Here is a 57,252-nt window from a genome sequence, read left to right as displayed (position 1 = left end):
CGGAAACCGCGAGTCCGGCATAAATGCGTGCAAAGGTGCGCGTATCTACGCTCCGTCTGGCCGCACCGATGAACCACATGCAAAGCACCATCAGGCCATACAGCGCGGCGTTAAGCGTTTCACCGGCGAGGATGGCATTTATCGCGATGCCAGCCAGAACGGGATAAAGTAAAAACGTCACGTTTTCGGCCACCACCAGGAAAAAAGTGACAACCAGTTTTTTCCGGTGCCGTATCGCGAGTTTTTTTAGCGAGTGCATCACTCCGGCAGGTTCAGAAGAACGAAGATTATTACGGTTCATCATTATGGATAAGTTTTATCAGATTCTTAGGTGAGTTATTTTTGTGCAAAATAGCGTGAGGGAGAGTCTACCGCGCGCCTGTTTAGCGGAAATGGGCGGTTTGTGGAGGCTATGTGGAGCAACGGCTCAAATCATTCTCATAATAAGGTACAGCGGGGCTCCACCAAAAAAAATGATCAAATAACACTCGTAGTAAAAGACCAGATCCTCGATATCGGGCATCGCGTTTAACAGCACGGTGAACGTAATAATGAGATAAACAAAAATCACCAACAGCCAGAAGGCGACGACGAGTAGCTCAGTCAACGCGCCGGCTTTATTCTGGATTATCAGAGAGACAACCGACAATGCGATGCAGCCATAGATAATGGGTGAAGAGAGCAGCGTTGAGGCGACTTTTTCATCCATTTTGTGTACCAGCATCAGCCAGATATAAAGTAATCCCCAGGACAGCAGCAGGAACAGGGAATATAAGCCCAGTTTTTTAGGAGAGAAATATTTAGAAAGTTCCATGTTCATTATTTCAGCCAACTTCATAAAATCTTTAAGTAACAGGGATAATGTGCAACGCTAAATGTAAAAAGAGTTTTGTCTCAATAGCGATTTTGAACGGGCATTGTCGAGTCATTATTGACGGAATGTGTAGGCTGTATGGAGAAATAACCGGGCAGGTAAATCAGCCGGGAAATTTTCTTAGCTACGGCACTTTTTCCCGGAGGCTGTGTCTTATTGTGCTAAAGATATCTGATAGCGAGCTCAAAGGGATTTCACCCGCGGAGATAAAATGCACAAAAATACGCTGATCCTTGTTGTTGAAGATGAAGACGAAATCGCCGATATACTGATGAGCTACCTGGAGCGTTCGGGAATGAAAACGCTCCGAGCCAGGCAGGGCGAACAGGCCATAGCGCTCAATCGCCTCCATAAACCGGATCTCATATTGCTGGACATTCACCTGCCCGTATGTGACGGCTGGAGCGTACTTACCACGCTTCGTCAGGAAAGCGCTGTCCCCGTCATTATGGTTTCCGCTCTCGATCAGGATGTCGATAAGCTCATGGGGCTGAGGCTGGGCGCGGATGATTACGTGATCAAACCCTTCAACCCTTCTGAAGTTGTCGCCCGGGTTGAGGCGGTGCTGCGCAGGACAAAACCCGCGCTTCAGCAGGCGGGTTCCCAGCCGCTCAGAACGCCCTTTATTACGGTCTATCCGGATGACTTCTACGTGGAAGTCACCGTGGGCGCAGAGGTTGTCTCCCCGGTATTAACGACGACCGAATTTAAATTGCTCACATACCTGGTGAGATATCCGCGAAAGGTCTGCTCCCGCGAAGAGCTGCTCAACGCGTGTCTGCCGGAAGGGGATACGCTCGACAGAACGGTCGACAGCCATATGAGCAAGTTGCGTAAAAAACTGGAGCTTGCCGGCCTCTATGGTGTTCCCGAGAGCATCAGAGGCATGGGCTACCGGCTTGGGGAAAAGAAATGAACAAAGAGTCTGTTCTGAGCCGTCAGATCTTAACGTATATGCTGTTGCTGACGTTTACGATCATTGCCATCGCCATACTCGGCTCCTGGTTTTTTTACTCCTTTATTCTGGATCACCTCCCGGGCGGCCCTGCTGCGGGCGATGACGAGCAGATGACGATGTGGGACTGGGTATGGATTGGGACCGCGACTACGATCAGTATGATTATTGCCCTCTTTTTCACGGTCAAACTTTCATCGCGGATCCTCACCCCGCTAAACTCGGTAGCGTCCAGCCTGAAAAAGATTTCTCATGGCGATCTGGACGCCCGGGCATTCTGCGCCAGTTCCCGGCTGGGTGAGATCAATCACCTGGTGACGGATTTCAATGAAATGGCGGAAAAATTACAGACGCTGGATATTCAGAGGAAATCCTGGAATGCCGCTATCGCGCATGAGCTGAGAACCCCGGTCACGATCTTACGCGGACGGCTTCAGGGGTTGGTTGACGGCGTTTTTACCCCGGATCCGGTGCTGTTTAATAATCTTCTCAAACAGACGGAAGGGTTAACCCGCCTGATTGAAGATCTCCGGGTTATCAGTTCGGATGGCGGGGCGGGATACACGTTATGCCAGTCAAGAACGGATCTAAAAGGGACAATACAGAACGCACTCGATACGTTCATGCCCGAGTTCAGCCGTAAGGCTTTTACCGTCAATACAGACCTGAGGGAGCAGCAGTGCGTATTCGATCCATTGCGCATCAATCAGTGTTTGACCGTTTTATTTGATAATGCCTTACACTATTCAACCTCGCGCACGCTCATCGTGAAAAATGGCGTTTCTGATAAAGGCAATTTTATCCTTATTCAGGACGGGGGACCGGGCATCCCCAGAGAGTTTCATGATTTCCTGTTTCAGCCCTTTCAGCGCGATAATGGCGCCAGACATGTGAACCCGGAAGGCTGTGGTTTGGGCTTGTCGGTGGTAAAAGCCATCATGCTGGCTCATGGTGGCGATGTTACCTATACCTTATCGACGCAAAACCACTCGATATTTAAACTCACCTGGCCCGACTCGTGAGCTTCAGCGGCAGGTCAAATGTGCCTGCCGGCGATAAATGCCATATTTTTCCTAACTTAGCATCCCACTCCTGCGGGGTAATCGTCAGCTTACCGCGTCTCGGGCTTAAGGTTATTTCGCTGAAATAGATTTCATCTTTTTTTAGCATAAGGTCAACGCGGCAGTAGTCAATTCCATGCGCCAGCTCCTGGGAGGCCAACAAAGCCTGGCGGAACAAGAGCGGTTCGCCTGGTTCTGCTGAAGTATTTGGATATTCCATCCGGAAGGGTTGTAAGTTCCAGTACCTGTCATAAACGTTGATAAACCCTTTGCCGTTATCATCCGTAAAATCCGCTTCTACATAGTGGGCAACGCCGTGAAAACAATGGATCCTCAGCATTTCGGGCGTTGTGTTCCTGTCAGCGTCGTCGAAGAGATCGACAAACGGCTCGCAAAGTATACTCGGCGTAATGTTTTTGTACTGCCATTCGCGCGTGGTGTAGTAAAGATTTTTCTTTAACGCGAGGCTCAGCTTTTTACACGCTTCTTTTTCATTAAATTGCGCTTTGTTTGTACATATTATTGTGCTGCCGCTGTCATGGTTGCACTTAAGGACGAATTTGTCAGGAAGAACTGAAAAATCAATCTGCGACGGCCTGGTATAAACGCCGATTAATGGCACCGTTTTCACGCGCGTTGTTCTGGAGGAAACGTATGCCCGAACGGCGAGTTTATCGGCAAGCATCGTGTAGAAGTTATTATGGTCATAGACCAGACGATGACATATTTTTTCACTCAACGTCGTGGGCGAGTTAATGTCAGGGGTTTTCCCGGTTGTTTTCTTAAGCCTCACGGTATGAAAATGCAGGTCCGTCATTAAAAATGAGCGGCATTTTCTGATGAGATACTCTGTGTATTTTAAAACGTAAGTGGCGGTGTTCATTTCTTCTCCTCCGTAATGTCCGGATATTCTGGAGAAGAACTGTTGATTGATATTGCTTAAAATATGGAGCAGGGATGGAGACGAAAAATTAAAGGATTAAATAGCGTACTCAGACTATTTAATCCTTAATTTAATGGGGTGATTTTTGCTGAGCGTCGCGCTTAGCGGTCTTTTCTCCACGCATCGGCGGTCAATGCTTCACCAAAATGACCGGCAATCAGTCGTTTTGTCAGCTCATGAAGCGGGGAGGCCATCACATCCGCCGTGCTGCCGCGCTCGACAACTTCGCCCTGGTGCATGACCATCACCTGATCGCTGATGTGCTTCATCATTCCCAGATGCTGGGTGACGTAGATATACGAGATCCCCTGTTTTTCCTGCAATTCCAGCATCAGGTTAATCAGCTGCGAGCGCATCGACATATCCAGCGAGGCAAGCGCTTCATCCGCAATGATCACTTTTGGCCGCAAAATCAACGCACGCGCCAGGCCCAGACGCTGTTTCTGGCCGGGGGCCAGCATATGCGGGTAGTAGCTTTCGTGATCCGGCAACAGCCCAACCATGCGCAGGGTTTCAAATACGCGCTTACGGCGCGCCTCTGGCTCCAGGTCGGTGTTCAGACGCAGCGGAAAATCGAGGATCTGAGAGATGCGCTGGCGCGGGTTAAGCGAGGTCGAGGGATCCTGGAAAATCATGCGGATGCGCTGGCTGCGGAAAGAGTAATCGCCGAACGTCAGAGGATGATCGTCAATCAACACTTCGCCTGCAGTCGGTTCAACCATGCCGGCGAGCATTTTCGCCAGGGTGGATTTCCCGGAACCGTTCTCGCCGATGATCGCCAGGGTCTGTTTTTCACGCAGCGTAAAGCTCAGCGGCTTCACCGCGTCGACAGTTTGACGATGAAACAGCCCCGTGCGGTAGCGAAAGGTCTTACTCAGGTTGCGAACTTCCAGTAAGGTTTCGACCATTTCACTCTCTCTCCATGTTCAGCGGGAAATGACAGGCGTACAGATGATTCTTGGCCCCGGTCAGGCGTGGCGTCTCGATACATTTACGCTGAGCATAGGGGCACCTTGGCCCCAGACGACAGCCTATCGGCAGGGATTCCAGCAGCGGAATCGCCCCCGGCAGGGTATTCAGGCGGCTCTTATGCGGCATCGCGCTGCCAAAATCCGGAATGGCGCGGATAAGCGCCTGCGTATACGGATGATGCGGCGCGCCGATCAGATCTTCACTCGGCGCGGTTTCGACCGTTTGCCCGCAGTACATGACGTCAATTTTATCCGCCCATTTGCTGAGCATTTGCAGGTCATGGCTGATCAGCAAAATGGTGGTGTTGTTATTCTGGTTGAGACGCGACAGCAGGCGGAAAATTTGCGCCTGCGTGGTGGGTTCCATCGCGTTGGTGGGCTCATCCGCAATCAGCAAACGCGGCTGATTTGCCAGCGCGATGGCAATCATCACTTTCTGACATTCGCCGTCGGTCAGCTCATAGGGGAAGCTGCGCATCGCATCTTTGTGATCTTTAATCCCAACGCGGTGTAAAAGCTCGATGGCGCGGCGCTTGCGCCAGCCAACGCGTTGCCACCAGCGGCCTTTATAGGTCCAGCCGGGAATGTTCTGCATGAGCTGTTTACCCACGCGTTCGGACGGGTCGAGACAGGACTGCGGCTCCTGGAAAATCATCGAGACGTTATGCCCGACAAGCTTTCTCCGCTCGCGGGGGGAGAGGCGCAGCAGATCGATATCGTCAAAACGCATACGGTCTGCCGTCACGCGCCAGTTGTCTTTCGCCACGCCGCAGATAGCCTTGGCAATCAGGCTTTTTCCCGAGCCGGATTCCCCCACCAGCCCGCGTATTTCACCCTCTGCAAGGGTGATGCTGATGCGATCGACGGCTTTAACCCAGCCTTCACCGGTTTTGAATTCGATGGTGAGGTTGCGAATATCAAGAAGCGGCATTATTGCACCCCCGCGTTAATTGCACGGCGAATACCGTCGCCCAGCAGGTTGATAAGCAGCACGCTCACCATAATGGCCGCACCCGGCAGCATGACCGTCCAGGGTGCTACGTAGATCAACTCCAGCGCGTCGCCGAGCATTGCACCCCATTCGGGCGACGGCAGCTGTGCACCGAGATCGAGGAAGCCGAGCGCCGCGATGTCCAGGATCGCCATCGACAGGGCGCGGGTGATCTCTGTGACCAGCCCGGCGGCGATGTTGGGCAGCACGGCAAACCACAGAATGTTGAAGGTCGTCGCGCCGTCCAGACGCGCGGCGACGACGTACTCTTTTTCCAGCTCATCATGCACCATGCTGTAAACCGAGCGCACGATGCGGGGCAGGATAGCCAGCCAGACGGCGAACATGGCATGCGACAGATGCGGACCGGCAAAGGCAACAACAATGATTGCCAGCAGCAGGGATGGAATCGACAGCAGCGTATCCAGAATGTGGTTAAGGACCGCCGAACGCAGGCCATGGGTGGATCCCGCAAAAATACCGAGCGCCAGCCCGCAGATCGTAGCCGCGAGCGTCACCACAAATGCGCCGCCGACCGTCGGGGCTGCACCGCTCAGCAGGCGGCTCAACACGTCACGTCCGAGGTCGTCCGTTCCCAGGAAGAAAGAGACTTCGCCGTAGCGTGACCAGGACGGCGGCAGCAGCTGATAGCCAAGGAACTGCTGGTCGATGCCGTACGGCGCAAACCACGAGCCAAAGACGCAAAGCAACACCAGGCCGGCGCAGCCGTAAAGGCCGATCATTGCCGTGGTGTCACCATAGAATTTACGCCACACGGTACGCAGCACGCCGGGCGTGCGCTTTTCACTGTATACGCTATCGTAAGGCATACCATTCCTTATGCTTCAATGGGTTAGCCATGGCACCCAGAATATCGGACAACACGTTAACAATAATCACCAGCGAACCAATCACCATCACGCCCGCAGAAATAGCGGCGTAGTCCTGCTGGCGGATGGCGTTAATCAGCCATCGCCCCAGGCCCGGCCAGCTGAAGACCATCTCGGTGATCATCGCCAGCGTCAGCATGGTGGAAAACTGTAATCCCAGACGCGGAATTACCGGCGGCAGCGCGTTGTGCAGGACGTTGCGGCGCAGTATGGTCAGGCGTGACAACCCGCGCGTGGCGGCGGCTTTGACGTAGTTCTGGTCAAATACCTCAATGGTGCTCAGGCGCATCAGGCGGATCACTTCGGTGGTTGGCGCAACCGCCAGCGTCAGCACCGGCAATACCATATGGCGCACGGCGCTGACGATCATCTCATGGCGCCATACCGAATCGGACAGCCACGCGTCAATGATGGCAAAACCCGTCACCGTTTTAACCGTATAGAGCAGGTCAAAACGACCCGAAACCGGCAGCCAGCCCATCGTCAGCGAGAAGAACAGCGTCAGCAGCAGCGCCAGCCAGAATACCGGGATGGAAAAGCCGAACAGGGCGAGGGCGCTGATAAACTTATCCTGCCATTTGTTGCGATAGATCCCGGCCAGCATGCCCACGGGGATTCCGACCATCAGGGCAAAGCCGAAGGCCAGAATGCACAGCTCCATCGTGGCCGGGAAAACCTCTTTCAGCTGCTGGGAAATCAGCTGCCCGTTAATGCTGGACACGCCGAAATCCCAGTGCAGCAGCCCGTTAAACCAGAACAGCCAGGCATCCCACAGCGACGACCCCTGGAGCGGGGCGTGGGGCGTGAAATAGCTCAGGCTGAAGCCGACAAAGTTCAGGAAAAAGAGCGTCACCAGCAGCAAAAGGAGCCGACGTAAGGTAAAAATAATCATGGTTTTTTCACCTCTTGTTCTTTTTCACGCGACACGCCGGCGAACGAGGCGTTGCCGAACGGACTCAGCACCAGGCCTTTAATATCGTAACGATAGGCCTGAAGACGCAGGGAAGAGGCCAGCGGCAGCACCGGCAGCTCCTGGGCAAGGATCTTCTGCGCTTCATCATAGGCGTCGATGCGTGAGGCCAGCTGCTGGGAAGCCAGCGCTTTTTGCAGCACGGCGTCAAACTCCCGGTTACACCAGTGGGCGTAGTTGGTCTGCGAGTTTATCGCCGCACAGCTTAGCAGCGGCCGGAAGAAACTGTCCGGATCGTTACTGTCGGTCGCCCAGCCGGTCAGGGTTAAATCATGATTCATGTCCATCAGGCGCGCCTCCTGGAAACGGCCCTCAACCGGTACGATGATCACTTTGACGCCCACCTGCGCCATATCTGCCTGCAGCAGTTCGGCGGTCTTGAGCGGGCTCGGGTTCCACGCCTGGGAGCTGGTTGGCACCCAAAGCTGCAAAGTGAGGTTTTCCGCCCCCAGCGCCTTCAGCTGTTCACGCGCTTTTGCCGGATTGTATTCCGTAATTTTAGCTTCACCGTCATAGGCCCACGAGGCGCGCGGTAAAATTGAGGCGGCGGTTTCCGCCGTGCCGTAGTAGATCGACTGCATCAAACGCTGGTTGTTAATCGCCAGCGCCAGAGCGTGGCGTACGGCAGGGTTATTCAACGGCGGCTTATCCGTGTTAAAGGCCAGATAAGCGATATTCATGCCGGGGCGTAACGTCAGGCGCAGGCGCGGATCGTCACGCAAAATGGTGAGCTGGCTGGCCGCGGGCCAGGCGAGCACGTCGCACTCCCCGGTGAGCAGTTTCGACAGACGTCCCGTTCCACCTGAACCGAGATCGACCACCACCTGCGGCATCAGCGGGGTGCCGCGCCAGAAATGCTCATGACGCTGCAGACGAATATACTGCCCGGCGCGGTATTCAGCGAGCTGGAACGGACCGGTGCCGACCGGCTGACGATCGAGTAACTCCTGACGATCTTTTTTCGTCAGGTTCGCCGCGTATTCAGCAGACATGACTGACGCATAGTGGGTCGCCAGATGCCAGAGGAAGGAGGCATCCGGGCGCGTCAGCGTAAATTCAACCGTCCGATTGTCCAGCTTGCGCACGCTTTTGACGGTGTCAGCAAACTGCAGGCTGTCGAAATAGGGGAAATTATCCCCGTTAACGTTATGCCACGGATGGTTGCGGTTAAAGATACGCTGGAAGGTGAAGACCACGTCATCTGCGTTCAGCCTGCGCGTGGGGGTAAACCAAGGCGTGCGCTGAAACGCGACGTCATCGCGCAGGTGAAAACGGTAGGTTGCGCCGTTATCCAGCACTTCCCAGCTTTCCGCCAGCTCAGGCACCAGACGGTAGGTGTATGGGTCAACATCAAGCAGACGGTCGTAAAGCTGCGCGGCCAGGGTATCCACGATCAGGCCGCTGCCCGCTTTTTGCGGGTTGAAGGTATCCACCTGGCCGCTTACGCAATAGACAAAGCCGCTGTCACGAATGTCAGGCTGGGGAGTTTGCCCGGGCGCGGCAAAGGCCAGGCTGCTAAACAGACCGAGTGCTAAAAAGGACGATAAAACCAGACGCATAATTTTTAAGGTTTTTAGGTTCGATCTGCAAAGTGTATCGCACTTACGCCTGCTTCGTAAAAATGTCTGCAGGTAAGTGCTGATATTGTCAGCGCATTTGATGCTTTTTGAGCAATGCCCTTAACTGATGGTAGGTCAGACCCAGCAGTTCAGCCGCCCGTTTCTGGTTATATTTCGCCGTCTTCAGGCTTTGCTCCAGCAGCTGTTTCTCCTGATCGTTCTGGAACTGGCGTAAATCAAGGGGGAGAGTAGGGAGATCGCCTGAAGACGCTGGTGTGGGTAGCGGCGCTGCGCTGCGCTGAAAAGGATCGATAATGATATTGTCCAGCTCCGTCTCGCTGCTGCCGTGACGATAGACGGAGCGCTCCACGACGTTTTTCAGTTCACGGATATTTCCCGGCCAGTGGTAAGCCAGCAGCGTCTCTTGCGCATAATCGCTGAAGCCGGGGAACAGCGGCAGTCCGAGCTCTCGGCACATCTGAATCGCAAACTGGTCTGCCAGCAGCATGATGTCGCTTCTGCGCTCGCGCAGGGGTGGAAGCTGAACGACGTCAAAGGCCAGGCGGTCAAGCAGGTCGGCACGGAATTTCTCCTCCGCCACCATCTCCGGCAGGTTGGCGTTCGTGGCGCACACCAGGCGTACGTTAACCTGCAGCGGCTGGCTGCCGCCGACGCGCTCCAGCTCGCCGTACTCAATCACGCGCAGCAGTTTTTCCTGCACCAGCATGGGCGCGGTGGCCAGCTCATCCAGAAACAGCGTACCGCCGTCGGCGCGCTCAAAGCGTCCGGGATGGCGTTTCTGGGCGCCGGTAAACGCCCCCGCTTCATGGCCGAAGAGCTCGGTGTCGAGCAGGTTTTCATTCAGCGCCGCGCAGTTAAGGGAAATGAAGGGGCCATCCCAGCGCCCGGAGAGGTAATGCAGACGGTTGGCTATCAGCTCTTTCCCCGTTCCGCGTTCACCGACGATCAGCACCGGTTTATTGAGCGGCGCCAGGCGAGAGACCTGTTCCAGCACTTCGAGAAAGCTGTTTGCTTCGCCGAGTAAATTGTCTTTGTATCCGGGCATGATGAAATTAACCACTCCTTAGCGATATTCACCAGGGAAGAATAGTCTGTTGCTGCGCAAAAATCAATCAGACTCTGAAAAATCAATAAGATAAAAACCTGGCATGATGTTTGTATTATCCGTACAGCAGGGCATCGCCCGATAACAGAACTATGAGGATTAGATTATGGGTATTTTTTCTCGTTTTGCCGACATCGTGAACGCCAACATCAACTCACTGCTTGAGAAAGCGGAAGATCCGCAGAAGCTGGTCCGCCTGATGATTCAGGAGATGGAAGACACGCTGGTTGAAGTGCGTTCAACCTCCGCCCGCGCGCTGGCGGAGAAAAAACAGCTTACGCGTCGTATTGAACAGGCAACCGCTCAGCTGAACGAATGGCAGGAAAAAGCGGAGCTGGCGCTGCGTAAAGACAAAGAGGATCTGGCCCGTGCGGCGCTGATCGAAAAACAGAAGCTGGCTGATATGGTCGCGACGCTCGAGCATGAAGTCACGCTGGTGGATGACACGCTCACCCGTATGAAGAAAGAGATTGGTGAGCTTGAAAATAAACTTAACGAAACCCGCGCGCGTCAGCAGGCGCTGACCCTGCGTCACCAGGCGGCAAGCTCTTCCCGCGACGTGCGTCGTCAGCTGGACAGCGGTAAGCTTGATGAAGCGATGGCGCGTTTTGAATCGTTTGAACGTCGTATCGACCACATGGAAGCGGAAGCCGAAAGCCACGGCATCGGCAAGCAGAAGTCGCTGGATCAACAGTTCGCCGATCTGAAGGCTGATGATGAAATCAGCGAGCAGCTGGCGGCACTGAAAGCCAAAATGAAGCAAGACAACCAATAATAATTCCTGCGGCACCTGAGCGTGCCGCATCATAAGACAAGGAGTACACATGAGCGCGCTTTTTCTGGCCATTCCCCTGACAATTTTCGTGCTGTTCGTTTTGCCGATTTGGCTATGGCTGCACTACAGCAACCGTTCTTCTCGGGGCGAACTCTCCCAGAGTGAACAACAGCGTCTGGTACAGCTCTCCGACGAGGCGAACAAAATGCGCGAACGCATTCAGGCGCTGGAAGCCATCCTGGATGCTGAGCATCCAAACTGGAGGGACCGTTAATGTCTGGACTGAATCTGAACAAAAAGTTGTGGCGAATTCCACAGCAGGGCATGGTGCGCGGCGTTTGTGCCGGGCTGGCTCACTATCTTGATGTCCCGGTAAAACTGGTCCGCGTGGTCGCGGTGCTATCGATCTTCTTTGGCCTGGCGTTTATTACCCTGGTGGCATATATCGTCCTGTCGTTTGTTCTTGACCCGATGCCCGAAGGAGAACTGGCTGCGGAGGGAGCCCCGACCAGCAGCGATCTTCTCAATGCCGTTGATGAGCAACTCGCCGCCGGTGAGAAGCGGCTACGGGAAATGGAACGCTATGTCACGTCGGATACCTTTACGCTGAGAAGTCGCTTTCGTCAGCTTTAAGAGAGAGATGAGATGAAACAACACTGGCAACAGGCCGGTCAGAAGGTAAAACCCGGCCTGAAAATCGCAGGTAAACTGGTCCTGCTGACCGCGTTACGGTTCGGCCCGGCAGGTGTGGCGGGTTGGGCGATCAAATCCGTTGCCCGCAAACCGGTCAGAATGGTGCTGGCCGTGGCGCTCGAACCGCTGCTGCAAAAGGTGGCAAAACGGCTATCTCGCCGCTACTTATCCCAATAATTCCTGCTGGCGTTAGCCCTTTCCCTGACGGGGGAGGGACTGGCGACGGTTAACCGCATTTCCTCTTTTCCCGGTTCTTTCTTTGCGGCAGCTCACAATATTGCGCTGAGCTGCTTTGCAATCACCTTTTTCTCCTTTCTGGTCCGTTGACAGATATTTTTCATGGGAGTAGATTGCCACTTCGTGGGACCGCTACCATGGAAAATGAAATGAATACAAAAATTAAAGAACTCATTAATCTTGTTTACGGGGAAACGTTTTCTGATGCCCATCTTAATGTGCTGCTGGAAAATATTGGAAATGCCGCTTCTGTTATTACGGAAAAACGTAAAACGGGTTGGGATGAAAAAGACGTTGTCCTGATTACCTATGCCGATCAGTTTTCAGCGAAAGGGGAGAAGGCGCTACCGGTGTTTACACGTTTTTATAACAGGTGGCTTTCTCGTTCTTTTTCTCATGTTCATCTCTTGCCTTTTTATCCATGGTCTTCGGACGACGGGTTTTCGGTTATTGATTATCACGAGGTTGCACCGGAAACCGGAACGTGGCGAGACGTTGCCGAATTAAAACAGTCAGCCAGTTTAATGTTCGATTTCGTATGCAACCATATGTCAGCCAAAAGCAAATGGTTCGCTAATTACCTGAAGCAAATGCCAGGATATGAAGATTTCTTTATTTCTGTCGATCCTGAAACAGACTTATCCGCGGTGACGCGTCCGCGTGCCTTACCGCTTCTTACACCTTTCACGCTGCATGACGGCAGCGTGCGTCACCTGTGGACCACCTTCAGCGAGGACCAGGTCGATCTCAATTTCGCCTCTCCGCAGGTGCTGATCGCGATGGTCGACGTGCTGCTGCATTACCTGATTGAAGGGGCGCGATACATTCGTCTGGATGCGGTGGGATTCATGTGGAAAATACCCGGAACAAACTGCATCCACCTTGAGCAAACCCACCAGCTCATCCAGCTTTTCCGCGCGATTACCGAGGCTGTCGCCCCTGGAACGGTGATTGTTACCGAGACGAACGTTCCGCATAAAGATAACGTTGCTTACTTCGGTGACGGCGAAAATGAAGCGCAGATGGTTTATCAGTTCTCTTTGCCCCCGCTGGTGCTGCATGCGGTGCATTCTCAGGACGTCCGGACGCTGAGCCAGTGGGCAGCGTCGCTGACGTTGCCTTCCACGAAAACCACCTGGTTTAACTTCCTGGCCTCGCATGACGGGATTGGTCTGAATCCGTTACGCGGAATTTTACCCGAGTCGGAAATCCTCTCGCTTGTGGAAAAACTTCAGGCTGAAGGGGCGTTGGTTAACTGGAAAAATAACCCGGATGGTACACGCAGTCCTTATGAAATTAATGTGACCTATCTGGATGCTTTAAGTACGCGTGACGGTCTTGATAGCGATCGGATTGCCCGGTTTATTCTGGCGCATGCCGTCCTTTTAAGCTTCCCCGGCGTGCCTGCGGTTTATATCCAGAGCATTCTCGGTTCCCGTAATGATTATGCAGGTGTTGAACGCCTGGGATATAACCGTGCGATTAATCGTGAGAAATACACGGCAGGGCAAATTGATAGCCTGCTTGAAGATAAAAATAGCCTGCGTTTTCAGATCTATTGCTCGTTAAGCCAGTTAATCGCGCTGCGTCGGGCGGAGAAAGCATTCCATCCTGACAGTGAAGCTTATTTCAGTGCGTCAGGTAAACATGTTTTAAAAATCGTTCGCGTGGCGGATTGTGGTGAGAAAGTAACGGCGCTGTTTAATTTCAGTGATGGCATTCAAACGGTAGAATCCGATATTCATTCCGGAACGGAATTGATTTCCGGGAAAGATATTACAGATAAAACGCTGACCCTATATCCATGGCAGGTGTTGTGGATTAAAGAAAACTAAAAAGGACCTTAAAAATGAAAATGCCCAGAATTGTGCTGATTTCAGCACTGGTTTCGTGCGCCTTGTTATCAGGGTGCAAGGACGACAAAAAGTCTGCTGTCACCATTGAGTTTATGCACTCGTCAGTCGAGCAGGAGCGCCAGGCGGTTATCACGAAGCTTATCGAAAAGTTCGAGAAAGAGAACCCCGGCATCACGGTGAAACAGGTGCCGGTCGAAGAGGATGCCTACAACACCAAGGTTATTACGCTCGCCAGAACGGGCGCGCTGCCAGAGGTGATTGAAGTCAGCCATGACTACGCGAAAGTCATGGACAAGGAACAGCTGCTGGATCGCAAAGCTATCGGCGAAGCCATTAAAGCGGTAGGCGAGGACACCTTCTATGACGGCATCTTGCGTGTTGTTCGTACGGAAGACGGTTCTGCCTGGACGGGTGTGCCAGTTAGCGCCTGGCTATCCGGCGTCTGGTATCACAAAGATGCGCTGGCTGCGGCGGGTATCCAGGAGCCGCATAACTGGGCGCAGCTGCTGAAAGCCAGCCAGAGCCTTAACGACCCGGCCAAAAAACATTACGGCATTGCGCTGCCCACCGCGGAAAGCGTGATGACGGAGCAGGCATTCTCCCAGTTTGCGCTTTCTGGCGGCGCGAACGTTTTTGATGCCAAAGGGAACGTCAACATCGATACCCCTGAAATGGCAAAAGCCCTGGCGTTTTATAAAGATCTGGCCGCGACCACCATGCCGGGTTCAAACGACGTCATGGAGATCAAAGATGCCTTCATGAACGGTTCTGCGCCGATGGCGGTTTACTCCACCTACATCCTTCCGGCGGTATTCCAGGACGGAAACCCTGCCAACCTGGGCTTCGTCGTCCCAACAGAAACCTCTTCTGCCGTTTACGGCATGGTCACGTCGCTGACGATTACCACCGGTCAAACCGAAGATGAGACCCAGGCGGCTGAAAAGTTTGTGACCTGGATGGAGCAGGCTCAAAACGCAACCGACTGGGTCATGATGTCGCCCGGCGCGGCACTGCCGGTGAACAAGCTGGTGGTGGGCACCGATACCTGGAAAAACAACGATGTGATTAAAGCGTTTGGGCAATTGCCTTACGAACTGATTGCGCAGTTCCCGAATGTGCAGGTGTTTGGCGCCGTGGGCGACAAAAATTTCACACGCATGGGCGACGTTACCGGGTCCGGCATCATCAGTTCCATGGTGCATAACGTCACGGTGGGGAAAAAAGATCTCAGCAACACGCTTAGTAACAGCCAGAAGCGTCTGACCGATCTGATTTCACAACGATAGGAGCGCTCTGCGGAAGGAAATTATGAAGACGTTGTTTTCTGGTCGTTCAGATATGCCTTTCGCCATGCTGCTGTTGGCCCCCAGCCTGATTTTGCTGGGGGGCCTGGTGGCCTGGCCAATGATTTCCAATATTGAAATCAGTTTCTTACGTCTGCCGCTTAACCCGCGCATTAGCGCTGTGTTTGTCGGGCTGGATAATTACATTCGCATTCTCAGTGATGCAGCATTCTGGCACTCGCTGTGGATGACGTTCTGGTACACCGCACTGGTGGTGATCGGCAGCACGGGGTTGGGGCTGGCGGTGGCGATCTTCTTTAACCGTGAATTCCGTCTGCGGAAAACGGCACGTTCACTGGTGATTTTATCCTACGTCACCCCGTCCATTTCGCTGGTGTTTGCATGGAAATACATGTTCAACAACGGCTACGGCATTGTGAACTATCTGGGCGTTGACCTGCTGCATCTGTATGACCAGGCGCCGCTGTGGTTCGACAATCCTGGCAGCAGCTTTGTACTGGTGGTGCTGTTCGCCATCTGGCGCTACTTCCCGTACGCGTTCATTTCGTTCCTCGCGATTTTGCAGACCATTGATAAGTCGCTGTATGAAGCGGCGGAAATGGACGGCGCGAATGCCTGGCAGCGTTTTCGAATCGTTACGCTGCCCGCGATTATGCCGGTGCTGGCAACGGTGGTGACGCTTCGCACTATCTGGATGTTCTACATGTTTGCGGATGTCTACCTGTTGACGACCAAGGTCGATATTTTGGGCGTCTATCTCTACAAAACCGCATTCGCTTTCAACGATTTGGGTAAGGCTGCGGCGATTTCTGTCGTGCTGTTCGTGATCATCTTCGCGGTGATTCTGCTGACCAGAAAAAGGGTAAACCTCAATGGCAACAAATAAACGCGCACTGAGCCGTATTGGTTTTTATCTCGGGCTGGCGGTGTTTCTGGTCATCACGCTATTCCCGTTCTTCGTGATGCTGATGACGTCGTTTAAGAGTGCGAAAGAGGCGATATCGCTTAACCCGACCATTTTGCCGCAGGCGTGGACGCTGCAGCATTACGTCGACATCTTTAATCCGCTGATTTTCCCGTTCGTGGACTATTTCAAAAACAGCATGATGGTGTCGCTGACCTCCTCGGTGATTGCCGTATTTCTCGGCACGCTGGGGGCTTACGCCTTGTCCAAACTGCGTTTTAAGGGCCGCACGACGATCAATGCGAGTTTCTACACCGTCTACATGTTCTCCGGGATATTGCTGGTGGTGCCGCTGTTCAAAATCATCACTGCCCTTGGGATCTACGACACCGAGCTGGCGCTGATTATCACCATGGTGACCCAAACGTTACCGACAGCGGTGTTCATGCTGCGCAGCTATTTCGACACCATCCCGGACGAAATCGAAGAAGCCGCGATGATGGACGGCCTTAACCGCCTGCAAATCATCTTTCGCATCACCGTGCCGCTGGCGATTTCCGGGCTCGTGTCGGTGTTTGTCTACTGCTTCATGGTGGCGTGGAACGACTATCTGTTTGCGTCCATTTTCCTGTCCAGCGCCAGCCATTTCACCTTGCCGGTTGGGCTGAACACGCTCTTTAGCACGCCAGATTATATCTGGGGTCGCATGATGGCGGCATCGCTGGTGACGGCGCTTCCGGTTGTCATCATGTACGCCCTGTCTGAACGTTTTATTAAAAGTGGTTTGACCGCCGGTGGCGTGAAGGGCTGAGGCGGCCAATTTTAACAAGGAGTCAGTCATGAAAAAATTAGTTGCGACAGCGCCTCGTGTAGCGGCGCTGGTGGAATATGAAGATCGTCCGGTTGCCGTCCATGAAGTGAAAATTCGCGCCCGCTTTGGCGCGCCGAAACACGGTACCGAAGTGGTGGATTTCCGCGCCGCCAGTCCGTTTATTGACGAAGAGTTCAACGCGGAGTGGCAGATGTTTACCCCGCGTGAAGAGGGGGCGGCCCGCGGGATCGAATTCGGTAAGTTCCAGCTGGGCAATATGATTGTTGGCGAGATTATCGAATGCGGTGCTGACGTCACGGAATACCAGATCGGCGACAGCGTCTGCTGCTACGCACCGCTGCAGGAAACGGTGATCGTTAACGCGGTAAATAACTATAAGCTGCGCAAAATGCCGCAGGGCGCCTCCTGGAAAAACGCCGTTTGCTACGATCCGGCGCAGTTCGCCATGAGCGGCGTGCGTGATGCCAACGTCCGCGTGGGCGACTTTGTTGTCGTGGTCGGTCTGGGAGCCATTGGGCAAATTGCGATCCAGCTGGCGAAAAAAGCCGGTGCGTCAATCGTCATCGGCGTCGACCCTATCGAACACCGCTGTGAGATTGCCCGCCGTCATGGGGCAGACCACTGTCTGAACCCAATCGGCACCGATGTCGGTCTGGAAATCAAAAAGCTGACCGGGAAGCAGGGCGCGGACGCGATCATCGAAACCAGCGGCTTTGCAGATGCGCTGCAGTCCGCGCTGCGCGGGCTCGCCTATGGCGGCACTATCTCCTACGTAGCCTTCGCGAAACCGTTCGCGGAAGGCTTTAACCTCGGCCGCGAAGCGCATTTCAATAACGCGAAGATTGTCTTCTCCCGCGCCTGTAGCGAACCCAACCCGGATTACCCGCGCTGGAACCGTAAACGTATTGAAGAGACCTGCTGGGAACTGCTGATGAACGGCTATCTAAATTGTGAAGATCTCATCGACCCGGTCGTCACCTTCACCACCAGCCCGGAAAGCTACATGAAGTATGTCGATCAGCACCCGGAACTGAGCATCAAAATGGGCGTCACTTTTTAAGCTAAGGAAAGCAAAACATGAAAATCGCAACACAAAATCAGGCCTTTTTCCCGGTCAGTATCATGGAGAAATTCCAGTACATCAAAGCGATGGGTTTTGATGGCTACGAAATTGACGGCAAGCTGCTGGTGGAAAACCTCGCCGAGGTAAAAGCGGCGATTAAGGCCACCGGTCTGCCGGTGACGACGGCCTGCGGCGGATACGATGGCTGGATTGGCGACTTCATCGAAGAACGTCGTCTGAACGGGTTACAGGAGATTGAACGTATCCTGGAAGCGCTGGCTGAAGTGGGCGGCAAGGGCATTATCGTGCCTGCTGCCTGGGGAATGTTTACCTTCCGTCTGCCGCCAATGACCTCTCCACGCAGCCTGGACGGTGACCGCAAAGCCGTAAGCGCCTCCCTGCGCTGGCTGGATGAGGTAGCGGCGCGCACCGGAACGACCGTCTACCTGGAACCGCTGAACCGCTATCAGGATCATATGATCAACACCCTGGCTGACGCGCGTCGCTATATCGAAGAGAACGGCCTGAAGCACGTGCAGATCATCGGCGATTTCTATCATATGAACATCGAAGAAGACTCGCTGACGGATGCGCTGCATCAGCACCGCGATCTGCTGGGCCATGTGCACATCGCAGATAACCACCGCTACCAGCCGGGCAGCGGCAGCCTCGATTTTGCCAGCCTTTTCGATCGGCTGCGTGCTGATAACTACCGGGGTTACGTGGTGTATGAGTGCCGTGTTCGCGCCGAGGATCCGGCTCAGGCATACCGGGACTCGCTCACTTACTTGCGTAAATGCTAAGGATGTCGAGCGTGATGAGTGCTTCTACACCTTCGCCTCTGCGCGTCGCCATCATTGGCGCCGGGCAGGTCGCGGATAAAGTGCATGCCTCGTATTACGCCACGCGCAGTGATGTTCAGATGGTGGCTGTCATGGACAGCCATCCTGAACAGGCTCGGGCGTTTGCGGAACGTCATGGTATTCCCTCGGTATGGCAGGTTGCGCGAGAGATGCTTGAGGCGGTTAAGCCGGATGTGGTAAGCGTCTGTTCGCCTAACCGGTTCCATTTCGGGCACGTCATGGTCGCGCTGGAAGCAGGCTGCCATGTGATGTGTGAAAAACCGCCAGCTATGACGCCGCAGGAGGCAGATCGGATGCGCATGGCCGCGCGCAAGGCAGGAAAAGTGCTGGCGTATGATTTTCACCATCGTTTTGCTCTTGATACGCAACTGCTGCGTGAAGCTGTGATAAAGGGGGAACTGGGCGAAATTTATTACACCACGGCGCAGGCGTTACGCCGCTGCGGGGTTCCCGGCTGGGGCGTCTTTACCAACAAAACGCTTCAGGGCGGTGGGCCGCTGATTGATATCGGCATCCATATGCTCGATGCCGCGATGTACGTGCTGGGGTTCCCGGCGGTAAAAAAGGTGACGGCACACAGCTTCCAGAGGCTGGGAAATCGTAAAAGCAGCGGCCAGTTTGGCGAGTGGGATCCCACGCAGTTTACCGTTGAAGATGCCCTGTTTGGCACCATTGAATTTTGCAACGGCGGCATTCTGCGTCTGGACACGTCGTTTGCGCTCAATATCCGTGAACAATCCATCATGAACGTCGCATTCTGCGGCGAAAAGGCTGGCGCCATGCTGTTCCCGGCGCACATCTACAACGACGAAGCCGGTACTTTAGTCACCCTCACGCAGCGTGAAGAGGCTGACGATCGGCGTCATATGCGCAGTATGGATGCCTTCGTACGGCATGTGCAGGGAGAACCCGTCATGATCGCTGATGCGGAGCAGGGGCTGGTTATCCAGCAGCTCGTCGCCGCGCTGTATGAATCAGCAGAAACAGGGGAAAGCGTGACGTTATGCTAAACGTGTCTGTATTAACCGACCCGGGCTTTTGTCCACACAGCCTGAATAAATACGCCTCCATCATGGCCTGCGGTAATGGCTACATGGGGATCCGCGCTGCGCACGAAGAAGATTACACCCAGCAAACCAGAGGCATGTATCTTGCGGGCCTCTATCATCGTGCTGGTCGCAACGAGACCACTGAGCTGATCAATCTGCCGGATATCATCGGTATCGATGTTGAGCTGGATGGCTTCAATTTCACGCTCCTGTCAGGCGAAATCCTCGAGTGGCAGCGCGAGCTGGCGTTTGCTAATGGCGAGCTTCGTCGCAGCGTCGTCTGGCGCTCGCCTGACGGGAAACGCTATCGTCTGGAGAGCCGTCGTTTTGTGTCGCTGGACCAGTTGCCCTTAGTGGCCATGCAGCTTTCGATTACACCGCTCGATACCGCCACGCAGGCCGTGGTGCAAACCGGCATTGACGCAACGCAAACGAACAGCGGCAGACAGCATCTGGATGAAATGTCGGTCAGAGTGTTCGACCAGCAATATATGCAGGGCGTGTATGAAACGCAGGACCGCGCGTCTGAGATTGTTGTTTCAGCATATTGTCAGCTCTCCGCGAAGAGCGATAGCTGTTTCACCGCCAAAAATCGTCGTCTCAGCGTTCATCATTCGCTGACGATTGCTAAGGGTGACACTGTCACGCTTGAAAAAATCGTCTGGGTGGCACATCGCAGTGATAAAGCACTGTCGCAGGCCTCGTTCGCCCGAAACGCGCTGGCCGATCTTAAGGTCTGTGCGGCAAGAGGCTACGACGCCTTGCTTGAGAGTTCGGCGTGTGCCTGGCAAGAGGTCTGGTGCGATGCTCGGGTGGAGGTGGAGTCTACGGAACATCAGGATCAGATGGCGCTGGATTACGCCGTCTGGCATTTGACGACCATGACGCCAGCCCATGATGAGCGAAGCAGTATCGCCGCCAAAGGGCTGACGGGCGAGGGGTATAAAGGCCACGTCTTCTGGGATACCGAAATTTTCCTGCTGCCTTTCCATCTCTTCACGCGACCTCAAATCGCTCGTAGCCTGCTGCGCTATCGTTGGCTCAACCTGGCCGGGGCGCGGGAAAAAGCCCGTCGCAACGGCTGGCCCGGCGCGTTGTTCCCATGGGAAAGCGCCGCCAGCGGGCTGGAAGAGACGCCGGAGTTCGCGGCTATCAACATCCGAACCGGCACGCGCCAGAAGGTGGCCTCCGCGCTGGCGGAACACCACATCGTGGCGGACATTGCCTGGGCCGTCGTCGCTTACTGGCAGGCGACGCAGGATGAGACCTTTATGCGAAACGAAGGCCTGACGCTGCTGATGGAAACCGCCGCGTTCTGGATGGGCCGCGCGACGGAAATTAATGGTCGTCTCGAAATCCATGACGTTATCGGACCGGACGAATACACCGAGCATGTGAACAACAACGCGTATACCAACTATCTGGCCTGGCACAACGTCGCCTGCGCTCGCCAGTTTATGGCGATGTTTGGGCGCGAGGATGAAGGTTTTACGCAGAAAGCGACACGGTTCCTGACGTGCTTATGGCTGCCGGAGGCCAATCCAGACGGTGTGATCCCGCAGGATGATACCTTCATGGCCAAACCGGCCATCGATCTCAGCCGCTACAAAGCCAAAGCGGGTAAGCAGACCATTCTGCTCGATTATTCCCGCGCGGAAGTCAACGACATGCAGATCCTTAAGCAGGCTGATGTGGTGATGCTTACCTACCTGTTGCCGGAGCGGTTTACCCCGCAGCAGTGTGCCGCCAATCTGGCGTTCTATGAGCCCCGCACGATCCATGACTCTTCGCTGAGCAAGGCCATTCACGGCATTGTGACTGCCCGCTGTGGTGACGTCGAAGGTGCCTACGCCTTCTGGCGCGATGGCGTCGCCATCGATCTTGGGGACGACCCGCACAGCTGCGATGACGGAATTCACGCCGCTGCGACCGGCGCTATCTGGTCCGGCGTCATTCAGGGCTTTGCCGGTATGCAGATAGTGGATGGGGAGCTGCATCTTTCGCCCAGGTTGCCGGCCCACTGGCGAAGACTGGCATTCCCGCTGCGCTGGCGGAATGTAACGCTGCACTTCACCTGTGAAAACGAGGTGTTAACCATTGAAGCTTCGGCACCTTCCATGCTGACGCTGTGGGGCAAGACGCTACACGTATCGGGGCGGACAGTTTGCGCTTATAAGGATTTTCTTGCACCTGTTAATGGGACCGCTACCACGGAGGGGCGCCATGACGCTTAAGGCGGTTGTATTCGATCTGGACGGTGTGATCACCGATACCGCACACCTCCATTTTCTGGCCTGGCGTGCAGTGGCGGATGAAATCGGCATCACCTTCGACGAAGTGTTTAACGAACAGCTGAAGGGCATTAGCCGCATGGATTCCCTGCAGCGCATCCTGAAGCATGGCGGGAAAGAGGGGATGTTCAGCCATGAGCAGTGCCTCGCGCTGGCGACGAAAAAGAACGCGCTCTATGTCCAGTCTCTGGCGTCGCTGACGGAGGATTCACTGCTTCCCGGTATTCGCGACGTGCTGGCGGATATCCGTGCGGCGAAGGTCAAAATTGGGCTCGCCTCCGTTTCCCTGAATGCCCCGGGGATCCTGCACGCGCTGGGCATTCATCAGGCCTTCGATTTTTGTGCCGATGCTTCCCGTATTCGCCGCTCAAAACCAGACCCGGAGATTTTCCTTGCTGCCTGTGCAGGCCTGAATGTGCGTCCTGGCGCGGCTATAGGTATCGAAGATGCACCTGCAGGCGTTGAGGCGATCAACGCGGCGGGAATGCTATCGGTTGGGATTGGATCTGGCCTGAACCATGCGGGTTTACAACTTCATTCAACGCGGGAACTGACCTGGAAATGCCTGACCGAGTTTTGGGCATCCCGGACGTATTGATAAGGAATTAACAATGGCTCAACTGTCCCTGAAACACATTCAGAAAATCTATGATAACCAGGTCCACGTGGTTAAGGATTTCAGCCTCGAAATCGAAGACAAGGAGTTCATCGTCTTCGTTGGGCCTTCGGGCTGTGGTAAATCCACGACGCTGCGCATGATTGCCGGTCTGGAGGAGATCAGCGCGGGTGAACTGATTATTGACGGGGTGTGCATGAATGACGTGCCCGCCAAGTCACGCGATATCGCGATGGTGTTCCAGAACTATGCGCTTTATCCGCATATGACGGTCTACGACAACATGGCGTTCGGCCTGAAGATGCAAAAAATTGCGCCTGTGGTTATCGACGAGCGCGTTAACTGGGCGGCACAGATCCTCGGATTACGCGAGTACCTCAAGCGTAAACCGGGCGCGCTGTCCGGCGGCCAGCGACAGCGCGTGGCGTTGGGCAGGGCGATCGTGCGCGAAGCGGGCGTGTTCCTGATGGATGAACCGCTCTCCAACCTTGATGCCAAGCTTCGCGTGCAGATGCGGGCTGAAATCAGCAAGTTGCACCAGAAGCTCAACACCACGATGATTTACGTGACCCACGACCAGACGGAAGCCATGACGATGGCGACCCGCATCGTGATCTTAAAAGACGGCATTATTCAGCAGGTCGGCGCTCCGAAGCAGGTATACAACGAACCGGCAAACATGTTTGTTGCTGGGTTTATTGGATCGCCAGCCATGAACTTTATTCGCGGTGCTATCGACGATCGCTATTTCGTCACGGAAACGCTGCGTCTGGCGATCCCGGAAGACAAGCTCGCTTCACTGAATGCCGCAGGGTATCAGCGCAAAGCGGTGGTGTTTGGGATCCGCCCGGAAGATATTCTCACTCTGCAGAGCAGTGGTAAAAATATCGCGGCGAAAGTCAGCGTAGCCGAACTGACCGGCGCAGAATTTATGCTTTACGCCACCGTTGGCGGTCATGAGCTGGTGGTTCGCGCTGGCGCGGCGAATGATTATGCCGCAGGGGATAATATCAATATCCAGTTCGATATGAATAAGTGCCATTTCTTCGACGCTGAAACCGAAGCGGCTATTAGATAAGAAAGGTGTTCGCCGGAAATGCAAATTTCCGGTTTTTTTGTTTGTTACTTATAAAGGGAAAATTAAATGAGTACTCTACTAAGAAGTGCTGCGCTCGTTCTGTGCGCAGGAGTTAGCTGTGCACAAGCATCAGAAGCAGCTAAACAGTGGGAATTTAATATTGGCGCAATGTATGAAATCGAAAACGTTGAGGGGCAGGGCGACGATAAAGATGGATTATATGAACCTTCCGTATGGTTTAATGCAACCTGGGATGCGTGGACTATTTCGCTGGCGATGTATCAGGAGGGGCCGGTTGATTACAGCAGTATGACCCGTGGAACCTATTTCGATCGTCCTGAATTTCAATTACGCTATCGCTTTATCGGAACCGATAATTTCACCTTCGGTCTGACCGGCGGTTTCCGTAATTATGGTTATCACTTTAAAGATGAGCACGGTGCCAAAGACGGCAGCGCTAATATGCAGCGCTACAAAGTTCAGCCTGACTGGGATATTAAATTAACCGACGACTGGCGTTTTGGCGGCTGGTTTGCCATGTATCAGTTTGCTAACGATCTGCAAAAAACCGGCTATGCTGACAGCCGCGTTGAAACCGAAACGGGCTTTACCTGGACCATTAACGAAACCTTTGCGGCTAAAGTGAATTATTATTTAGAGCGCGGCTTCAATATGGACAGTTCCCGTAATAACGGCGAGTTTTCTACTCAGGAAATTCGTGCCTATCTGCCCATTTCGTTAGGCCAGACCACCTTAACGCCTTATACCCGCCTGGGGCTCGATCGCTGGTCGAACTGGGACTGGCAGGACGATCCTGAGCGTGAAGGACACGATTTCAACCGACTCGGTCTCCTCTACGCTTACGATTTCAACAATGGTTTATCCATGACGCTGGAATACGCGTATGAGTGGGAAAACCACGATGAAGGCGAGAGCGACCGCTTCCACTATGCGGGGGTTGGCGTAAACTACGCGTTCTGACCGACTGCACGCCAGGGGCACTTCGCCCCTGGCTTTAGCGAAGGGAAGCAGCCAACAAAAAGTGGGTATCAACCAGCACTTTTTGCGGGGCGGGATGACCCGCAATACGCCTGAAAAGAAGATCGCAGCTCTCTTCCCCCAGCTTTCGGGTGGGGATATCAAAGCCGCCAGGTGCGGGCGTTAAAATGAGAGACAGCATCGGGTCACTGTATCCGGCTATCACCACCTGCTCCGGAATCATCAGGTTCAACTCATCCGCCGCGCGATAGAGGCTAAGTAACTTCATGCTGTCGGTAGCGAATACTGCATCAGGCGGCGTGGGTGAAGACAACAATTCCAGCGCTGCCGTAAGCGCACTCTCATGGGTATAACCGCCATCCCTGATCCAGTCCGGGTTAAGGGCAATATGGTGCTTTTCCAGACTGGCTTTATAGCCCGCAAGGCGATCGATCGAAACATGATAATCAAGCGGGGCATGCAGACAGGCAATTTTACGGCGTCCGTTTTTAATAAAGGTTTCGGTCAGCGTGGCGCTGTCATGGAAATTATCCGTGTCGACGGAATAGATATTTTGATACTCACCTTCCACTTTACCGATAACCACTACCGGTACGCCATACGCATCCAGAGTGGTGAAAAAGGATTCATTTGCCGGTGAGCTCAGCATAATGATCCCTTTGATCATCTTCTGTTTTATTTTACTCACGCATTTCAGCAGATCGTCTTCGCTGCTTTTTGACGTTTGTAAAATAACGTCAAATCCTTCTTCTTCCGCTTTTGCCGTAATGGCATGCAGGACATCGGAGAAAAAAGGATTACCGGCAGTGGTTTTGGTTGAACGGGTCGAAATAACCATAATGGCATCGAAGCCTGAAGAGGTCAGGGCGCGGGCCAGTTTGTTGGGCTGATAATTTAATTCGTCAATCGCCTTCAGCACTTTTTCACGCGCTTCGGGAGAAATATTCGTTTGTTTATTCAGAACGCGGGAAACGGTTGATTTCGATACGCCCGCAACCCGTGCGATATCATAGATGGTGGGTGACATACACCTTACTCACTCCGGACTGACAGCAATACCGTTCATCTTACTGGAGAGAAAACGGCAATAGCAATAAATAAGAATTGATAATCAACGATCTGCCCCCATTTATTGTATTCTGAAGCCATGCATTCAAGGCTTCCAGGCAAAGAAGGACGGCGATGAAGCGACTTAAAAACGAAATCAATTCACTGGTGAACCGCGGCGTTGACCGTCATCTGCGTCTGGCCGTGACGGGGCTGAGCCGCAGCGGTAAGACGGCGTTTATCACCGCGATGGTGAACCAGCTCCTGAACCTGCACGCCGGGGCGCGTCTGCCGCTGCTCAGCGCGGTGCGGGAAGAACGCCTGCTGGGCGTGAAGCGCGTTCCTCAGCGTGATTTTGGGATTCCACGTTTTACCTATGACGAAGGGCTGGCGCAGCTCTATGGCGATCCGCCCATGTGGCCGACGCCGACGCGAGGGGTGAGTGAAATTCGCCTCGCGCTCCGCTTTCGCTCCAATGAATCCCTGATGCGCCACTTCAAGGATACTTCTACGCTGTACCTTGAAATCGTCGATTACCCCGGTGAATGGTTGCTCGACCTGCCGATGCTGGCGCAGGATTACCTCAGCTGGTCCCGCCAGATGACGGGCTTGTTGCAGGGGCAGCGCGCCGGGTGGTCGGCCAAATGGCGACAGCTGTGCGAAGGCCTGGACCCGCTTGCGCCGGCCGATGAAAACCGTCTGGCGGCCATTGCCGAAGCCTGGACGGCGTATCTGCACCAGTGCAAGCAGGAAGGGTTGCACTTCATTCAGCCGGGTCGCTTTGTCCTGCCGGGTGATTTAGCGGGCGCGCCTGCGCTTCAGTTCTTCCCCTGGCCGGACGTGGACGGGGTGGGCGAGTCGAAGCTGGCGCAGGCCGACAGGCACACTAACGCCGGGATGCTGCGCGAGCGTTACAATTACTACTGTGAAAAAGTGGTCAAGGGATTCTATAAAAACCACTTTTTGCGATTTGACCGTCAGATTGTGCTGGTGGATTGTCTGCAGCCGCTCAACAGCGGGCCGCAGGCCTTCAACGATATGCGCCTGGCGCTGACGCAGCTGATGCAAAGTTTTCACTACGGGCAGCGGACGCTGTTTCGCCGTCTGTTCTCACCGGTGATCGATAAACTGCTCTTTGCGGCCACCAAGGCCGATCACGTCACGGTCGACCAGCATGCCAATATGGTATCGCTGCTGCAGCAGCTGGTGCAGGACGCCTGGCAAAACGCCGCCTTCGAAGGGATCGGCATGGATTGCCTTGGGCTTGCGTCCGTGCAGGCAACGCAAAGCGGGCTGATTGATCTTAACGGCGAGCAAATACCGGCATTACGCGGGAACCGGCTCAGCGACGGTGAACCGCTTACCGTCTATCCGGGCGAAGTGCCTGCGCGGCTGCCGGGTCAGGCCTTCTGGCAGAATCAGGGTTTCCAGTTTGAAGCCTTCCGCCCGCAGGCAATGAGCGTCGATAGGCCATTACCACACATCCGTCTGGATGCGGCGCTGGAGTTTTTGATTGGAGATAAATTGCGATGACGGAACCGTTAAAACCGCGCATAGACTTTACCGGAACGCTTGAGCAGGATCCTCAGGAGGCGTTCAAAACCGCGCAGACGTTCAGCGGCACGCAGGCTGATAACTTTGCTCCGGCCCTGACAGAGGAGCCCGGCGTCGAGGAAGGTCCGGCAGAGGCGGTTGTGGAAGCCGCCCTGCGTCCAAAACGCAGCCTGTGGCGCAGGATGGTCACCGCCGGTCTGGCGCTGTTTGGCGTAAGCGTGGTTGGGCAGGGCGTGCAGTGGACGATGAATGCCTGGCAAACTCAGGACTGGGTCGCGCTGGGCGGATGTGCCGCGGGCGCGCTGATTGTGGGGGCGGGCATCGGGTCGGTTGCCACCGAGTGGCGGCGGCTCTGGCGTTTGCGCCAGCGCGCGCACGAGCGTGATGAAGCGCGGGATCTGCTCCACAGTCACGGCACCGGTAAAGGCCGCGCGTTCTGTGAAAAGCTGGCCAGCCAGGCGGGAATCGATCAGTCGCATCCGGCGCTTCAGCGCTGGTATGCCGCCATCCATGAAACACAGAATGACCGGGAAGTGGTGACGCTCTACTCCCATATGGTTCAGCCGGTACTGGATGCCCAGGCGCGACGCGAGATCAGCCGTTCTGCGGCGGAATCCACCCTGATGATTGCCGTCAGCCCGCTGGCGCTGGTCGATATGGCTTTTATCGCCTGGCGTAACCTGCGCCTGATCAACCGTATCGCGAACCTTTACGGCATAGAGCTGGGTTACTACAGTCGACTCCGGCTGTTCAAGCTGGTCCTGCTCAATATCGCGTTTGCCGGGGCGAGTGAACTGGTGCGCGAAGTCGGAATGGACTGGATGTCGCAGGATCTGGCGGCGCGTCTTTCCGCTCGTGCCGCGCAGGGTATCGGCGCGGGATTATTGACCGCGCGTTTGGGGATTAAAGCGATGGAAGTCTGCCGTCCGCTGCCGTGGATTGATGGCGATAAGCCCCGGCTGGGGGATTTCAGGCGCGAGCTGATCGGCCAGCTTAAAGAGACGCTCAATAAAAAACCGGCTCCGTGAGGTTTTGTTCACTTATCGTGCTGGCTGTCAATATTTGTTGACAGCCATCTTCCCGATCACCGTGTTCTGGCATATCATTTTACTGTTATTGGCTTAAAACGGTGAATTTCCCATGCGTCTTGAAGTCTTCTGTGAAGACCGTCTCGGTCTGACCCGCGAGTTACTCGATCTTCTTGTTTTACGTAGCATTGATTTACGTGGCATTGAGATCGATCCTGTCGGGCGAATTTACCTCAATTTTGCCGAAATTGAATTTAATACCTTCAGCAGCCTGATGGCGGAAATCCGCCGTATCGCTGGCGTTACGGATGTACGCACCATTCCCTGGATGCCCTCTGAGCGTGAGCATCTGGCGCTGAGCGCGCTGCTGGAAGCGATGCCTGAGCCGTTCCTCTCCCTGGATTTGAAAAGCAAAGTTGAGCGCGTTAACCACGCGAGCTGCCAGCTTTTCGCGCAGAGCCAGGAGAAGCTCAGCAATCATAACGCCGCGCAGCTGATCCCCGGCTTTAACTTCCAGCGCTGGCTGGACAGCAATCCGCAGAACACGCTTAGCGAGCATGTGGTGATTAACGGGCAAAATTTCCTGATGGAGATCACGCCGGTCTATCTGAAAGGGGAAGGGAATACCCGCGTGTTGACCGGGGCGGTGATTATGCTGCGCTCAACGTTACGCATGGGGCGCCAGCTGCAAAACCTCTCCAGTCAGGATGTCGGCGCGTTCAGCCAGATTATTGCCGTCAGCCCGAAAATGCGTCATGTGGTTGACCAGGCGCGCAAGCTCGCAAGCCTGACCGCGCCGCTGCTGATTACCGGGGATACCGGCACCGGGAAAGACCTGCTGGCTCACGCCGTGCATCTGGCGAGCCCGCGTGCGGCTAAGCCTTATCTGGCACTTAACTGCGCCTCTATTCCGGAAGACGCCGTTGAAAGCGAGCTGTTTGGCCACGCGCCGGAAGGCAAGAAGGGGTTCTTCGAGCAGGCTAACGGTGGCTCCGTGCTGCTGGACGAAATCGGCGAAATGTCGCCGCGCATGCAGGCTAAGCTGCTGCGTTTCCTGAACGACGGAACCTTCCGCCGCGTCGGTGAGGATCACGAAGTGCATGTGGACGTGCGCGTCATTTGCGCCACCCAGAAAAACCTGGTGGAACTGGTGCAAAAGGGGATCTTCCGCGAAGATCTCTATTACCGCCTCAACGTCCTGACGCTGAATATTCCCCCGCTGCGCGATTGCCCGCAGGACATCATGCCGCTCACGGAGCTGTTCGTCGCCCGCTTTGCCGACGAGCAGGGAGTGCCGCGTCCGAAGCTGTCTGCCGATCTCGGCACGGTGCTCATGCGCTACGGCTGGCCGGGCAACATTCGTCAGCTTAAAAACGCCGTTTATCGTGCGCTGACCCAGCTGGAAGGCTATGAACTGCGTCCGCAGGATATTCTGTTGCCTGATTACGACGCGGGGACGGTATCGGTTGGCGAAGAGGCGATGGAAGGTTCGCTGGACGATATCACCAGCCGTTTTGAGCGTTCAGTGCTGACGCAGCTGTACCGCAGCTATCCCAGCACCCGCAAGCTGGCAAAACGCCTTGGCGTCTCGCATACCGCGATCGCGAACAAGCTGCGTGAGTACGGTTTGAATCATAAGAAAGGCGACGAATAACAAAAAGCCTCTGTAAAGAGGCTTTTTACTTTGCGTTTATTCCTTCGCCATCGGCGTGTTAACGATTTCTGTTTTTGTCTCTCCCTGAATCGATGCAATCCTGTTTTCGACCTCTTTCACCTGCTGCGGGCTGTGCAGCAGGGTATAGGTCAGGTCAAACTGCGCGCTGGCACCGGGCTGCAGCTGCTTAACCCGCTTCTGCTCGCGTTCAATCGTAACGGGGTAGGCGTAGCTGGTGCCTGGCTCAATGCCCGTGACGTAGCCCTGCTTCAGCGTGTCGGTGTTCTTCCATAAGGTCAGCACGGGCAGCTGGCGGGTATCAAACTGGATTGACGCGCCTTTATCTCCGGCTTTATTGACCACCGCCGCAAGCGTTTCGTGGTTATTGTCCGCGAGCGGTTTAATGTTAAAGACCATCTCATCAAAGCCTTTTGTCGGCCCGGCATAGGTTTGCCAGTTGTTAACCCCCGCTTTGGCGTAGTCATTGAACGGGCTCACGCTCGCCGCCGGCGCAAGGAAACGGGCGCCTTCTTCGAGGATCGGCGTGCCGAAGTTGCTGTGATAGATGATTTGGTAATCGTGAGGGTAATCCGCATGGTTGGTCAGAACATCGTGCAGGCTGAACTGGTTAGTTCCGGGAACGTAGCGCAGTTCGGTCATGGTTTGCAGATCCGATTTTTTAAACGTGCTCTCTTTGATCAAACCCCGAACGCGGATTTCATGCGGGGCGGCATCGGCGATTTCAACCTCGACCTGCGAAACGGGGGTATTACCGGCCCTGCCGTGCAGGGTGTAAATTTGCCCGTCAGCGGTAACCGGGTGTCCTGTCCACTCATAGCCACAGCGCACCATCATCTCGTTGAAACCATCCAGCCAGCCGAGACCGTTGCGGCTCTCAAGATTGATATATGCAGGATTAACGACCTCTTTAACGGGCGAATTCCACCCCAGTCGGGTGCCAAAGCCTTCTACATGCAGAAGGTTCATCCCGCGGGTCGGGCTCAGGGTGATGGTGAGGCCATCTTTGCTGCTAATAATGATGACTTTGCTGCCTTCCTGTTTACCACCGTGTAAGACTTTTTGCTCAATGCTGAACGTTTGGTCTTTAACTTTCAGCTCATCACTGGAAATCTTCCAGTTTCCTTTCTCTACGCTGCTTTCAGCGCTTGTCAGCACCCAGGTTTTGGCCGCTGCATGGCCAGAAATCAGTACCGCAAGGAGCGTAAAAGCGAATTTAATTTTCATATTTTATCCTTTTTGCTGAAACGATTATTTTCTTTCGTAAGCAAATCTAATGTTTAGGCAAAAAGGGAAATGTGATGTGCTTCACTGCGGTCGAAAATAGAGAATTTTAACGATTATTATGCGTTATTGATCACGTTAATGTTACGCGTCGACGTTTTTATTGCATGACTAATGTGATTTGTGAGCATTTATGCTTTAACGATTCAGCTTTATTATAATAAAAAACCCCGCCGCGGCGAGGTTGAGAATAAGTTGTATAGAATGCTAAGTACTTATTATGCTTTCAGCACGTCCAGCGCGGCAGTGTAGTCCGGCTCGGTGGTGATTTCGTTAACCAGTTCGCTGAAGACAACGGTGTCGTTTTCATCCAGAACCAGTACGGCACGTGCTGCCAGACCTTTCAGTGGGCCTTCCGCGATGCTGACGCCGTATTTCTCGAGGAAATCTGCGCTGCGCAGGGTGGAGAGGGTGATAACGTTGCTCAGGCCTTCAGCACCGCAGAAACGGGACTGGGCAAACGGCAGGTCAGCGGAAATGCACAGCACAACGGTGTTGTCCATTTCAGTCGCCAGCTGGTTGAATTTACGCACGGACGCGGCACAAACGCCGGTATCAATGCTTGGGAAAATGTTCAGTACTTTGCGTTTACCCGCAAACTGAGCCAGTGTGACGTCAGACAGATCTTTAGCCACCAGAGTAAAAGCCTGCGCTTTGCTGCCAGCCTGCGGAATGGAACCTGCAACAGCAACCGGGTTGCCCTGGAAATGAACGAGTTGTGACATAGATATCTTCCTGTTTACATATAGTTAACGTCGGGGCTAGTGTATGCCATCAGCGGATAACACGGCAAACCAAATTTTTCGCCTTTCCGGGCCGCAAGGAGTCAGTGATGAGAAGCGTTAAGGTCTATGAAGAAGCCTGGCCATTGCATACCCCGTTTGTGATCTCCCGCGGCAGTCGAAGTGAAGCCAGCGTGGTCGTGGTTGAAATCGAAGAAGAGGGGGTTAAAGGTGTCGGGGAATGTACGCCTTACCCGCGCTATGGAGAAAGTCCTGCGTCGGTGATGGCGCATATCATGACCCTGGTGCCTGACCTGCAAAAAGGGCTCACGCGCGAGGCGTTACAGCAGCGTTTACCCGCCGGGGCTGCGCGCAACGCCATCGACTGTGCGCTCTGGAGCCTTGAGGCCGCCAGGCAGCAACAATCGCTGACGTCCTTGCTGGGGGTGGCGCTGCCGGAGTCCGTCGTGACGGCGCAAACGGTCGTGATTGGTGAGCCGGAGCAGATGGCTGCCAGCGCAAAAGCGCTCTATGACGCAGGGGCCACGCTGTTAAAAGTGAAGCTCGACGATCGCCTGATCAGCGAGCGGATGGTCGCCATTCGCTCGGCGGTTCCCTCGGCCACGCTGATTGTTGACGCCAACGAGTCGTGGCATCCCGAGGGGCTTGCCGCCCGATGCCAGCTGCTGGCTGACCTGGGCGTGGCGATGCTGGAACAGCCTCTGCCAGCGAAGGATGATGCGGCGCTGAAGAATTTTATCCATCCGCTGCCCGTCTGTGCGGATGAAAGCTGTCATACCCGCGAGAATTTGAGCGCGCTTAAGGGCAGCTATGAGATGGTCAATATCAAGCTCGACAAGACCGGCGGGCTGACAGAAGCGCTGGCCCTGGCGGCGGAAGCGCAGGCGCAGGGCTTTTCCCTGATGCTGGGATGCATGCTCTGCACATCCCGGGCGATCGGCGCTGCGCTACCGCTGGTCAATCAGGTCCGTTTCGCCGATCTGGATGGCCCGACGTGGCTGGCGGTTGACGTTTCACCGGCGCTTAATTTTACCAGCGGCGTGCTTCATCTTTGAGGCTGCCAGCGCAGTAGCTCCATCATCGCGTTTAAGTATTTTTCGCTGGCTTCGTCGGAGGAAATTGGCGGAAATTCAGCGGTGATGCAGGGCAGGCTCAAATCGGCGCACCAGCTACCGAAGGATCCGGGTGTTTCATAGCCGACGCTGGTGACGAGCGGCAGGGCGAAAGCCTGCGCCAGCCACGCGCCCAGGCCGGAGTGACGCGGATCTTCAATGCAGGCCAGCGGATCGTGGAAGGAGACAACCCAGGCGGGGTGGATCTTATGGATAAGCTGGCACAGCGCCTGCGTTTCCGGCTCCGAGCCAGGCTTGTCTCCCGTCAGCAGCACCACGTCCCGCTCCTCGGCGGAGCTGTTCCAGCGATAAACCGTTTCTCCGGCGCGCCAGTTTGCCGCCGGGAAATTACGGTTCAGGTCAACGCCCCTCGCATTAGCCCGTAATCCAAGCTGACAGCCGTCCGGATTGACGGCAAGAATCACGTGGTGACGGCGCAATGAAGGCGTCAGCGTCCGCAGCGCGCAGGAAAGCGTGACGATGGACGAGTTCTCGTCTCCGTGCGTGCCGGCAATGATCAAACCGCTGCTGCGATCGGCATCGGGCGCCGGGAACCAGATCAGCGATGCGCCTAAAAATGAGCGGCCATATTGCTCAGCGCCCGGCGGAAAGGCCCCGCGCTCCGCTCGTGGTCGGGTGATTGCCATACGAAATCCTGATAAAGAAGTCTCTACTGGCAGTGTTGTGCAAAACCCGCTGTGAATCAAATAGTTTCCGTAACGCTTGAGAATTGCCTTAAATCACTATTCAGGCGTAAGGTATTTGCATTTCTCTGTTTCGAAACAAATAATTACGCATCTGCTTGTTACCTGAATTCATCAAAGGGGATCTTATGAAGCATCCTGTTTCGCGTCTCTGCGCTGCACTGTACCTGTGCGGACTCTCTACACTCTCGTACGCTGCTAATGTGCCCCAGGGCACGGTACTGGCGCAAAAACAGGAGCTGGTCAGGCATATTAAAGACGAGCCGGCTTCGCTCGATCCGGCAAAAGCGGTGGGATTACCCGAGATTCAGGTAATTCGCGATCTTTTCGAAGGGCTGGTGAATCAGAACGAGAAAGGGGAGCTGACCCCCGGCGTGGCGACGCGCTGGCAGAGCAACGATAACCGTATCTGGACGTTCACCCTGCGCGATAACGCGAAATGGTCTGACGGTACGCCCGTCACCGCGCAGGATTTTGTCTACAGCTGGCAGCGTCTGGTTGACCCGAAAACCACGTCTCCGTTTGCCTGGTTTGCGGCGCTGGCGGGCATCAATAACGCGCAGGCCATTATCGATGGCAAAGCGGCGCCAGATACCCTGGGCGTGACGGCGGTGGATGCCAGAACCTTACGCGTCCAGCTGGACAAACCGCTCCCGTGGTTTAGCAACCTGACGGCAAACTTCGCCTTCTATCCGGTGCAAAAAGCGAACGTTGAAAGCGGGAAAGAGTGGACGCGTCCGGGCGCTCTGGTGGGTAACGGCGCGTACGTCCTGAACGACCGCGTGGTGAATGAAAAACTGGTTGTCGTGCCGAATACGCACTACTGGGACAACGCGAAAACTGTCCTGCAAAAAGTGACCTTCATTCCGATTAATCAGGAATCGTCCGCCACTAAGCGCTATCTGGCGGGGGATATTGATATCACCGAATCGTTCCCGAAAAACATGTATCAGAAGCTCCTGAAGGACATTCCGGGACAGGTGTATACGCCGCCTCAGCTTGGGACCTATTACTACGCATTTAACACGCAAAAGGGCCCGACGGCCGATGCCCGGGTGCGTCTTGCGCTGAGCATGACTATCGATCGCCGCATTATGGCGGAAAAGGTATTAGGTACAGGCGAGAAGCCGGCCTGGCATTTCACCCCTGACGTGACGGCGGGCTTCACCCCTGAGCCTTCACCGTTCGAGCAGATGTCCCAGCAGGAGCTGAACGCTCAGGCGAAAACTTTGCTCCAGGCCGCAGGTTACGGCCCGCAGCGTCCGCTGAAGTTGACCCTGCTGTACAACACCTCGGAAAACCATCAGAAAATCGCCATTGCGGTGGCGTCCATGTGGAAGAAAAATCTCGGTGTGGACGTCAAACTGCAAAACCAGGAGTGGAAAACCTATATCGACAGCCGTAATACCGGCAATTTTGATGTGATCCGCGCGTCATGGGTAGGCGATTACAATGAGCCGTCGACCTTCCTGTCCCTGCTGACCTCCACCCACAGCGGCAATATCTCGCGTTTCAACGACCCGGCCTACGATAAAATTATCCACCAGGCGACGCTGGAAACCACGGCGAAAGCGCGTAAAACCGACTACAACATGGCGGAGAAAATCCTCCTGGAGAAAGCGCCCATCGCGCCCATTTACCAGTACACCAATGGTCGCCTGATTAAGCCCTGGGTGAAAGGCTACCCCATCAATAACCCGGAAGACGTGGCGTATAGCCGGACCATGTATATCGAGAAGCACTGATGTTTTATGAGGCCTGGCGCATTCTCGCGCCAGGTCTGCAAAACGCGGTACCGCTTCATTCGCTATGCGTGGCCCGATGCCGGGTCTCTGTTATTCTAACAGCGCATTAAACTTCGCCAGCCACTGCGGATGCGCGGGCCATGCGGGAGCCGTCACCAGGTTACCGTCTACATGGGCCTGATCGATGCCGATAGCGGCGTAGTGTCCGCCGCTGAGACGGACTTCAGGCGCACAGGCCGGGTAGGCGCTACAGGTTCGTCCTTTCAGAATCCCCGCGGCAGCAAGCAGCTGCGGGCCGTGGCACACTGCGGCAATCGGCTTACGCGCGGCGTCAAATGCCTGTACCAGCTTTAAGACGTCCTCATTTAACCGCAGATACTCGGGCGCTCTCCCGCCGGGGATGAGCAGCGCGTCGTAGTCCTGCTCCTTTACGGTTGAAAAATCGGCGTTGAGGGTAAAGCGGTGACCGGGCTTTTCGCTGTAGGTCTGGGCGCCGTCAAAGTCATGGATTGCCGTCATGATGTAATCGCCCTTCGGTTTGTCGGGGCAGACCGCGTCCACCTGATGACCAATCATCTGCAACGCCTGAAAAGGCACCATGGTTTCGTAATCTTCGGCGTAATCGCCAACCAGCATCAGGATCTTCTTGCTCATCTTTCCTCACCTCTATCAATAAAGATGATTAAGATATAGCCTGGCGTGACTGAATTGCCGGAAATAAAAAAGCCCGTCAGAGCACGGGCAACATAAGCAAATGAATAAGTGATTCGTTATCAACGTTGTTGGAGGATAACGCGGCGTATTTTACGCGGCTGTAAGGGAAGCAGATACCTGACATATTCGGTAGGTGAAACAAGCGATTAAACGTGCGTTACGGTGCGTCGAAGGTCGGATAAAGGCTATTTTCCAGAAACTCGACGAGATACCAGATCTCACCGCTAAAAATAAACCAGAAGCCAAATATAATAAGGAGTAAAATAATTAAGGTGAGTATTATTTCTGTTTTTCCCATTGCGGCTTTTACCCACCTGAAGCTAATTGATTCGAGGTGGGCATTGTAGCGGGGCTTTTCCGGATACTCCAGTTTCATGCCGCAAGGACTTTATTGCGTCCGTCATTTTTAGCGCGATACAGCGCATCGTCCACACGCTTAAACAGCTCGTCAATACTTTCACCCTGATTGTGCCGCGCTACGCCGATGCTGACGGTAAACCGCGGCAAGCCTGGAATCGTAATGCGGGCAACGGCTGCACGGACTGACTCGGCAATCTGCATCGCGGTGTCGAGAGAGGTGCGCGGCAGCAGGATAACGAACTCCTCACCACCCCAGCGGAACACCATATCGCCCTCCCGACTACAGGCTTCCAGCGTCCGGGAAAGGGCGATAAGCACCTCATCGCCTTTCAGATGGCCGAACAGGTCATTAATGTTTTTGAAATGGTCGGTATCCACCAGCAGCAGGCTAAATTGCTGCTGCGCGGGAAGTTTATTCAGATTGCTTTGATCGGTAATTGCGTAGAACTGGCGCCGGTTGAGTAACCCCGTCATGGAGTCACGTAACGCCGCATGTTCCAGCTCCTGCTCCAGCCTTTTTTGCTCGGTGATGTCGTGGATGATGCACAGCATCAGCTTGTCACCGTAGATCTCAATGGGCCCGGCATACGTCTGAACGTGGCGGGTGGATCCATCGGCAAGGCGGTGAACAAAATTGAGCGGCTTGTGACCACCGGGCAGCGCGGCAATTGCAGTCATAATGGGCATCACATCTCGCCCCAGCGTATTGATTTCCCAGGTATGCTTACTGCACATGTCATCATGTGAATAACCATAAAAATTGAGAGCGGCCAGATTCGCATCGACGATTTGGCCGTCGCGGGCCGGATCGATTAACAGCATCGGGGCGCTGTTGGTCAGAAAAAAGCGCGCATAAAAACCCTGTTTTTTCCGCCGGTAGGTAGCGGAACGGCTGGCCTTCAATCCTGAGAGTATTTGTTGGGAGATGCCCTCGAAAACAATCACATCGCCCCAGGGCGCGTAGTGGGCAAGCGAGAGACGACAGCTTAACGGCGTATCCTGTCCATCCCGGCTTGTTGTCCAGATTTCGACGATCTCCTGCTCTGTTTTCAGTTCAGATACATACATCGACAGGACGGTTTGCGCACTGGCAGAGTAGATCCCTTTGCGCAGGTCATCGAGCGTTTTATCCCCCATGATCTGCGTTGCGGCCACATTTGCAAAAATGATCTTTTCCGACACGGGTGAAACGAGCCACACGGGTGTTTTAATTACATTCAACGCATCAAAACAAGGTTGCGACATAGGCGTTTCCTGTTCATCGATAACATGTGCCTGACAATCATGACAGAATTGACTCGCGTGTACTCCCTTGAAACATACTCCACTTAACCCCGTCAGGCATGATTTTTTTGAGAAATAAATGCGGGGTCCGTTTGAATTTTATTAATGGGTATAATCTGTTTGTCTGAGTTTATCTGCAGCAGTAGCCACGGTACCTGTTCGGCAGGTAAGGGGCGAGAGAACAGATATCCCTGCAGGTAATCGCAGCCGAGTCGGGTGAGAACCGCCTGCTGTTCTTCCGTCTCGATCCCTTCTGCCACCACATTCATCTCCATGGTCCGGGCGATACTGATAATGGTTTCAACCAGCTTGTAGCTTTTTTCATTTTCCAGCATCGACGTGACAAAGCTTCTGTCGATCTTGAGCTCTTTTGCTGGCAGCACGCTCAGCATCAAAAGGTTGGAATAGCCCGTCCCAAAATCATCAATCGAGACAACGATCCCCGCGTGATTAAACGCATTGAGCAACTCAATGCTGCGGTCGAGATTTTTAAGCGCGGTGCTTTCCGTTACCTCCAGGATCAGCCGGGACGGAGACAAGCTATATTTTTCCAGCATCGACGAGACGATCTGGAAAATATCCGGCTGTTCAAACTGGATGGGGGATAGGTTGAGAGACAGCGTCCACTGGCTGAAGCCTTGCTCAGTCCAGAAATGAAGCTGTCGGCATGCCGCTTCAATGGCCCAGTTACCTACCGGAATAATTAAGCCCGTTTGCTCCAGAGAGGGGATAAACAGATTAGGTAGTACAACCCCTTGCTCAGGATGTCGCCAGCGCAGAAGGGCTTCAAAACCGTGAATGGTTTTCTCTCCCGCATCCCAGGTTGGCTGGTACCACAGCTCAAACTGATCGCGCTCAAGCGCCTGAGAAAGCTCCTGCAGGAAACCGGGTTTTGCCGGGATCGCCGTTGACATCTCGGCCCGGTAAATCGCCCAGCCGTTGCGGCCCTCTTCCTTGACGCGATGTAGGGCTGCATCCGCCTTGAGCTTTAGCTCGTGCAGTGTTTCGCCATCCTGAGGATAGAGGCTTACGCCCGCGCTGATCGTTGTGCTTAACGTATGTCCGCAGACGGACAGAGGGCGTCGCACATCTTCAAGCAGCGCGGTGACCAGCGCGTTGAGCCTGTCGTCGTCACATTCCGGCACCAGCAGGATAAAGGCGTCGCCTCCCAGCCTTGCCAGGGTCATCTCGCGCGTGAGCCGGGCCGTGATGCGCTGCGCGACCGTGATCAATAGCTCATCACCGACGCTGTGACCCCACGTATCGTTAACGCGTTTGAAGTGATCGACGTTCAGGAAAATAACCGCAAATGGCTTTTTGCTCAGCAGCGCGCTGCGCAGACAATCCTGCATGCGGAGATCCATCTGGTGGCGGTTTGCGAGCCCGGTGAGCGCGTCAAAACGCGCCTGTAGCTCAAGCTGGCGGTTGAGCTGATGCAGATTATCCGTCAGCCGGCTGGTGCGCCGGTGGGAATCGATCAGCGAAATGATTAACATCACGCCGAGCAGGCAGAGCGTGGTGACCGACACCCAGATGGATAACCCCAGCTCGCCGATCCCGCCCGGGAGGGTATGCGCCATTTCCTGAAACCGCGCGGCACTCATGCCGGTATAGTGCATCGCACAAATGGCGGCACCCATGATGAAGGCCGCGAGAATGCGATTGATAAAGACGCCTTTGTGTTTATCCCGCAGTCGGAAAGCCAGCCACAGCGCCGTGCCGGAGGCAACAACCGCAATAACCACGGACAACCCCACGAGGCGGCGATCCCAGATGATGCTGCCATCCAGCATCAGGGCCGCCATACCGATGTAGTGCATCGACACCACGCCAGCGCTCAGGATCGCCGTGGCAAAGATCAGTCGAAAGGGAGAAAGTTTTTTGCCCGCGACGGCAATATTAAGTGCCGTGGCCGATGCAACCACCGCGACGCCCAGTGACGCAAGGGTTAACCAGAGGTCGTAGCTCATCATCATGGGCATTTGCATCGACAGCATGCCGATAAAGTGCATCGACCAAATGCCAATGCCCAGCGTGACCCCACCGGCAATGCGCCAGAACAGGGCAGCCTTTCGGCTGGAGAGGGGGATCTTTCCGGCGCTGTCCAGCGCCACAAAGGAGGCGATAAACGCCACCAGATAAGAGATAGCGATTAACACAGGGTCCCACGATATATTGAGCATTATGCAATCCCACGCCTGAGAGGGTTACCGATTTCGCCTGCCGGATACATCTTTATCGGGCAACGAACATGCGCATTCAAACCATATTAGTTATTTATCGTGAAAAATGACCAGTCATATTAATACTCTAAAACTTATTAAGAATATAAAATATATTCTCTCGTTAATATATTAAGCATTGCTAAACAAGAACGAATAACAGTAGCAAAGCTCCTTAAATATGAGGGCGATCGTGTCGTCTCACCGCGGGCGATACTATCGCTTAACATGGCTGGAGACCAGTATCACAGCATGCTGAGCAGAACATTTTCACTAATACGCTTTTTTTATCTGACTTAACATAAATCTCAGGATGCTAACGGCGAAACAAAAAACAAGCGTTGTTTGCGATGAAAAACTTCCGGGCCAATGCTATAAGTCTAAGTGCCGACCAAAATATAAAACGTGGGTATTATCATGCTAAAAAATATTAGTGTAAGGACCTTTATTATCGGGTTCCTTTTCTCTCTTTTTTTGGTAAGTGCAGGTGTCGTTGTTCTATTTTCCAGCAATACGTCTCTCTTTATTTCGCTTAATGTCATCAATTTCGTTGCGCTATTTTTGCTCTGGGTCTATATGACGAAGTATCTTGTGACGCCGATCAATACGGTGAAGAGAAGTATTGAGGAGGTGACCGCAGGTAACCTTGGCGTATCTATCCCTGAATTTGGCAATAACTGCGCGGGCAGACTCATCCCCGGGATCAATAGTCTTTCCGGCAATATTGCGACGCTGGTGCGTGAGATCAGGGCATCATCGCAAACCGCCATGACCTTATCGGATCAACTCTCGGCACGTAGCGCTCAGCTTTCGGTGAAAACCGAACAGCAGTCTGCGTCTTTGGTGCAAACCGCAGCCAGCATGGAGCAAATGGCCGCGAGCACCAAAAACAATGCCGATAACACCCGCCTGGCGAGCGAGCAGGCAAATGTGGCGACGTTACAGGCGCGCAAGGGCGGCGAGCTGATGGGGCAGGTCGCCAGCAATATGCAGTCCATTACCGAATGCGCGCAGCAGATGACGGAGATTATTTCGCTCATTGACGGCATTGCGTTCCAGACAAATATCCTGGCGCTCAACGCGGCCGTGGAGGCGGCAAGGGCGGGCGATCATGGCAAGGGTTTTTCTGTCGTCGCGGAAGAGGTAAGAAACCTGGCACACCGCAGCGCGGAGGCCGCGAAGAATATCAAAACGCTGATTGAAATCACCAGCAGTAACGTCACGCAGGGAGCCAGCGTTGTGTCACAGGCAGAGAAAAACATGCATGAAATCGTGACCGGCTCGGGAAATGTCAGCCGCTTAATGGACGACATTTCCGCGTCAACGTCAGAGCAGGAGAAAGGCATTTCTCAGATTACCCTGGCGCTATCGGAGCTGGAGCGGGTCACACAAAGTAACGTGGCAATGGCAGAGGAACTCAACGGTTCGTCTGATGTACTGCGTAATCAGGTGATTGAGCTGCAGACCCGGACGCGTAATTTCAGGCTCGATCAGTCATCCTTATCCTCATCACCTAGCGGTTCGCCATCCTTCCTCCAGCGGCCAGAGCACTCTCTCTGACAGCACCTCAAAGCCTGGCATGCCAGGCTTTTTTCATGCCTCCGCCTGGTATGTACAATTCCTGAGCGATTTCAGCGCGATGGGATACATAGTTGTTGCTTAACACCTGATGAAAGCTAGACTGACACCGAAGAGCTAAAAAGGTGGAGGCGCTGTGGAAAGCATTAAAGGATCTGAACTTAACGTTCCAGACGCAGTTTTTGCGTGGGTGCTGGATGGTCGCGGCGGTGCGCGACCGCTGGAAGATAATGATGCGATCGATAGTGCGCATCCCTGCTGGCTACATCTGAACTACACCCACCCGGACAGCGCTGACTGGCTGGCCTCGACGCCGCTCTTGCCCAATAACGTGCGCGATGCGCTGGCGGGTGAAAGCCTGCGGCCCCGCGTGAGCCGAATGGGGGACGGGACGCTGATCACCCTGCGCTGCATTAACGGCAGCACGGATGAACGCCCGGATCAGCTGGTTGCGATGCGTGTATACATGGACGACGGGCTCATTGTGTCGACCCGCCAGCGAAAAGTTCTGGCGCTGGATGACATCGTCAACGATCTGAAAGAGGGCACCGGGCCGGTCGACTGCGGCAGCTGGCTGGTGGACGTCTGCGACGCCCTTACCGATCATGCGAGTGAATTTATTGAAGAGCTGCACGACAAAATCATCGACCTGGAAGATAACCTGCTCGATCAGCAGATCCCGCCGCGCGGTTTTCTGGCCTTATTGCGTAAGCAGTTGATTGTGATGCGCCGCTACATGACGCCGCAGCGCGACGTGTATGCGCGTCTTGCCAGCGAAAGGCTCGCCTGGATGAATGACGATCAGCGACGCAGAATGCAGGATATTGCCGACAGGCTGGGGCGCGGGCTGGACGAGATTGATTCCTGTATTGCCAGAACGGCGGTGATGGCGGACGAAATCGCGCAGGTGATGCAGGAGTCGCTGTCGAGAAGAACCTATACGATGTCCCTGATGGCGATGGTGTTTTTACCCAGCACGTTTCTTACCGGGCTGTTTGGCGTGAATCTGGGTGGAATTCCGGGTGGCGCTTATCGCTACGGCTTTACCGCGTTTTGCGTGATGTTAGTTGTTTTGATTGGTGGTGTTGCATGGTGGTTGCATCGTAGTAAATGGCTGTAAATTTACGCTTTTTCCAGCTTTCAACGGGATCAAAACGCTCTTTTAATTGAGCGAAGTCAATAAACATCTACCCCGTAAGGTGCAATATTACTCCCGCAGGTGAATGCAACGTCAAGCGATGGGCGTTGCGCTCCATATTGTCTTACTTCCTTTTTTGAATTACTGCATAGCACAATTGATTCGTACGACGCCGACTTCATAGTCGGCTTTTTTTTGCCTCCTGATTCCCAGCGTCTACCCTAAAAGGGACGACAGCAAATTCTGGAGGGAATGATGAGCATCCTGAACGCTCTGCTACTGCAACAATCGCGTCAATCCGATCCCGTCCCCACCGATCCGGTGCCAATGCCCGATCCCATCCCGCGTCCGCAGCCGATGCCCGACCCGCCGCCAGATCAAGAACCGATTAAATTGTCGCATCGAACCGCGAGATCTGCGAGGATACGCGCCATCTGACCGCAAAGATGACCACGAGAGACTACTGTGACCGCTTTTTCTACCCTGAATGTTCTGCCCGCCGCCCAACTCGATAACCTCAACGAGTTGGGTTACCTCACGATGACGCCTGTTCAGGCGGCCGCGTTGCCCGCCATCCTTGAGGGCCGTGACGTGCGCGTGCAGGCGAAAACGGGCAGCGGGAAAACGGCGGCATTTGGCCTTGGCCTGTTGCAGCATATCGATGCGGCGCTTTTTCAGACCCAGTCTCTGGTGCTGTGCCCGACCCGCGAACTGGCAGACCAGGTCGCGGGTGAACTGCGTCGCCTGGCGCGTTTCCTGCCAAACACCAAGATTTTAACCCTCTGTGGCGGACAGCCGTTCGGCGCGCAGCGTGATTCACTTCAGCATGCGCCGCACATTATTGTCGCAACGCCCGGCCGCCTGCTGGATCACCTGCAAAAAGGCACCGTCTCGCTGGATGCGTTACAAACGCTGGTGATGGACGAGGCAGACAGGATGCTGGATATGGGCTTCAGCGATGCGATTGACGAGGTGATCCGTTTCGCCTCGGCCGATCGTCAGACGCTGCTGTTCTCCGCGACCTGGCCGGAGGCCATCGCCGCCATCAGCGGGCGCGTGCAGAAAAATCCGCTCACCATTGAAATCGACAGCGTAGATGCGCTGCCCGCTATCGAGCAGCAGTTCTTTGAAACCTCGCAGCAGGGGAAAATTTCGCTCCTGCAGAAACTGCTGAGCCAGCATCAGCCTGCGTCCTGCGTGGTGTTCTGTAATACCAAAAAAGACTGTCAGTCGGTCTGTGACGCACTGAATGCCGCCGGCCAGAGCGCATTGTCTCTGCATGGCGATCTGGAACAGCGCGATCGCGATCAGACGCTGGTCCGCTTCGCTAACGGCAGCGCCCGCGTTCTTGTCGCAACCGACGTCGCTGCGCGCGGTCTGGATATTAAATCCCTGGAGCTGGTGGTGAACTTTGAGCTGGCGTGGGATCCTGAAGTGCACGTGCACCGTATTGGCCGTACCGCGCGCGCGGGAAACAGCGGTCTGGCGATCAGCTTCTGCGCGCCGGAAGAGGCGCAGCGCGCCAACATTCTCTCTGAGATGCTGCAGATTAAGCTGAACTGGATGAATGCCCCTGCTGGCGTCAGCCTGGTGCCGCTGGAGGCTGAAATGGCGACGCTGTGCATTGATGGCGGTAAAAAAGCCAAGATGCGTCCAGGTGACGTATTAGGGGCGCTGACCGGGGATGTGGGTCTGGACGGGGCGGATATCGGCAAGATTGCGGTCCATCCGGCGCATGTCTACGTAGCGGTTCGCCAGGCGGTAGCCAATAAGGCATGGAAGCAGCTGCAAAACGGGAAAATTAAGGGTAAAACCTGTCGCGTACGTCTGCTGAAATAAAGAATGAAGCGTCTCAGAAGGTGTTTCTGAGACGCTAATCGCTTACTTCACTTCAAGCACGTTGAGACGCAGCTCTTCAAACTGATTGTCATCTTCTTCCGGCTGCCAGCCCGCTGGCTGCATGGGAATATCTTCCCGATCAAACGCCAGGTCTCCGCCGTTCACGACTTCTGACTCGTGGTTGATGCCTTTAAAGTCGAACAGCTCCACATCCGCGAGATGGGAAGGGACAACGTTTTGCATCGCGCTGAACATGGTTTCGATACGCCCTGGATAACGCTTATCCCAGTCGCGCAGCATGTCGCCAATTACCTGACGCTGCAGGTTCGGCTGAGAGCCGCACAGGTTACATGGAATGATCGGGAAACCTTTAGCCTGAGAAAAACGCTCAATGTCTTTTTCGCGGCAGTAGGCGAGAGGGCGGATCACAATGTGCTTGCCGTCATCGCTCATCAGCTTAGGCGGCATGCCTTTCATCTTGCCGCCGTAGAACATATTGAGGAACAGCGTTTGCAGGATATCGTCGCGGTGATGGCCCAGCGCAATTTTGGTCGCGCCCAGCTCCGTCGCGGTACGATACAAAATGCCGCGGCGCAGGCGAGAGCAGAGTGAGCAGGTGGTTTTCCCCTCAGGGATTTTCTCTTTCACAATGCCGTAGGTGTTTTCTTCGACGATTTTGTACTCAACGCCCAGCTTCTCGAGGTATTCCGGCAGAATGTGCTCCGGGAAGCCCGGCTGTTTCTGGTCAAGGTTGACCGCCACCAGGGAAAATTTCACCGGTGCGCTTTGCTGAAGATTACGCAGGATCTCCAGCATGGTATAGCTGTCTTTACCCCCTGACAGGCAAACCATGATGCGGTCACCTTCTTCAATCATGTTGAAGTCTGCAATGGCTTCGCCCACGTTACGGCGCAGTCGCTTTTGCAGTTTATTCAGGTTGTATTGCTCTTTTTTGTTAATCTCTTGATTCTGTTGCATTTAGTACTACCTTCGGAGCCAGCAGGGGCAAACATTGTATGCCGCGTATGGTACGGATTCCGGCGGCGAATACCAGCACGTTTTACAGCTGCGTTAAATCTGGAGCCCTATAATGATTCACATCATGCAGGCTTAAGGGTAATGGCTAGTGATGCCGGGGTGATGCGTTATATCGACAAGGGTAGCTTTAAAAAGCCTGACAAACCTGGGAGGGCATCAGAAGGGTGCAGGCTCGCTGGGATAAGTATCACTTTTATCTCAGCTTACAGCACCTCAACCAAATCAAATTCTTCCGCGATCAGTTCCATATCTTCAGAAAAATGGCCTTCGCGGAAGAAAAATCGCTGATGCTCTTTCTGCCAGTATTCAAGGCTTAAATCGCCTTCACCCTCTTTGCGAGCGAATTCTTCATTTACATCGCAAAAACGCACCAGCCGCATTGAAACCAGCCGGATCACACAGACCGGGACATTCTGGCCATCAAGAATTATGTTGTAGCTCCCCATCCGCGGAGCAGACACATCCTGCGCGTACGAGGCAAAAGATCCGCAGGTGGCCGTTTTGATTCCTTTTTTAATAAGGTCCGCAAGCACGCTCGCCATTTCCGGGCCGTCACCCATTTGCCAGGCCACTGCGCCTGGGTACTTCATTTTTAATTCTTCAACCTGAACCATTCAAATCCCTTCTTAACTCTTAACCAAAAGAATCGGAATAGCGGTTTTAGCATAAACCCCCTCGACTGTAGAAGCATAGTCGCCTTTCCTTGCATTTTTAGTTCAGGTGGGAAGGAAAACAAAGCGTTGCGCGTATTGCCCTGGTAAATATATCCTTACGAGGTTATCTGTGTGGTGAATCTGCTGTCTGCAGCCAGGCGCGTGGCTTTGAATATCAGTAACGAGTCACCTGGATGCAACCAGCACCACGCTTTTTCTTAAAATTTTATCCCATTGGAAGGGTTTAACGTGTTCAAGCTTAGTTCATCTATACTGGCCATTTTCCTGCTGTCAGGCTGTAGCTCCGATCTGGTTCTCAGTCCACCTAAACAACCCGAATACAAGTCAATGCCTGAAATAACTCAGTCTGTGACGCCAACGCAACAGCGTGCCATCATGGCCGGCGAGCGGCCAGACTGGTCAGAAAGAACCCCGATCAATACAATAAAGCGATATTAATAGACACTTATCCACCCGGGCTGCCGTTCGGCGGCCTTTTGTTTCCCCTGAACCTGGTTTACGAGAACTTTTCTGATGCCCGTCATGGTATTTATTACGTTATCAACCATGCTTAAGACGATGACAATTCAATCACTTCAGCATCGTTGAAGCGGCTACTTCACTTAAATCGAGAACCCTAAATGCGCCATGCATCTATCCCCGTAGCTGCAGCCACGACAATGTTTTTGCTAGGCGTTTTTATCATTAATTTACAGGTTTGGTATTCTGCACGGGCCGATAGCCTGGCAGAGGCGCATTACGTCGTGCGGAACATGAATGTTATTCTTAAAGAAGCTCGTCATGCGACTGAGATGGCAATGCAACTTGCCGAGAATGAGTGTGATGCTGAAGGGCAATATCGGCTGGGCACCGAGGCGGCATTACAGCCTCACCTGAGAACGATCGTTATTCTGAAAAATGATGCGGTCTGGTGCTCCTCGTTACCGGGAAACCGCGTATTGTTGGTCAACAGCTCAGTGCTGCCTGAGTCATCATTGCTCCTCGTCCCTTCGGCCAGTACCGTCAACGGTCTTCCGGTTCTCTTATATCAGACAATTCATGCCGGAAGCCGAATCATCGTTAGCATCAGCGATAGCCATATCCGTGATGCACTGGATATGCCATTAAATGGCGTTGAATATTCCCTGAGAGTAGGCAATACGCTTTTAGGTCTGACAGGCGATGTGACGACGGCAGACCCTACGAATAAAGAGGTATTAACGGTAAAAGCCTCTACTTATCCTTTCTCGGTACAATTCACCTCTCCACCTCTTTTTAGCCTTAAGAGATTATTCAATCGAGCCGGAGGCGTGGTGTTATTCCTGCTGATAATATCGTCTCTCTCTGCTTATATTCTTCAACGCTATATTTCTAAGGATGTTTCACCCGAAGAGTCGCTGCGCATCGCCATTTACAAAAATGAAATTATTCCGTATTACCAACCCGTTGTGAGCGGCAAAGAGGGAACCTTACGGGGTGTGGAGGTGCTGGCCAGATGGAAGCATCCTCAATCAGGATTTATTTCCCCCGCGTCCTTCATTCCTCTTGCGGAGAAATCCGGTTTAATTATTCCTTTGACTCAGAGCTTAATGAGGCAGGTTGCAATACACATGAATGCTATTGCGACATTGCTGCCGGAAGGGTTTCACGTAGGGATTAACTTCAGCGCTTCTCATATCGTTGTGTCCACCTTTGTTGAAGAGTGTCTCCACTATAAGCGCAGCTTTACTCAACAGGATCTTAACCTCGTCGTTGAAGTGACGGAGCGTGAACCGCTCGACATTGATGAACATCTTGTTAATACATTGAATGAGCTACATAACAACGGATTTGCCATTGCGCTGGATGACTTTGGTACGGGTTATTCCGGTCTGTCCTATCTGCAGGATCTGCATATTGACTACATTAAAATCGACCAGAGCTTTGTTGCCAGGGTTAACGCGAATGAGGACTCAACGCTAATCCTTGATTCGGTACTGGAGTTGGCCAAAAAACTCTCAATTAGCATCGTGGCGGAAGGCGTTGAAACAGAAGAGCAGCTCGATTACCTCGCTCGCAATCATATCCGGTTTTTACAGGGTTTTTTCTTTTACAAACCTCTTCCTTTCAAGGAACTGGTCAAAGTTCTCTTGTCGAAGCCAAAAGTTAAGGTCAGGGTGGAATAATGTTTATTCGGTTGTTTCTGAGAAAATAAAAAGGGGGGACATCATCCCCCCAAAATGCAGACCATTATTGCTTTAACCTCGGTAATATTTTGTTATGCATTGACCGGATGGTCAAATTAATTGTTTTCAACATTGTTTTGGGTGTTCTTAAACGAATGGATGACTTTGAATATTAGCTGGCTAACGTTTAATTTGACTTTAATCAATATTGTCGCGCCCTCTTTAGATTGATGGATGCAATGATTATTGTTTTGTTAAAACAATGCGCTTACGCTGTGTTTTCGACGTAAGATGTTTCAGGTTAATTTTTTAAGAAAAAAATGCTAGCGGTCAACGCATAATGAAATAATGCTTACTTATTACCGCAGTTTAAATGTTAACCAGTAAAGGCCCGGGGCGCAGTTTGCATTTTAGAATAGCCGTCTCACTCTGAGATTTTCGTCAGTTAACGTATAATGCGTCATCCAAAACTGCTAAACACCCCGTGGCTCGTGCTATGACCCTTAATCGCTTTTGTTATTTACTCCTGATTATCGCTGCGATCGGCAGCCTTCTTGCTACCCATTCTCTGGTCATGTGGTTTCTGGCGATCAACGTGATGACGTTGTTCATGTATGGCGCCGATAAAATGGCGGCGCGGAAGGGGATGCGCAGGGTTCCGGAAGCGACATTGCTGGTATTTGGCGTGACAGGTGGCTGGCCTGGCGCCATTGTCGGCCAACAACTCTTTCGCCATAAAACCCAAAAGCAGCCCTTCAAAAGCTACTTTTTCATCAGCGTCGTCGTCAGCATCGCCATGATGGCGGCCGTTTATCATTTTTCTTCTTATTCTCTTTTATGAGCGTTGGCAGGGACTGCTGACGGTAAGGCATATCTTTAATTTACTCCTCCGTCACTGCCAATAGTAGTAGGACTATTCTTAAGTGGTTGCTGTTTTTTGCACAATCTGAATAATACGTGCAACAACACGGACGACAACATCCCATGAAAATAGAATCTCTTATTCTGGCAGTGCTGGTGCTCTTTTCTGCGCCTTCCTGGTCTGCTTTTCAGGAGCGGGAATATAATACCTGGTATATAAAAAATGCGGTTCTTTATGATATGACACAGACCTCGGAAGGTTTCCCGGTCATGGTGAGTGTCTCCCAGCCAGGAAGAAAATCCGCTAATTTACTGGTGTCCTATATTACTGAAGGCCGTTGCGGTGAGAAAAAACTGCCGCTAAATGTGAATGGTAAAGTACTGCCCGCCAAATATTATTGTGTTCAGGTAGGACAAAACAGAATTGAACATTTTTCAGTGGTTGATGCGGACAGCGTCAATAGCATGGTGACGCATTTAAAATCCGATTTCACGATCCTCCTGCAAAACGATATCAAGATTTGGGCTGCAAACATCAAAACGCCAAAATATGGACTGGCGCCGAGATTCTAACTATGAAATGCCTGTATTACGACAGGCATTTTTTTTTGGGGATGTAACGCAATCATTTTTAAGTTAATAGTTTTAATGCATTACTATTAAACATTGAAGGTAAGTGGCCTTGGTTTTTTACGTATTTAAACGGACTGTATGCTAAACGGTACAAAACCTCATAAATAATCCTTTCTGACGTTATGGATAAAGCTCATTACCAGACTTACGCTTGCTAGCGGCGTTTTAGTTGTTCAACACATCTTTACTGGTAAGGAGCAGAAAATGTCGCAACGTAATAGTCTGGATTTACTAAGCCGTAAAGAAGGAATGTGTCTGTTAGAGCAAAGCATGGGTTTTGTCTGGCAGGCAGCGCTTCGGGCGGTCGCGGTCTTAGGCGTCGCAGATCGTCTGGTTGAAGGAAAAAAATCCGTCAAACAACTGGCGAAAGAGTTGAATGTCGACGCTGAATATCTTCATCGAATCATGCGCTTAGTGTCTTCTCGTGGAGTTTTCAACGAATTATCCGAAGCTGAATACAGTCTTAGCCATTCAGCACAATTCCTCTGTTCTGAGCATGAATTTTCCTTGCGTGCGGCGGTGCTCATGCTGACTGACCAAACATTCTGGCAGCCAGCGGCTAAAATGGATGAGATATTGCAAGGTAAACCTGTTTTTAATGAATTGTTTGGTAAGCCTTTTTACGACTACTGGCAGCATGACGATAGGGGATCTGAAAGCAACGTTTTTCATGCCGGTATGGCCTCTATGTCATCCGTAGAGAATGAGGTCATTGCAGATAGCTATTCGTTCCCTCAAAACGCTGTCGTTGCCGATATCGCCGGTGGGTTGGGTAACTTATTGCTGACCGTTTTACGTCGAAATCCGACCTTAACGGGGATCCTTTTCGATCAAAAAGACGTGCTTGAGCGAAATCGACTGCACCTGTTAAAGGATAATCGTCGATGGGAGACCATTGAGGGCAGCTTTTTTGAAGCCTGTCCTGTAGCGGACATTTACCTGCTTAAATACATTTTGATGGACTGGCCTGATGAGAAGGCCATTCAGATCCTTCAATGCTGCAGAACGGCTATGAAAGAAAACGCCCGACTATTAATTTTTGAGCCGCTTATTAAAAAAGAAAATAATGAGCTGGGACGATTTGAAATTGACCTTCTTCTGTTAACAAGCTTTGATGGCGGACGTACACGAACAGAGTCTGAGTATCAGCACTTGTTTGAGCAGACCAATCTGAAGTTGAACAAAATAATAGACACCCGTTCGTATCTGTCGATTTTAGAAGTCGTACCTGTCTGAACTGTTTAAATAACATTCACAGAGCATGCGTCCCGCATTCCGTTTTACCGTATTCCTGCTACGCTTGTTTGTTGTACCAGGAGCATGAATATGAAAAACAAAGATGAACAAACCGGATTAGTGGGGCTGGCGATTGGGGCCGCCGTTATTGGACTGGTTTCAGCGCAGAAACCGATCCATCGCAACAGCATTGTCGATGAACTGGTCAGGCTCGGCAGGCAAAAAGGCGATGGCGTAGAAGATGAGGTTTTCGTTAAGGCTGCCGAGTTGGTGAGAAAAGGGGTATAGCCCATGGCTGAAAAACGAAATGCGAAGTGCCATTGCGGCGCGGTGGCGTTCACCGTTGAGCTCACTGATGGACTCAATACCGCACGGCGCTGCAGCTGTTCCTTTTGTCGTATGCGGGGCGCGGTCGTTGTCTCTGCGCCGTTGTCAGGGATTAAGGTGACCAAAGGTGAAGATAAGCTCACCGAGTACCGCTTTAACACGGGAACGGCACGGCATTTCTTCTGCTCGGTGTGCGGGATTTACACGTTCCATCAGCGGCGTTCTAACCCAAACGAATATGGCGTTAATGTCGCCTGTTTTGAAAACGTTTCACCTTTTGATTTTCCAGAGGTGAAGGTGATGGACGGCGTTAACCATCCTATGGATGGGGGAAGTGGGGTATTTGGTTATCTCTCTTTTCGCGAGAAAGGGGAAAAGGAGGCATGATTGCCGCCTGGCCACTCTTTTACTCCTCCGGCTATAGTAGGCAGTGGGTAACTGAAACAGGAGAAACTATGCTCTGTGTTGAAAAAGACGATCCGCGTGAGGCCCCTGAATCAGGTGATAAAAAGCCTCAACCTGTGAAAAAATAACGCGACATACGCGTTTACCCGCCACCGGCACCGCTGGTGGCTTTTTATTTCCAGGGACAATAGTTAACTGCCGTCCAGATGGTTTAATAGCGCCCCGAGATGCCCGACGATATCACCAAAATCAAAAATTAACGCCATCCACAGCAATGCTAAAAGGGTAAGTAAGGCAAGGGATACACGACCAAACAACGCTGTTATCCTTAGTGAAGAAAGGGCTATCACCGCAGTTTAACCAGCTTACTTTCAACTTTCCCTCAACCAACCCCTTTCTTAAACTGTCTTATGTGACGAACTTCATAAAACAAGCGAGCCCGCATGATTATGCGGGCTCTGACAATCAGAACTGGTAAACCAGGCCTAACGCTACAACATCATCGGTGCTGATGCCGTTGTCTTTGTAGAAGTTGTCATCTTCATCCAGCAGGTTGATTTTGTAATCAACGTAGGTGGACATGTTTTTGTTGAAGTAATAGGTGACCCCTACGTCAGCGTATTTAACCAGATCCTGGTCGCCCTGGCCGTTGCCCAGATCCTTACCTTTCGACTGCAGGTAGGAAAGGGACGGACGCAGGCCGAAGTCGAACTGGTACTGCGCGGTCACTTCGAAGTTCTGGGTTTTGTTCGCCACGGCGTCGGTGTTATCACCATAAGGGGTCATATTGCGGGTTTCAGAATACATTGCCGCCAGATAGATGTTATTGGCGTCATACTTCAGGCCCGCCGTCCAGGCATCCGCTTTGTCACCACCCGCAGTGGTATTCATGACCTGCTCGTTGGTGCGGTCAGAAGAGGTATACGCGGCACCCGCAGTAATCCCCATGCCGAAGTCATAGGTTGTGGAGATACCGAAGCCGTCACCGTTCTCGTGACGCGTGTCGCGACCGTTGTTGGTACCTTCCTGGTTGTTGCTGGCGTCTTCATTTTTGCCCTGATACTGCAGCGCAAAGTTCAGGCCCTGCACCAGACCGTAGAAGTCGGTGTTACGGTAGGTTGCCACGCCGTTTGCGCGGCCGGTCATGAAGTTGTCGGCTTTGGTGTAGGAGTCGCCACCGAACTCAGGCAGCATATCGGTCCAGCCTTCCACGTCGTACAGGACACCGTAGTTACGACCGTAATCGAAGGAGCCGTAGTCACCCACTTTTACACCGGCGAAGGCCAGACGCGTCCAGGACTGATTATCAGACCCTTCCGTGTTATTGGCCTGAATGTTGTATTCCCACTGCGCATAGCCGGTCATCGTGTTGTTGATCTGCGTTTCACCCTTGAAACCCAGACGCATATAGGTTTGATCGCCGTCAGCACCTTTGTTATCTGAAAAGTAGTGCAGACCATCTACTTTTCCGTACAGATCTAATTTGTTACCGTCTTTATTATAAATTTCTGCTGCTTGAGCAGAACCAGCTATTAACAGAGCCGGAATCATCAGAGCCAGTACTTTTCTTTGCATTGTGATATTCCTTTGCAGTTGTTTTTATTTAATTACCTGTTGAACTTTCAGAATGAGAAAGTTGTCTCATGCTAAATCACTCCTGTGTAAGAGTAATAAAATATAATTGTTACGAACTAAGTAAAATCTAAACCGAATAAATCGGCGGAAATGATCATTGGCTTGATGAATGATTTAAAAGTAACTATATTAAATTGAAATTATTAATCAGGCGTTAATTAAGGTAATCTGGCCGGCGTTATATGCCTGTAAGATGATTCATCCATAATTAACGTGAATGCTATTAAGGAAACTAAATAGATATTCAATGATTATCTGGATTCGCCCGGTGTGAATACGCCGGGCTTTTTTTATGGCAAAAAAATGCCCGGACAAGCCGGGCAGGGGAACTAGTCGCTGGTCGGTTTTTCGGCTTTACCCGCCATCTGCGCCAGGAAGTCATAGCGTTTTTGCAGGTCAGCAGCGGCATCTTTCCAGAGCTGCTCGGCCACTTCCGGCTGCTGGGCGTTAAGGCGACGGAAGCGCTGTTCCTGCATTAACGTCTCGGCCAGGGCATCCGACGGCGGACGCGAATCCAGCGCCAGCGGTAATTTACCCTCGTCTGCACGACGCGGGTCGAACCGGTACAGCGGCCAGAAGCCGGTCGCAGTCAGCTGACGCATCTGGTCGTGGCTGAGGGCCAGATCGTAGCCATGCTCTTCGCAAGGGCTGTAGGCAATGATCAGCGACGGGCCAGGATACGCTTCCGCTTCCTGAATCGCTTTCACCGTCTGGTTAAGCTGGGCACCCAGCGAGATTTGCGCAACATAAACGTGACCGTACATCATCATGCTCACGCCGAGATCTTTGCGCGCCTTGCGTTTACCGTGTTCGCCAAATTTCGTTACCGCGCCTAACGGCGTCGCTTTCGACGCCTGGCCGCCGGTATTGGAATAACACTGCGTATCCAGAACCAGGATGTTGACGTTTTCGGTCAGGCTCAACACGTGATCCAGCCCGCCAAAGCCGATATCGTAAGCCCAGCCGTCGCCGCCAATAAGCCAGATTGATTTTTCGACCAGGGCGTCAGCGTCGGTCAGCAGCTGTTCAGCCCCCGAAACGCCCTGCAGCGCGCGGCGCAGCTCAGCAACCTGCTCACGACGTTCTTCTGGCGTCGCGTCCGCATGAAGCGCGTCATTGAGCTGAGCGGGGATCTGCCCGGCAAACTGCTCCAGCAGGCGCATCACGCGCGCGCGGTGCTGGTCGACGGTCAGGCGGAAGCCCAGGCCGAATTCGGCGTTGTCCTCGAATAGCGAGTTTGCCCACGCCGGACCGCGCCCATTCGCGTCGGTGGTGTACGGCGTAGAAGGCAAATTGCCCCCGTAGATGGATGAACAGCCGGTTGCGTTGGCAATCAGCATCCGGTCACCGTACAGCTGGGTAAGCAGCTTGATATACGGCGTTTCACCGCAGCCGGAGCAGGCCCCGGAGTACTCAAACAGCGGCGTAATCAGCTGTGACGTACGAATATCAATACGTTCCAGTTTGCTGCGATCGATTTCCGGCAGATTCAGGAAGAAGTCATAGTTGACCTTCTCCTCTTCAACGTGCTCCAGACGCGACATCATATTGATGGCTTTGATCTCCGGATCCTGCCTGTCTTTCGCCGGACAGACCTCGACGCACAGGTTACAGCCGGTGCAATCTTCCGGCGCGACCTGCAGAACGTATTTCTGTCCGCGCATATCGCGAGATTTCACATCCAGCGAATGCAGGCTTGCCGGCGCGGCTTCCATCTCTTCCGGTGAAACCACTTTGGCTCGAATAGCAGAGTGCGGGCAGGCCGCAACGCAGTGGTTGCACTGGGTACACAGCTCTTCTTTCCAGATAGGGATCGCTTCGGCAATGTTGCGTTTTTCCCAGCGCGTGGTGCCCATCGGCCAGGTGCCATCCGGCGGTAGCGCGGAGACGGGCAGGGCATCGCCCAGACCGGCGAGCATCGCCGCCGTCACGGTCTTAACGAAATCAGGCGCCGCATCGGACACCACCGGAGGGCGGTTCGGGCTTGTCGCATTCACCGGCTGCAGCGGTACCTCAAACAGCGATTCGCGCGCCAGCGCCAGCGCCTGCCAGTTTCGCTCGACCAGCTCCTGGCCCTTGCTGCTGTAGCTTTTAGCAATCGCACCCTGCAGCTCCACCAGCGCGCTGTCGCCCGGCAGAATATTGGTCAGATGGAAGAAGGCCATCTGCATAACGGTATTAATACGCGCAGCCAGGCCACATTCGCGGGCAATTTTCGCGGCGTTGACCACATAGAAACGGGCTTTTTTCTGGTTCAGCACCGCCTGAACTTCCTGCGGCAGGCGCACCCAGACTTCGTCTGCGCTGTACGGCGTATTGAGGAGGAAAATACCGCCGGGCTTAAGGCGCTCGGCCATCTGGTATTTATCGATAAACTGCAGCTGGTGGCAGCCAACAAAATCGGCCTGAGAGATAAGATACGCGGAGCGGATGGGTTGTTCGCTCACGCGCAGGTGGGAAACGGTCAGGCCGCCTGCTTTTTTGGAGTCGTAGACGAAGTACCCCTGGGCGTACCACGGCGTGGAGTTGCCGATAATTTTGATGTTGTTTTTGGTCGCGGAGACGCTGCCGTCGCTGCCCAGACCGTAGAACAGCGCCTCAAGTTTGGCGGTCGAGGGCAGGGTATTTTCCGGCAGCGAAAGGGAAAGATTCGTCACATCATCATAAATGCCGACGGTAAAGCGCGGCTTAGGTTTTGCCTCGCTTAACTCGTTGAATACCGCCAGCACGCAGTCCGGCCCAAACTCCTTGGAGGACAAGCCATAGCGACCCCCGATTACGCGCGGCAGCGTTTCACGTTCGCCCTGATTAAAGGCTTCTGCCAGGGCGGTCATCACATCCAGATAGAGGGGTTCCGCCTGCGCGCCAGGCTCTTTGGTACGATCGAGCACCGCCACAGCGCGGGCGCTTTCAGGCAGAGCCGAAAGCAGATGTTTAGCCGAGAACGGACGATAGAGACGCACCTTAAGCACGCCAACTTTTTCGCCGCGCGTCAGCAGCTCGTCAACCACCTCTTCACAGGTCCCAATGGCTGACCCCATCAGCACAATTACCCGTTCCGCCTGCGGATGGCCGTAGTACTCAAACGGTTTGTACTCCCGGCCGGTTGCGGCGGCAAAGTCATTCATTGCCTGTTCAACATGATCGTAAACCGCGTTGTACCAGGGGTTCGTGGCCTCGCGGGACTGGAAATAGGTATCCGGGTTCGCCGATGTCCCGCGAATAACCGGGTGTTCAGGATTAAGTGCCCGGGCGCGATGCGCGTCGATTTCCGCCTGCGGCAGCAGATTCAGGATAGTGTCGTCGGCCAGCGGGACGATTTTGTTGATTTCGTGAGAGGTGCGGAAACCATCAAAGAAGTGAATAAACGGCACG

Annotated in this window: 55 protein-coding genes and 1 pseudogene (2 of these 56 running past the window's edge); 33 read left to right on the top strand and 23 right to left on the bottom strand. The window is 53.6% G+C overall.

The features are described 5' to 3' along the window. Both QMN93_RS00800 and QMN93_RS00795 read right to left on the bottom strand, forming a co-directional pair. A protein-coding gene (locus QMN93_RS00800; RefSeq protein WP_063441951.1) for an ABC transporter six-transmembrane domain-containing protein crosses the window boundary here: on the bottom strand, positions 1-304 show its 5' portion. The gene continues 605 nt to the left of window position 1, outside the view; only the first 304 of its 909 coding nucleotides appear in the window; the start codon lies at positions 302-304; its stop codon lies beyond the left edge, outside the window. A 123-nt stretch (positions 305-427) separates the two neighbouring features. Next, a complete protein-coding gene (locus QMN93_RS00795; RefSeq protein ID WP_143346893.1) occupies positions 428-838 on the bottom strand; it encodes a transporter in 411 nt (136 codons plus the stop codon). Positions 839-1,085: 247 nt separating this feature from the next. On the opposite strand from QMN93_RS00795, the gene QMN93_RS00790 reads away from it, so the two are divergent. Further along, positions 1,086-1,790 carry a response regulator gene (locus QMN93_RS00790; RefSeq protein WP_025756601.1) on the top strand — a complete coding sequence of 235 codons (705 nt, stop codon included), beginning with the start codon at positions 1,086-1,088 and terminating at the stop codon, positions 1,788-1,790. Beyond that, positions 1,787-2,851, top strand: a complete 1,065-nt coding sequence (locus QMN93_RS00785) for an ATP-binding protein (RefSeq protein WP_193139388.1) — start codon at positions 1,787-1,789, stop codon at positions 2,849-2,851. The genes QMN93_RS00790 and QMN93_RS00785 overlap by 4 nt, the downstream gene beginning before the upstream one ends. Here the strand turns inward: QMN93_RS00785 and QMN93_RS00780 are convergent. The 7 genes from QMN93_RS00780 to pspF all read right to left on the bottom strand — a co-directional run bounded on the left by QMN93_RS00780 (position 2,832) and on the right by pspF (position 10,280). After that, positions 2,832-3,773: an ATP-grasp fold amidoligase family protein gene (locus QMN93_RS00780; protein WP_193139386.1), complete on the bottom strand. Its 942-nt coding sequence runs from the start codon at positions 3,771-3,773 to the stop codon at positions 2,832-2,834. The genes QMN93_RS00785 and QMN93_RS00780 overlap by 20 nt on opposite strands. A 161-nt stretch (positions 3,774-3,934) precedes the next feature. Further along, positions 3,935-4,741 (bottom strand): putrescine export ABC transporter ATP-binding protein SapF, encoded by an 807-nt coding sequence (gene sapF / locus QMN93_RS00775; RefSeq protein WP_023312051.1) that lies wholly within the window; start codon positions 4,739-4,741, stop codon positions 3,935-3,937. Position 4,742: 1 nt separating this feature from the next. After that, positions 4,743-5,735, bottom strand: coding sequence for a putrescine export ABC transporter ATP-binding protein SapD (gene sapD / locus QMN93_RS00770; protein ID WP_033145732.1), 993 nt, complete (start codon positions 5,733-5,735; stop codon positions 4,743-4,745). After that, positions 5,735-6,625, bottom strand: a complete 891-nt coding sequence (sapC, locus tag QMN93_RS00765; protein WP_032656751.1) for a putrescine export ABC transporter permease SapC — start codon at positions 6,623-6,625, stop codon at positions 5,735-5,737. Before sapC ends, sapD begins: the two co-directional genes overlap by 1 nt. Further along, a complete protein-coding gene (gene sapB / locus QMN93_RS00760) occupies positions 6,612-7,577 on the bottom strand; it encodes a putrescine export ABC transporter permease SapB (protein WP_023312049.1) in 966 nt (321 codons plus the stop codon). The genes sapC and sapB overlap by 14 nt, the downstream gene beginning before the upstream one ends. Then, a complete protein-coding gene (gene sapA, locus QMN93_RS00755; protein WP_033145731.1) occupies positions 7,574-9,214 on the bottom strand; it encodes an ABC transporter substrate-binding protein SapA in 1,641 nt (546 codons plus the stop codon). The genes sapB and sapA overlap by 4 nt, the downstream gene beginning before the upstream one ends. A gap of 88 nt (positions 9,215-9,302) precedes the next feature. Then, a complete protein-coding gene (pspF, locus tag QMN93_RS00750; RefSeq protein WP_143346898.1) occupies positions 9,303-10,280 on the bottom strand; it encodes a phage shock protein operon transcriptional activator in 978 nt (325 codons plus the stop codon). Between the two features lie 166 nt (positions 10,281-10,446). Between pspF and pspA the strand changes: the two genes are divergently transcribed. The 15 genes from pspA to QMN93_RS00675 all read left to right on the top strand — a co-directional run bounded on the left by pspA (position 10,447) and on the right by QMN93_RS00675 (position 24,882). Further along, the gene (pspA, locus tag QMN93_RS00745) at positions 10,447-11,115 is read left to right on the top strand and encodes a phage shock protein PspA (protein WP_033145729.1); all 669 of its coding nucleotides are present in this window, start codon (positions 10,447-10,449) and stop codon (positions 11,113-11,115) included. A gap of 49 nt (positions 11,116-11,164) precedes the next feature. After that, positions 11,165-11,389 (top strand): envelope stress response membrane protein PspB, encoded by a 225-nt coding sequence (pspB, locus tag QMN93_RS00740; RefSeq protein ID WP_023312045.1) that lies wholly within the window; start codon positions 11,165-11,167, stop codon positions 11,387-11,389. Next, positions 11,389-11,748 (top strand): envelope stress response membrane protein PspC, encoded by a 360-nt coding sequence (gene pspC / locus QMN93_RS00735; RefSeq protein WP_023312044.1) that lies wholly within the window; start codon positions 11,389-11,391, stop codon positions 11,746-11,748. The genes pspB and pspC overlap by 1 nt, the downstream gene beginning before the upstream one ends. 12 nt (positions 11,749-11,760) lie before the next feature. Next, positions 11,761-11,985 carry a phage shock protein PspD gene (gene pspD, locus QMN93_RS00730; protein WP_023312043.1) on the top strand — a complete coding sequence of 75 codons (225 nt, stop codon included), beginning with the start codon at positions 11,761-11,763 and terminating at the stop codon, positions 11,983-11,985. 197 nt (positions 11,986-12,182) lie between these two features. Then, positions 12,183-13,880 (top strand): sugar phosphorylase, encoded by a 1,698-nt coding sequence (locus QMN93_RS00725; protein ID WP_275944321.1) that lies wholly within the window; start codon positions 12,183-12,185, stop codon positions 13,878-13,880. A 14-nt stretch (positions 13,881-13,894) separates the two neighbouring features. Continuing rightward, entirely contained in the window at positions 13,895-15,187 is a 1,293-nt protein-coding gene (locus QMN93_RS00720; RefSeq protein WP_033145727.1) for an ABC transporter substrate-binding protein, read from the top strand. Between the two features lie 22 nt (positions 15,188-15,209). Continuing rightward, entirely contained in the window at positions 15,210-16,091 is an 882-nt protein-coding gene (locus QMN93_RS00715) for a carbohydrate ABC transporter permease (protein ID WP_023312040.1), read from the top strand. Beyond that, on the top strand, positions 16,078-16,920 hold the full coding sequence (locus tag QMN93_RS00710) for a carbohydrate ABC transporter permease (protein WP_094935715.1): 843 nt from the start codon (positions 16,078-16,080) through the stop codon (positions 16,918-16,920). Before QMN93_RS00715 ends, QMN93_RS00710 begins: the two co-directional genes overlap by 14 nt. A gap of 28 nt (positions 16,921-16,948) precedes the next feature. Further along, positions 16,949-18,001: a zinc-binding alcohol dehydrogenase gene (locus tag QMN93_RS00705; RefSeq protein WP_094935714.1), complete on the top strand. Its 1,053-nt coding sequence runs from the start codon at positions 16,949-16,951 to the stop codon at positions 17,999-18,001. A gap of 17 nt (positions 18,002-18,018) precedes the next feature. Beyond that, positions 18,019-18,807, top strand: a complete 789-nt coding sequence (locus QMN93_RS00700) for a sugar phosphate isomerase/epimerase (RefSeq protein WP_193139380.1) — start codon at positions 18,019-18,021, stop codon at positions 18,805-18,807. A gap of 11 nt (positions 18,808-18,818) precedes the next feature. Next, on the top strand, positions 18,819-19,877 hold the full coding sequence (locus tag QMN93_RS00695) for a Gfo/Idh/MocA family protein (RefSeq protein ID WP_193139377.1): 1,059 nt from the start codon (positions 18,819-18,821) through the stop codon (positions 19,875-19,877). Beyond that, positions 19,871-22,150: a glycoside hydrolase family 65 protein gene (locus tag QMN93_RS00690; protein ID WP_193139375.1), complete on the top strand. Its 2,280-nt coding sequence runs from the start codon at positions 19,871-19,873 to the stop codon at positions 22,148-22,150. Before QMN93_RS00695 ends, QMN93_RS00690 begins: the two co-directional genes overlap by 7 nt. Beyond that, positions 22,140-22,805 (top strand): beta-phosphoglucomutase, encoded by a 666-nt coding sequence (gene pgmB / locus QMN93_RS00685; protein WP_193139373.1) that lies wholly within the window; start codon positions 22,140-22,142, stop codon positions 22,803-22,805. The genes QMN93_RS00690 and pgmB overlap by 11 nt, the downstream gene beginning before the upstream one ends. 13 nt (positions 22,806-22,818) lie before the next feature. After that, on the top strand, positions 22,819-23,901 hold the full coding sequence (locus tag QMN93_RS00680) for an ABC transporter ATP-binding protein (RefSeq protein WP_039262901.1): 1,083 nt from the start codon (positions 22,819-22,821) through the stop codon (positions 23,899-23,901). A gap of 66 nt (positions 23,902-23,967) precedes the next feature. Further along, positions 23,968-24,882 (top strand): OmpG family monomeric porin, encoded by a 915-nt coding sequence (locus QMN93_RS00675; protein WP_047060998.1) that lies wholly within the window; start codon positions 23,968-23,970, stop codon positions 24,880-24,882. Positions 24,883-24,916: 34 nt separating this feature from the next. Here QMN93_RS00675 and QMN93_RS00670 read toward each other — a convergent pair whose 3' ends face one another. Beyond that, a complete protein-coding gene (locus QMN93_RS00670) occupies positions 24,917-25,927 on the bottom strand; it encodes a LacI family DNA-binding transcriptional regulator (RefSeq protein ID WP_047060997.1) in 1,011 nt (336 codons plus the stop codon). A gap of 155 nt (positions 25,928-26,082) precedes the next feature. Between QMN93_RS00670 and QMN93_RS00665 the strand changes: the two genes are divergently transcribed. From QMN93_RS00665 to tyrR, 3 genes are all read left to right on the top strand, one after another. Then, positions 26,083-27,480 carry a YcjX family protein gene (locus tag QMN93_RS00665; protein ID WP_193139371.1) on the top strand — a complete coding sequence of 466 codons (1,398 nt, stop codon included), beginning with the start codon at positions 26,083-26,085 and terminating at the stop codon, positions 27,478-27,480. Continuing rightward, positions 27,477-28,529 carry a YcjF family protein gene (locus QMN93_RS00660; protein ID WP_045400123.1) on the top strand — a complete coding sequence of 351 codons (1,053 nt, stop codon included), beginning with the start codon at positions 27,477-27,479 and terminating at the stop codon, positions 28,527-28,529. The genes QMN93_RS00665 and QMN93_RS00660 overlap by 4 nt, the downstream gene beginning before the upstream one ends. A gap of 112 nt (positions 28,530-28,641) precedes the next feature. Next, entirely contained in the window at positions 28,642-30,183 is a 1,542-nt protein-coding gene (gene tyrR / locus QMN93_RS00655; protein ID WP_023312028.1) for a transcriptional regulator TyrR, read from the top strand. Positions 30,184-30,219: 36 nt separating this feature from the next. Here tyrR and QMN93_RS00650 read toward each other — a convergent pair whose 3' ends face one another. Further along, on the bottom strand, positions 30,220-31,428 hold the full coding sequence (locus QMN93_RS00650; protein WP_064672635.1) for an aldose 1-epimerase family protein: 1,209 nt from the start codon (positions 31,426-31,428) through the stop codon (positions 30,220-30,222). 275 nt (positions 31,429-31,703) lie between these two features. Beyond that, complete coding sequence (tpx, locus tag QMN93_RS00645; RefSeq protein ID WP_023335907.1) at positions 31,704-32,210, bottom strand: thiol peroxidase; 507 nt, start codon at positions 32,208-32,210, stop codon at positions 31,704-31,706. A gap of 107 nt (positions 32,211-32,317) precedes the next feature. Here tpx and ycjG point away from each other — a divergent pair, with 107 nt between their 5' ends. After that, on the top strand, positions 32,318-33,283 hold the full coding sequence (gene ycjG / locus QMN93_RS00640) for an L-Ala-D/L-Glu epimerase (RefSeq protein WP_087822713.1): 966 nt from the start codon (positions 32,318-32,320) through the stop codon (positions 33,281-33,283). Here the strand turns inward: ycjG and mpaA are convergent. Further along, a complete protein-coding gene (gene mpaA, locus QMN93_RS00635) occupies positions 33,274-33,987 on the bottom strand; it encodes a murein tripeptide amidase MpaA (protein ID WP_182383662.1) in 714 nt (237 codons plus the stop codon). The genes ycjG and mpaA overlap by 10 nt on opposite strands. Positions 33,988-34,172: 185 nt before the next feature. On the opposite strand from mpaA, the gene QMN93_RS00630 reads away from it, so the two are divergent. Then, positions 34,173-35,789: an ABC transporter substrate-binding protein gene (locus QMN93_RS00630; protein ID WP_193139369.1), complete on the top strand. Its 1,617-nt coding sequence runs from the start codon at positions 34,173-34,175 to the stop codon at positions 35,787-35,789. A gap of 90 nt (positions 35,790-35,879) precedes the next feature. Here the strand turns inward: QMN93_RS00630 and QMN93_RS00625 are convergent, their stop codons facing one another. The 4 genes from QMN93_RS00625 to QMN93_RS00610 form a co-directional block, all read right to left on the bottom strand. Continuing rightward, the gene (locus tag QMN93_RS00625; RefSeq protein ID WP_045889288.1) at positions 35,880-36,443 is read right to left on the bottom strand and encodes a DJ-1/PfpI family protein; all 564 of its coding nucleotides are present in this window, start codon (positions 36,441-36,443) and stop codon (positions 35,880-35,882) included. Between the two features lie 217 nt (positions 36,444-36,660). Further along, positions 36,661-36,801, bottom strand: coding sequence for an Ecr family regulatory small membrane protein (locus QMN93_RS00620; protein WP_021240268.1), 141 nt, complete (start codon positions 36,799-36,801; stop codon positions 36,661-36,663). Positions 36,802-36,875: 74 nt separating this feature from the next. Continuing rightward, positions 36,876-38,108 carry a sensor domain-containing diguanylate cyclase gene (locus tag QMN93_RS00615; RefSeq protein ID WP_193139367.1) on the bottom strand — a complete coding sequence of 411 codons (1,233 nt, stop codon included), beginning with the start codon at positions 38,106-38,108 and terminating at the stop codon, positions 36,876-36,878. Positions 38,109-38,200: 92 nt separating this feature from the next. Then, a complete protein-coding gene (locus QMN93_RS00610) occupies positions 38,201-40,330 on the bottom strand; it encodes a bifunctional diguanylate cyclase/phosphodiesterase (protein ID WP_193139365.1) in 2,130 nt (709 codons plus the stop codon). A 456-nt stretch (positions 40,331-40,786) separates the two neighbouring features. Here QMN93_RS00610 and QMN93_RS00605 point away from each other — a divergent pair, with 456 nt between their 5' ends. The 4 genes from QMN93_RS00605 (at position 40,787) to dbpA (ending at position 44,924) form a co-directional block, all read left to right on the top strand. Next, entirely contained in the window at positions 40,787-41,929 is a 1,143-nt protein-coding gene (locus QMN93_RS00605; RefSeq protein ID WP_193139363.1) for a methyl-accepting chemotaxis protein, read from the top strand. 154 nt (positions 41,930-42,083) lie between these two features. Further along, complete coding sequence (gene zntB / locus QMN93_RS00600; RefSeq protein ID WP_182383658.1) at positions 42,084-43,067, top strand: zinc transporter ZntB; 984 nt, start codon at positions 42,084-42,086, stop codon at positions 43,065-43,067. A gap of 282 nt (positions 43,068-43,349) precedes the next feature. Continuing rightward, the gene (locus tag QMN93_RS00595; protein ID WP_305089335.1) at positions 43,350-43,523 is read left to right on the top strand and encodes a hypothetical protein; all 174 of its coding nucleotides are present in this window, start codon (positions 43,350-43,352) and stop codon (positions 43,521-43,523) included. Positions 43,524-43,550: 27 nt separating this feature from the next. Beyond that, complete coding sequence (gene dbpA, locus QMN93_RS00590; protein ID WP_064672629.1) at positions 43,551-44,924, top strand: ATP-dependent RNA helicase DbpA; 1,374 nt, start codon at positions 43,551-43,553, stop codon at positions 44,922-44,924. A gap of 42 nt (positions 44,925-44,966) precedes the next feature. On the opposite strand, the gene ttcA is transcribed toward dbpA, so the two are convergent. The 3 genes and pseudogenes from ttcA to QMN93_RS00575 all read right to left on the bottom strand — a co-directional run bounded on the left by ttcA (position 44,967) and on the right by QMN93_RS00575 (position 46,576). Then, positions 44,967-45,902, bottom strand: coding sequence for a tRNA 2-thiocytidine(32) synthetase TtcA (ttcA, locus tag QMN93_RS00585; RefSeq protein ID WP_033145703.1), 936 nt, complete (start codon positions 45,900-45,902; stop codon positions 44,967-44,969). Positions 45,903-45,937: 35 nt separating this feature from the next. Continuing rightward, positions 45,938-46,009 (bottom strand): annotated as a pseudogene (locus tag QMN93_RS00580) (hypothetical protein); the annotation flags it as partial. Between the two features lie 156 nt (positions 46,010-46,165). After that, positions 46,166-46,576, bottom strand: a complete 411-nt coding sequence (locus QMN93_RS00575; RefSeq protein ID WP_033145702.1) for an ASCH domain-containing protein — start codon at positions 46,574-46,576, stop codon at positions 46,166-46,168. A gap of 680 nt (positions 46,577-47,256) precedes the next feature. On the opposite strand from QMN93_RS00575, the gene QMN93_RS00570 reads away from it, so the two are divergent. The 7 genes from QMN93_RS00570 to QMN93_RS00540 all read left to right on the top strand — a co-directional run bounded on the left by QMN93_RS00570 (position 47,257) and on the right by QMN93_RS00540 (position 52,370). Next, positions 47,257-48,780: a cyclic diguanylate phosphodiesterase gene (locus QMN93_RS00570; RefSeq protein WP_193139361.1), complete on the top strand. Its 1,524-nt coding sequence runs from the start codon at positions 47,257-47,259 to the stop codon at positions 48,778-48,780. 496 nt (positions 48,781-49,276) lie between these two features. Continuing rightward, the gene (locus QMN93_RS00565; RefSeq protein ID WP_064672627.1) at positions 49,277-49,621 is read left to right on the top strand and encodes a DUF1294 domain-containing protein; all 345 of its coding nucleotides are present in this window, start codon (positions 49,277-49,279) and stop codon (positions 49,619-49,621) included. A gap of 143 nt (positions 49,622-49,764) precedes the next feature. After that, positions 49,765-50,214: a hypothetical protein gene (locus QMN93_RS00560; protein WP_182383642.1), complete on the top strand. Its 450-nt coding sequence runs from the start codon at positions 49,765-49,767 to the stop codon at positions 50,212-50,214. 264 nt (positions 50,215-50,478) lie between these two features. Next, the gene (locus QMN93_RS00555) at positions 50,479-51,510 is read left to right on the top strand and encodes a methyltransferase (RefSeq protein WP_048979168.1); all 1,032 of its coding nucleotides are present in this window, start codon (positions 50,479-50,481) and stop codon (positions 51,508-51,510) included. A gap of 90 nt (positions 51,511-51,600) precedes the next feature. Then, complete coding sequence (locus tag QMN93_RS00550; RefSeq protein ID WP_023312007.1) at positions 51,601-51,798, top strand: hypothetical protein; 198 nt, start codon at positions 51,601-51,603, stop codon at positions 51,796-51,798. A gap of 3 nt (positions 51,799-51,801) precedes the next feature. Next, complete coding sequence (locus QMN93_RS00545; protein WP_069302901.1) at positions 51,802-52,224, top strand: GFA family protein; 423 nt, start codon at positions 51,802-51,804, stop codon at positions 52,222-52,224. A gap of 68 nt (positions 52,225-52,292) precedes the next feature. Next, positions 52,293-52,370 (top strand): hypothetical protein, encoded by a 78-nt coding sequence (locus QMN93_RS00540; RefSeq protein WP_223239581.1) that lies wholly within the window; start codon positions 52,293-52,295, stop codon positions 52,368-52,370. A 63-nt stretch (positions 52,371-52,433) separates the two neighbouring features. On the opposite strand, the gene QMN93_RS00535 is transcribed toward QMN93_RS00540, so the two are convergent. From QMN93_RS00535 to nifJ, 3 genes are all read right to left on the bottom strand, one after another. After that, positions 52,434-52,559, bottom strand: coding sequence for a hypothetical protein (locus QMN93_RS00535; protein WP_255519867.1), 126 nt, complete (start codon positions 52,557-52,559; stop codon positions 52,434-52,436). A 148-nt stretch (positions 52,560-52,707) separates the two neighbouring features. Then, a complete protein-coding gene (gene ompC / locus QMN93_RS00530; RefSeq protein WP_047060983.1) occupies positions 52,708-53,817 on the bottom strand; it encodes a porin OmpC in 1,110 nt (369 codons plus the stop codon). Between the two features lie 389 nt (positions 53,818-54,206). After that, positions 54,207-57,252, bottom strand: partial view of a pyruvate:ferredoxin (flavodoxin) oxidoreductase gene (nifJ, locus tag QMN93_RS00525; protein WP_193139359.1) — the 3' portion only. It continues 479 nt past the right edge of the window; only the last 3,046 of its 3,525 coding nucleotides appear in the window; its start codon lies off the right edge, out of view; it ends in the stop codon at positions 54,207-54,209.

This window comes from Enterobacter sp. R-1.6.2, from assembly GCF_035064085.1.
Taxonomy (GTDB): Bacteria; Pseudomonadota; Gammaproteobacteria; order Enterobacterales; family Enterobacteriaceae; genus Enterobacter; species Enterobacter asburiae_B.
This window is presented reverse-complemented; position numbering and strand designations above follow the sequence as displayed.

Coding starts and splice junctions, on each gene's coding strand:
- QMN93_RS00710 (WP_094935715.1), top strand. CDS start 16,078: ATGGCAACAAATAAACGCGCACTGAGCCGTATTGGTTTTTATCTCGGG.
- QMN93_RS00575 (WP_033145702.1), bottom strand. CDS start 46,576: ATGGTTCAGGTTGAAGAATTAAAAATGAAGTACCCAGGCGCAGTGGCC.
- pgmB (WP_193139373.1), top strand. CDS start 22,140: ATGACGCTTAAGGCGGTTGTATTCGATCTGGACGGTGTGATCACCGAT.
- QMN93_RS00675 (WP_047060998.1), top strand. CDS start 23,968: ATGAGTACTCTACTAAGAAGTGCTGCGCTCGTTCTGTGCGCAGGAGTT.
- tpx (WP_023335907.1), bottom strand. CDS start 32,210: ATGTCACAACTCGTTCATTTCCAGGGCAACCCGGTTGCTGTTGCAGGT.
- pspB (WP_023312045.1), top strand. CDS start 11,165: ATGAGCGCGCTTTTTCTGGCCATTCCCCTGACAATTTTCGTGCTGTTC.
- QMN93_RS00610 (WP_193139365.1), bottom strand. CDS start 40,330: ATGCTCAATATATCGTGGGACCCTGTGTTAATCGCTATCTCTTATCTG.
- QMN93_RS00625 (WP_045889288.1), bottom strand. CDS start 36,443: ATGAGCAAGAAGATCCTGATGCTGGTTGGCGATTACGCCGAAGATTAC.
- QMN93_RS00540 (WP_223239581.1), top strand. CDS start 52,293: ATGCTCTGTGTTGAAAAAGACGATCCGCGTGAGGCCCCTGAATCAGGT.
- QMN93_RS00785 (WP_193139388.1), top strand. CDS start 1,787: ATGAACAAAGAGTCTGTTCTGAGCCGTCAGATCTTAACGTATATGCTG.
- QMN93_RS00660 (WP_045400123.1), top strand. CDS start 27,477: ATGACGGAACCGTTAAAACCGCGCATAGACTTTACCGGAACGCTTGAG.
- QMN93_RS00705 (WP_094935714.1), top strand. CDS start 16,949: ATGAAAAAATTAGTTGCGACAGCGCCTCGTGTAGCGGCGCTGGTGGAA.
- QMN93_RS00560 (WP_182383642.1), top strand. CDS start 49,765: ATGAAAATAGAATCTCTTATTCTGGCAGTGCTGGTGCTCTTTTCTGCG.
- ttcA (WP_033145703.1), bottom strand. CDS start 45,902: ATGCAACAGAATCAAGAGATTAACAAAAAAGAGCAATACAACCTGAAT.
- QMN93_RS00615 (WP_193139367.1), bottom strand. CDS start 38,108: ATGTCGCAACCTTGTTTTGATGCGTTGAATGTAATTAAAACACCCGTG.
- sapC (WP_032656751.1), bottom strand. CDS start 6,625: ATGCCTTACGATAGCGTATACAGTGAAAAGCGCACGCCCGGCGTGCTG.
- sapD (WP_033145732.1), bottom strand. CDS start 5,735: ATGCCGCTTCTTGATATTCGCAACCTCACCATCGAATTCAAAACCGGT.
- QMN93_RS00665 (WP_193139371.1), top strand. CDS start 26,083: ATGAAGCGACTTAAAAACGAAATCAATTCACTGGTGAACCGCGGCGTT.
- QMN93_RS00550 (WP_023312007.1), top strand. CDS start 51,601: ATGAAAAACAAAGATGAACAAACCGGATTAGTGGGGCTGGCGATTGGG.
- QMN93_RS00720 (WP_033145727.1), top strand. CDS start 13,895: ATGAAAATGCCCAGAATTGTGCTGATTTCAGCACTGGTTTCGTGCGCC.
- QMN93_RS00680 (WP_039262901.1), top strand. CDS start 22,819: ATGGCTCAACTGTCCCTGAAACACATTCAGAAAATCTATGATAACCAG.
- mpaA (WP_182383662.1), bottom strand. CDS start 33,987: ATGGCAATCACCCGACCACGAGCGGAGCGCGGGGCCTTTCCGCCGGGC.
- sapB (WP_023312049.1), bottom strand. CDS start 7,577: ATGATTATTTTTACCTTACGTCGGCTCCTTTTGCTGCTGGTGACGCTC.
- pspD (WP_023312043.1), top strand. CDS start 11,761: ATGAAACAACACTGGCAACAGGCCGGTCAGAAGGTAAAACCCGGCCTG.
- pspC (WP_023312044.1), top strand. CDS start 11,389: ATGTCTGGACTGAATCTGAACAAAAAGTTGTGGCGAATTCCACAGCAG.
- QMN93_RS00780 (WP_193139386.1), bottom strand. CDS start 3,773: ATGAACACCGCCACTTACGTTTTAAAATACACAGAGTATCTCATCAGA.
- tyrR (WP_023312028.1), top strand. CDS start 28,642: ATGCGTCTTGAAGTCTTCTGTGAAGACCGTCTCGGTCTGACCCGCGAG.
- QMN93_RS00565 (WP_064672627.1), top strand. CDS start 49,277: ATGACCCTTAATCGCTTTTGTTATTTACTCCTGATTATCGCTGCGATC.
- pspA (WP_033145729.1), top strand. CDS start 10,447: ATGGGTATTTTTTCTCGTTTTGCCGACATCGTGAACGCCAACATCAAC.
- ycjG (WP_087822713.1), top strand. CDS start 32,318: ATGAGAAGCGTTAAGGTCTATGAAGAAGCCTGGCCATTGCATACCCCG.
- QMN93_RS00690 (WP_193139375.1), top strand. CDS start 19,871: ATGCTAAACGTGTCTGTATTAACCGACCCGGGCTTTTGTCCACACAGC.
- QMN93_RS00620 (WP_021240268.1), bottom strand. CDS start 36,801: ATGGGAAAAACAGAAATAATACTCACCTTAATTATTTTACTCCTTATT.
- QMN93_RS00545 (WP_069302901.1), top strand. CDS start 51,802: ATGGCTGAAAAACGAAATGCGAAGTGCCATTGCGGCGCGGTGGCGTTC.
- QMN93_RS00555 (WP_048979168.1), top strand. CDS start 50,479: ATGTCGCAACGTAATAGTCTGGATTTACTAAGCCGTAAAGAAGGAATG.
- sapF (WP_023312051.1), bottom strand. CDS start 4,741: ATGGTCGAAACCTTACTGGAAGTTCGCAACCTGAGTAAGACCTTTCGC.
- pspF (WP_143346898.1), bottom strand. CDS start 10,280: ATGCCCGGATACAAAGACAATTTACTCGGCGAAGCAAACAGCTTTCTC.
- QMN93_RS00790 (WP_025756601.1), top strand. CDS start 1,086: ATGCACAAAAATACGCTGATCCTTGTTGTTGAAGATGAAGACGAAATC.
- ompC (WP_047060983.1), bottom strand. CDS start 53,817: ATGCAAAGAAAAGTACTGGCTCTGATGATTCCGGCTCTGTTAATAGCT.
- sapA (WP_033145731.1), bottom strand. CDS start 9,214: ATGCGTCTGGTTTTATCGTCCTTTTTAGCACTCGGTCTGTTTAGCAGC.
- QMN93_RS00570 (WP_193139361.1), top strand. CDS start 47,257: ATGCGCCATGCATCTATCCCCGTAGCTGCAGCCACGACAATGTTTTTG.
- QMN93_RS00725 (WP_275944321.1), top strand. CDS start 12,183: ATGGAAAATGAAATGAATACAAAAATTAAAGAACTCATTAATCTTGTT.
- QMN93_RS00650 (WP_064672635.1), bottom strand. CDS start 31,428: ATGAAAATTAAATTCGCTTTTACGCTCCTTGCGGTACTGATTTCTGGC.
- QMN93_RS00605 (WP_193139363.1), top strand. CDS start 40,787: ATGCTAAAAAATATTAGTGTAAGGACCTTTATTATCGGGTTCCTTTTC.
- QMN93_RS00670 (WP_047060997.1), bottom strand. CDS start 25,927: ATGTCACCCACCATCTATGATATCGCACGGGTTGCGGGCGTATCGAAA.
- QMN93_RS00715 (WP_023312040.1), top strand. CDS start 15,210: ATGAAGACGTTGTTTTCTGGTCGTTCAGATATGCCTTTCGCCATGCTG.
- QMN93_RS00630 (WP_193139369.1), top strand. CDS start 34,173: ATGAAGCATCCTGTTTCGCGTCTCTGCGCTGCACTGTACCTGTGCGGA.
- QMN93_RS00795 (WP_143346893.1), bottom strand. CDS start 838: ATGAAGTTGGCTGAAATAATGAACATGGAACTTTCTAAATATTTCTCT.
- QMN93_RS00700 (WP_193139380.1), top strand. CDS start 18,019: ATGAAAATCGCAACACAAAATCAGGCCTTTTTCCCGGTCAGTATCATG.